We start from the raw sequence: 52,964 nt of genomic DNA on the forward strand, positions 1-52,964 counted from the left end.
CGACGGCGAGCGACCCGGCGACCCAGGGAAGGCTGGCCGGGATCCCGGACGCGTCGACGACGGCCGGCAGGACGACCGCGATGGCGACCGCGGTCTGGAGGATGGTGCGGGCCGTGCGCTTGGCGGCATCGGACATGGCGGGCTCCTTAGCGGGTGTACGGGACCTTGAGGGCGTTCCAGGAGGCAGGACCGGGGATGCCGTCGGCGTCGGCGCCGCGGAAGCCGAGCTTGCGCTGCCACTTGGCGTAGCTGCGCCTGTCGGCGTCGGTCCAGCGGGGGCCGGGCCCGACGTCGTACGCCGAGCAGCCCTCGGCGACCAGCCGGCGGCCCATCGCGGTGATCACCGGGGAGCTGGTGGCGCCGGTGACGAAGTCGCGGCCGGGAAACGGCTGGTAGCGGGGGGTTTCCCGGGCCTGCGGCGCGGTGCCGGCCGGCGTGGTCTTGGTGTGCTGGGTGGGGGCGGCGGCGAGGCGCTCGGCGATCCGGGTGCGCATCGAGGGCATGGTGAAGCCGCGCGGGTCGCTCTTGTGGTCGGACCACTCCAGATGGCCGATGACGGACTTGGCGCCCCAGCCGTGGGCGCGGCAGATCGCCGCCGAGGCCCGCTCGATGGCGTCGAGCTGGGCGGCCGGCCAGGGGTCGACGCCGTCTCCCTGGTTGACGCACTCGAAGCCGTAGAAGCGGGTGTTGCCGTCGACGGCGCCGGCGCTGCCCTGGTGCTCGTTGGTGGCCGGCGGCTTCTCGCCGTAGCTCTCGGCGATGACGGCCTTGAGGACGTCCGGGTCGCCGCCGCCCGCGTGGTTGGCGCGGCCGTTGCCGACGAGGTAGACGGTGCCGTCCTTGTCGATGACGCCGTGGCAGAGCGGGCCGGGCAGCGCGGTGTAGCCGTTGTAGCAGAGCTCGACCGAAGCCATGGTGCCGCTGGAGACGGTGTGGTGGATCATCACGCCGTTGACCGGGCCCCAGGCGCCGACGTGGTTGCGGTTGTGGGTGCGCCATTCGCGGTGTTCGACGACGGTGACACCTTCGGCGCGTAGCGCGGCGACGATCTGGTCGGCGGTGAGGGGAGTGGCCATAGCAGGCTCCTTTCGGAGAACGAAAACGCCCCGTGCCGGTCGGCCGGCACGGGGCGGTGGTGCGTTGGAGGGAACGGTCAGGACAGCGCGGCCCAGATGGCGTTGGAGTCCGGGACCACCGTCGACGGGGTGAACGACGCCGGCAGCGAGGTCTGCCCGGTGGTGGGCAGGCGGCCGTGGCGGATGAACATGCCGGGCATACGGGCGCTGCCGCCGGGCGTCTCGCCCATGGAGGCGCCGCGCATGAACGCCGGTCCGTTGGAGTTCGGGCTCGGCCCGTTGACCACAAGACCCACCCAGTAGTTACCGGGAGCGGCGTTGTACTGGGCGGTCAGCGGCAGGACGAACGTCTTGCCCTCGGTCGCGGTGAGAGCGGTGTTCAGCGCCCCCGTCTGGCCGACCTTCACACCGGCGCTGGTGTAGAGACCGGCGAAGGAGGTGGCGGCGAGGGTGCCGCCGACGTACCCGGGCACGTAGAGGACCACGTTCTTCACGGTGGTGGCCGCGTGCAGCGGGATGCCGATCAGATAGACCCAGCCGTTGATGCAGTACTGCACGGAGTTGGCGGACGAGGCCGCCGGGTCGAAGGCCCACCCGGAGAAGCCCATCGACGCGGGCGACCAGGTGCCGGCCGCGGAGACGGAGTCGACGTAGCCGCGCCGGGCCAGCTGGTTCGCGGTCGCCGGGTTCGCGGCGGTCGAGGGCGGTGTGGCGAACGTCTTGGCGCCGTTCACCGTCTGGTCGCCGGTGAGCAGCACCGCGGCGTCGGCCGCGACCGCGGAGACGTCGGCGGCGGTCAGCTGGACCGTGCCCGCCTGGCCGTTGACGGTCTTGACCGGGGCCGCGTTGATGCCCAGGTAGCGCAGGTCACCGGCGGCCGGGGTCAGCGCGCCGAGCTCCGCCGCGGTGAGGTTGACCACGCCGGTGTGCCCGTTGACCGAGGCGACCGCGCCGCCGGTGGCCGGCAGCTGCGCTGCCGGCACCTTGCCGTCGGGGCCGAGGGCCGCGACACCGCCCGCGACGCCGACCTGGTTCGCGGCGACGGCCGAGACGTCGGTGGCGGAGAGGGTGATGTCAGGGGTCGTACGTCCGTTGACGGACCGGACCGGACCGGCCGGACCGGCCGGGCCCATCTGGCCGGCGGGCCCGGGTGGACCGGGGACGGCGACGTAGTGCGGGGTGTTGGGGTCGGCGGGGGCCGAGTCGGCCAGGTCGACCGTCGCCTGGGCGGCCGGCAGGGCGATCTGGTACGACCGGATGCGGCCGAGGCCGCCGAGCTTCTCGGTCACCTGGTACGTCCAGTCGACCGGGTTCCAGCCGGGGGCATCGGTGGCAGGCAGCACCACGCTGATGCGGCCCTCCCCGTCGAGCCGGGCGACGGTCGGGCCGCCGACGAAGACGTCGGCGGTGGAGTGGGTGAGCAGGGACGGCGGGCGGAACTCGACGGATCCGCTCATGGGGGTGCCGTCCGGGGTCAGGTAACGGGCGCTGACACGGACGGTGGGAATGGACGGGGGGAGCACGGAGGGTCTCCTTCACAGGTTCGGGTGCGGTGCCTGGCCGACGGCGGCGCGGGCTGAAGGGGGACGGGTCCCGCCCCGGCGGACCGGGCCTCGGTCCGGCGGGGTGCCCGGCCACGCGGGTGCGTGGCCGGGCGAGGGGCGGTGCGGTCCGCGGGGCGGGACCCCGGATCAGGACTGGACGCCGTACAGCGCGAGCGGGCGGCAGCGGACCGTGTCGCCCGCCACCGCGACCTTCGCCTGGACCTCGAAGGTGACCGTCGCGCTGAAGCCGGCCGCCAGTGCCTCCCTGAACTCAAGATCCGCGCCGGGACCGCCCACGGGCCCCACCTGGACACCGTCGACGAGGAGGCGGACCTCGGCGCCGACGCTGCCCTGGACCGCGATCCGGGCGTACAGCCGCGGGTGCTGGGAGATGGCCGGGCCGCTGTAGAGCGTGGTCCAGTCGGTGTTGCCGGTGGACTCCCAGCGGGTCTGGTCGACCGGCCGGGGCAGCGGATAGGGGATGTACGGCCGGGCGAGCCCGCGCTGGGCCGCGTCGTCGGCGACGACGACGTTGCCCCGCCGGTCGAAGATCTGCACCGGCTGGGTCTCCAGTTGGTCGGGGGCGGTGGTCCGCACGGTCAGGGCGAGCGAGCCGTCGTCCCGGCGGATCATCAGGCCCTGCTGCGGCTTTTCCGGGCCGCGGTCGGGCTGGACCCGGCCCATGTGGATCAGGTCCTCGCCGTCGGCGGTACGGACCCGCAGCCGGCCGCCGTCACCGATGACGACCTCGCCGTCATTGATCTGGTTGAGGGCCGGTGTGGTGTTGGCGCTGCCCATCAGCTCCCGGATCTGCCGTTCCAGGGTGCGGATGCGGTCCAGCAGATCGGTGGGGATGATCGCCAAGGGTTACACCCCTTCCAGGTAGAGCGTGGCCGTTTCCGGCTTGGTGCGCTGCGGAGGATTCACGGCGAGGCCGACGATCCGGTACTGCGTGTCGAGCCCCTCCTGGTGCCACAGGTCCTGGATCCGCAGCCGGATCCGGGCGCCCAGCAGCGCGGGCGTGATGCGGCCGTCGAGGACGACGGTGAGCTCCGGGATGAGCTCGGGACGGCGCTGGCGCGTCAGCTCGGCCTTGGCCAGGGACCTCAGGGTGGCCGTGTCCTTGACCCCGCTGTGGTCCGAGGTGCGCTCGAGCCGCGGCCAGCCGCCGATCAGGTCGTCCCGGTCCCATTCCATGACCGTCAGCGGCAGCGAGTCCTGCGCCTGGTCGGTGTTGTCCGACTCACCGCGGGCCACCCAGACGTTCGCCTGCACGGTGGAGTCCGTGGGCAGGCTGTACGTCAGGATCGAGCCCGGATGGTCCAGGACGATGTCCGACTGGCTGGACTCGATCCGCGGATGGCCCAGCTGGAGCCGCTTGACCCGGCGGCCCTGGCCGTCGCGGTAGCAGTGGATCCGCCACTCGAAGCCGTCGGCCAGCTGGGCGAGCTTGTCGAGCAGCTCCCTGACCCGGGCCAGCGCGGTGTAGCCGGCCGCGAAGTCGCGGCGTACGCCGGACATCTCGGCGCCCAGGCTGATGCCGATGTCGCCGCCCTCCTGTTCCTGGGCGTGCGCCACCAGGGAGCGGGCGATGTCGAACTGGTCGGCCTGGACGAGCAGCACATCGGCCGAGAGGATCCGGTGGTCCAGGTACGAGTCGAAGGTGCCCGCCTGGAACTGCACGGTCATCCGGCCCTGTTCGTCGGTGGCGGGGGTGCAGGTCCACAGCACCCCGCCCCACCAGATGTCCCCGTCCCGCTCCAGCCAGACCGCGGTACGGCCGGGCTGCAGAGCCGCCTTGGCACGCGCGGCGAGGGCCGGCTCGGGCAGCGGGACGGTCGCGGACAGGGATCCCGACTTGCCGATGAAGTCGTCGTACTTGGCCTCCGTGAGCGGCAGGACGTCGAGGACCTGGTCGGTACGCAGGTCGCAGAAGATCGCCCGGTAGGCGGGCGTGATGACGGCTCGGCTCATGGGGCCGCTCACAGCATCGGGTCGACGCGGATGAACCGGTTGTCGAGCCAGGCGTTGTTGCTGGTGGCCGACGAGATGTACGCGCCGACGGCGTCGTACACCGTGTGCGGCTTGAGGCCGGTGACACGGAAGGTGTGCGTCACGGACATGCCCATCTTGCCGGTGGCCATGGCCGCCCGCTGCTCGTCGGCGGGGACGACGACGGCGCCGTTCAGCCGGACGTTGACCGACATCCGGGACCAGCCGGTGTCGAGCGGGTTGCTGCCGTGGTAGCCGACCGTGATCAGCACCGCGCCGGAGACCGGCGTCGTGAACGAGGTCGAGATGCCCGGCCCCGTCGTGTCGACGATCGTCTCCACCCAGGTGACGGACTTGCAGTAGCCGCCGTCGTTGTTGTAGGCCCAGCCGGTCGCGGGCACGACCGGGCGCCAGACCGTGCCGTCCCAGCGCTGCAGCTTGCCGCCCTCGTCGCGGTACTGACCGACGTACTCGCCGTTCGCCAGCGTGCCCTGCGGGGCGATGCCGCCGATGTGGCGTGGGTAGGAGACCCAGCGGGTGCCGTCCCAGCGCTGGAGCTGGGTGGCGTTGTCGCGGTACTGGCCGGTGTAGCCGCCCTTGGTGTCGCGGTTCCAGGACTCGGCGAGGATGCCGCCCGCCGCCACGGTGGTGTGGCGCATGTCGTAGACGGCCTTGGACCAGTCCAGGCCGCCGGTGCCGACGGACGCGCCCGCCGGGACGGTGACCTGGGCCAGCGCCAGGGCGCCCTCCGGGACCGGCTGCGGCGTGGGGTTGGGCTCGGGGGCGCCCTTGAGGATCTCCAGGACGGCCTCGGTGCGCCCGGAGACCGGGTCGAACTGGGCGTCGTACACCCGCAGCAGGACCAGGTCGACGCGCGGGTTGTTGGCGTCGCCGTCGTCGAAGGTGATCTGGGTGTAGTCGGTGAGCACGACCGGGTAGGCGCCGGCCGCGGCGGGGCCCTGGATGACGGCCCGGCCCGGGGCGACGTTCGCGGTCATCCCGGCGGTGTCACCGTAGACGTACAGGGCGTCCATGACGTACCGGCCGTCCTTCGACCCCGGGATGATGCCGGAGGTGCTGGTCAGGGCGCCGGTGGGGGCCATGGTGCCGGTGGGGGCGAGCCGGGTGTCGGTGCGGGACTGGCCGGTGTCGGTCGTGGTGCGGTTGATCAGCCATGCGCTGCGTACGGGCATGAGGTCCTCCTGGAATATGCGGTGCGGGAAGTCGGTGCTGCGGGGCCGGTCACCAGTGGGAGTCGCGCCAGCGGACCGTGACCGAGGCCCCGGGGTCGGGTGTCGCGTCGTCGGAGCGGAAGGCGAGCGTGGTAGGCCCGGGCTCCAGCCGGAACAGCTGCTCGGGCGCCGAGGCCGGGGACGCCGTGTAGAGCCGGGACGCCGTGCCGTTGAGCAGGACCGTGCCCGCCTCGGTGTCGACGGTGAGGACCTCACCGGCGCCGAGCGCGATGTCGTACTGGAGCTGGCGGCCGTCACTGAGCCGGCTCAGGGTCGGTCGGCGCACGGGACCGCGGAACTCGATCAGCGGGTGCGCGGCCGCGCCGCCCTCGTTGACGGCGGTGAAACTGCCGGCCTCGGCGTCCCCGCCCCAGTCCAGCGGCCACGGAAGCCCGCTGCCGGTCTCGTTGTCCCAGGTCAGGCCGGGCTCGGGTATCGGAAGGACGGCCTGGCCCTCGCGCAGGGTGGTGCTGAAGCGGCGCGGGTCGGTCGCCGTCCACTGCAGGCTGGCCTTGCCCAGGCCGTGCCGTACGTACGCCCGGTCCTGCGGCACGACCCGGCGGCTGACCCGGGCCCGTACCGCGAGGGTCTCGCCGTGCAGCCGCACCGCGAGCCAGCGCTCGCCGCCCTCGGGTCCGGTGGCCGCGCGGAAGGCGAGGCTGGTGTCCAGGGCCTTGGCGAGGGTGGCCGGCGAGAGCCAGACGGTGGCGGTGACGAGCCGGGGCTGCGCCCAGACGGCGCCGGGCCAGGCGCCGTGCTGGTCGGGGCGGGGCACGTCACCCGTGTCGAGGGTGGGCAGGTCGTCCCAGCCGGTGATGCCGGAACGGTCGATCTCGTACGGAGTGCCGGGGCCCATCAGCAGTCCGGCCCACTGGATCTGCCCGTCGCGGGTGATCAGTGAGCCGGGTGCGGTCTCGTCCGTGTATGCGATTGTGGTCTCGGCCATGACGGGCCGTCACCTCACTTTCATCAGGCCGCGCTCAGCCCGCGGAGAGCCCGCGGAGAGTCCGTGGTCATGCCGCGGTCCGGTGCAGGAACAGCAGGTCCTCGGCGATGGCGAGGGCGCTGCGGCCCTCCGGTTCGCGGTAGGTGTGCAGTCGGGCGCGGTGGGAGGGCGGGCGGGGGGTGCCGCTCGCCCGGTGTCCGGCCTCGGCGGGGCGCAGCCGGTCCAGCGAGGACAGCGGCCGTACGGCGGAGGCGTTGTCGCGCGAGGGGTCGACGATGCCGCCCTCGGCCAGCTGCGGGATCTTGTCGAGCTCGACGCCGAACTTCTTGCCGAGGAACTCGCCGCTGAGGCTGTTGAGTCCGTCGATGACCCAGTTGGCGAAGGCGATCAGGCCCTTGATGGGGCCGGTGATCACGCCCGCGAGCGTCTGCAGGCCGGTGGACATGAAGTCCCCGATGCCGCCGAGGGTGTTGGACGTGGCGTCCTTCACCTTGGTGAACTGCTCGGGGATCTTCTTGGTGATCCAGTCCAGGACGGGCTGGATGACGGTCTTGAACGCGTTCCACGGCCGCCGGACGAGGTTGCTGAGCGCCTCGGTGGCCCGGGAGATGGCGCCCTTGGCCTTGCCGAAGTCACCGGAGACGGCGGCGCCGACGACCTCGACGACGGTCGTCATGATGACGCCCATGGCCTTGAAGTACGTGCCGATGATCGTGCCGTAGAAGGTGACGACCGGGCCGAGGAACTTCAGGATCTGCTGGAAGATCTTCAGGACGTGGTCGAAGACCTGCTTCATGATCTTCTGGCCGGTCTCGGTGTTCATGGCGTACTCGATGATCGCGGCCAGCACCGGAACGATGATTCCGGCGAGGAAGCCCAGCGGGTTCGCGCGCATGGCGACGTTGGCGGCCGTCATGGCGGCCGCGGCTGCGCCGAGGCCGATCCCGAGGACGGTCATGACCTGGGACATCGGGCCGATGAACTGGCCGAGGAGGCCGGCGATGCTGTCGAATCCGGCCGCGCCGGCAACGAGCGACACCAGCCCCGCCGCCGCGCCCTTGGTCTTCGAGCCGCCGTTCTTGATGCCGTTCGCGGCGGTGGAGGCCGTGCGGCCGACCTTGGTGAGCGACTTGCCCGCGCCGTCCGCCCGGTTCCGGATCTGCTTGAGCTGGGTGGCGGCGGAGGAGGCGCCGGAGCGGATCGTGCCGAGGCCCGTGGCCGCTCGGCCGGGGGCGCTCTTCAGGCTCCGCAGAGCGCGCGCGACCGGCTGGATCTGTCCGCGGAAGGGCTGCAAGGCCCGGGTCAGGCTCCGGAGTTCGAGCCCGAGGGCGTCGGGCCCGGCGACCGCCGTACTCATCCGCGTGCCTTGGACAGGAACAACAGGGCGGAGGCGGTCTCCCGCAGGTCGCTGGAGGACGCCTCGTAGTAGTTCTCGATCTGGAAGCCGTGCGTGGCGCCGGCCCCGGCGTTGACCGCCTGGGCGCGGGCCGCGCGGGCCGTGTGGCGCAGCAGCCGGTCGAGCTTGGACAGCGGCAGCACGGCCTCGGCCTCACCGGCCTCGGCGACGATGGCGTGGACACCGCCGCGGCGGGGCTGGACGACACCACCCTGGGCGAGCTGCGGGATCTTCGGCAGGCTGACGCCGAAGGTCTTGCCGCCGACGAAGGGGACCCAGCTGGGGATCGAGACCTTGATGCCGTTGAGCTTGCCGATCGCGCCGTTGATCAGGCCTATGACGGCGTTGATCGGGCCCTTCACGGCGCCCTTGATCTTGTCGAAGGCCCTGCCCGCGATGTCCTTCAGGCCGCCCCAGATGCTGGACAGCTTGTCCTTGACGGCGGTGAAGGCCCTCGGGACGACGTCCTTGATCCAGTTGACGACCGGCATGATGATCTTCTTGATGCCGTTCCAGACACTGGAGATCACGGACTTCACGCCGTTCATCACCGAGGTGATGACCTTCTTGATGGCGTTGAACGTCGTGCTGATCACCTTGGACACGGCGTTGACGACGACCGTGATCGCCTTCTTGATGCCGTCCCAGACCGTTTTGATCAGCTTGCCGGCGGCCTTCATGATCGGCCCGATGGCCTTCATGACGGAGGAGATGACCTTCTTGATGGCGTCGAACGCCACCTTGAGGACCTTCTGCATGGTCTTCGAGCGGGTGGCCATCTCGACCACCTTCTCGATGAGCGGCATGAACAGTTCCATGAGCCGGGCGATGAAGTTGCCCTTCATGGACTTGTTGAGGCCGTTCATGCCCTTGGAGGCGTTGTCGGCGCCCTTCTTGAAGTTGCCGATCTTGCTGCCGCTGGTGGTGCCGGTCTTCCCGGCCTTCGCGAGGGACTTGTCGGCCTTGTCGGCGGCGGACTTGAGGTTGTTGAGTTCACGGGTCGAGCCCTGGGCGGCGGACCGCAGTCCGGTCAGTCCGCTCTGCCCGGTGCGGGCGCCCTGACCGATGCTCTGGGCCGCGCGGGCCGAGGCGTCGGCCTGGGTCTTGAACTGTTTCAGTGAGCCCGAGGCCCGTGTTGCTGCCGAAGCGAGCGACATGGCGACTCCTTGGGATATGCGCGGTTAGGCGAAGGCGGTGGCGAGTTCGTGGACGGCGCTGCGGAGAATGCGGACGTCGGAGGCGACGCCCCGGACCGTGGGGCCGAGGGTGCTGGTGGTGTCGAGGCCGCGCGTGTTGGTGCCGCCGCTGAACCGGCTGGACTCCCTGGTTCGCTGGGTCTGTGCGGACTGACCCGCACGCCTGAGGGCCTCCTTGATCTTCCTTACGTCTTCCTTGAGATCGTCGAGCTGCTTCTTCTCCTCCTTTTCCGCGGCCTCAGCAGCCAGCCGGTTCTCTCGCTGGGACTTGTTCTCCATCCACTTCCACTTTTCGCGGGCGAACTTCTCCCACTTGTCGAGAAGCTTGTTCGTCCACACGAATTCCCGAGTCACCCCGAGAATGGTTATTCCCTTTTCATCCACCTTGATCAGGGAAATGCCGATGGACAATGCGGCGAAGCTCGCGGCGGCGGCGGTCGCTGTGACGGAGGCGTAAGAAGCCGTACCGCTCAACTTGGAGAGGGTAAGGCTCATGTTGTTGATGGTGACGCTCATGTCGTTGACCGTCTTGCTGTACCTGTTGACGGTCAGACTCTGATCGTTCTGGGTGATGCTGATGCCGTTGACGGTCTTGCTGATGCCGTTCTGGGTGATGCTGATGCCGTTGACGGTCTTGCTTATGTCGTTGTGCGTCGAGCTGATGCCGTTGACGGTCTTGCTGATGCCGGCCTGGGTGAAGCTCATCCCGTTGACCGTCTTGCTGATCTTGTTCTGTGTGTCGCTGATGCCGTTGATGGTCTTGCTGATGCCGGTCTGGGAGGTGCTCAGCTCGGTGATCGACCGGGAAATTCTGCTGTAGGACTCCCGGATCTCCTTGTAATTCGGGTCCTTCTTTTTGTCGTCTTCGAGGACGGCGAGGTCCTTGTCTATTTCTTTGAGGCTTCTGGATCCGTCCATACGGGTTCTCCTGGGGGATCAGTGAGGGTATGGTGCTCCGCATGACTTCCGCCGCAGCGCCGGTAGTTCTGGCGCTCTCCACCGCGCTTCCGAGATACTTCGGGCCTCACGAGTACGCAATGACATGGCATGCCCGACAGGCTCTCCGGGTCGCCGACAAGTTCTCTCCGGGCGCTGGGGTCGATGTCCTTCTGTACGGCGATCCGGCCGACGGCAGCCATGCGGAGGACGGCATCGTCGTACGCACGCATGTGGAGCCGGACTCGGTGGAGGAATGGGCCGATGAATGGGCGACAATTGCGAACACCGGCCTGGCTTTCCTCGGAGACAGGCGCCCGGCCAATCGCGTGGAGCAGACATTCGCGGCCGGGCAGTCCTCGTCCAGCCGTCCGCGAGGAGCGCTGCGACAGGTGATCGCCATGCTCCAGGAGATGCCGGAACCGCCTCTGGTGATCTTTCAGCTGGACACCATGCTCGGCCAGGAGGAAATGGTCCTGGCGATCCGTGACGCCGGCGAGCACGCGGCGTTCTGGCAGCTGTTCGGCTGGGAGCACGCGATCGGCGAAGTCTTCTGGACCCAGGAAGGCCTGTATCGCGGGCGTGTACTGCCCAACCTCGCGGTGTACTTCGGTGCCGACTGGAGCCACCGCGCCGTCGCCCGGCGCTTCTCCCGGTGGCGGAAGAAGTCGCTGGGCTGACGGCGGCACGGGGCATGACTCAGGAGAAGAAGCGGCCCAGTTCCGCTGGGTCCGGGATCCCCGCCTCCTCCGGTTGCGCCTGTTGCGCCTGTTCCTGACGCTCCCGGTCGCCCGGTCGGGGGACCGGGACCGGCTGCTCAGGCGGGTCGGAGTCCTCGTCCGAGTGCACGGAGGCGAACATCCAGTTCGCCGCCGCCATGTGGTCGACGAGGGCGGCCAGCAGATAGTCGGTGACCGACCATTCCGCCGCCTCGCCGTCCTGTTCCCTGCAGACGGCGCTGTCGCGCGGCATGTGCTTCACGAGCACCGCGAGCCGGCGTGAGGAGAGCCCGCCCCGGTACCAGTCCAGCAGGTCCACTCCGTAGTGCCGGAGCAGATCGGCCTCGAGGGCCTCGGCGTGTTCGGTGACGAACGCGTCGAGGCTCAGTCTTCCCCCAGGCCGAGCCCGGTCTCCTTGCCGTAGGCCTCCAGGATGGCGGCGATGTCCTGCATGGTGACCTCGTGCTTCCCGAAGCGCGCGAACTGCTCCTCACCCATCAGCAGGCGGAGCAGTCCGTCGACGTCGTTGTCGTCGAGGTCCTTCAGCCCACCGGCGGCACCACGGGTGAGCTCGGTCGGCAGTTCGAAGGTTTCGCCGTCCAGCTCGAACGACCAGTGCGTGCCGAGGGCCTCCAGGCGCTGGGCGCGGGCGGCGTTGACGTTGAACGAGGCCATGGGATGTCTCCGTATCTCTGCGACTCAGATGTGAAGGCTGTGCATGTGGAGCGGTGCGCCGGGGCGGGGCCACGGGGGCTTCCGCCCCGGCGCGGGGTGGTGCTTAGGCGGTGGGCGCGGTGGCGGTCGCGTACGCCGGGTCCTTCATGACGAAGGTGGCGAGCGGCTCGCCGTCACCGGCCGACAGCGCGGTGAAGGTGACACCGAGCGACGCGGCCGCCTTGCGGGCGAGCTTGATGTCGTCGGTGGCGGTGACCTGGCCGCGCGGGATGACGAAGCGGTACGTCACGTTCGTGCCGTCGGTGAACTCCAGGCCCAGGGCGCGCTCGTCGAAGGTCGGACCGTCCGGGACGTCGAAGGTGAAGACGCCCGGGTTGGAGGTGCCGCCGGAGACGATGTCGGCCTTGCTGCCGCCCATGAAGAAGGGCAGCGTGTCTTCGTTGAACTGCAGCATCGAGAACTTCAGCGTCAGGTCACGGTCCGAGTAGACGAACCGCGCCGGGCTGATCGACTGCCACGTCTCGACCGGGTCGAGCTTGTCCTTCTTGGAGAAGGTCACGCCGTCGGTCGTGGTGTACCCGAGGTCCACCCAGCTGCTGCCCCAGTCGGTGGAGGGGTTGGCGGAGAAGGTGGTCGGGAGGGCGGCGCCCAGCGGGGCGACCAGGACACGTCCGGTGCCTGCGACGCGGATCTCGGACGCGGAGTTGCCTGCCATGTTGTGCTCCTTCAAAGGGATGGTGTGGTGCATCGGTGGGTGCCGTGGGTACGGCAAAGGCCCCGCCGGGATCGGCGAGGCCTGGTCTGTGGGTACGGGCCGGAAGAGGGCCCGTACGGTCCGTGGCGTACGGGCGGGGCGTCAGCCCGTACGGACGGAGAGCTGGATCACGCAGAGGTAGCGGTTCGCGGCGGTGTAGACGTAGTCCGGCAGCCAGCGAGGGCCGTCCGCCTCGGCGACGTCGGTGATGACCGAGGTGCCGAACACCGTGCCGGCGCTCTGCAGGAGCACCGCGCGGGCCGCGTTGGCCAGGACGTGCGCGGCCGTCTTGTCGGGGCCGTACACCTCCAGTTCGATCATGGGCCGGTCGATGTGGAGATCGTCGATCCAGGCGCCGCCGCGGCGGGAGACGATCACGGCCCGCTGGGTGCCGTTGAAGCCGGCCGGCGGGGTTTCGTCCACGATCGCGCCCGCCAGCTCCGGACGGTCGGAGAGGAGGTCCACGACGATGGCCTCCACATCGGGGAAGGTGCTCGGGGCTGAGCTCATGACGGGGAATCACTCCTGTTCGTACGGGGGCTGACGGCGTACGGGCGGTGCCCGCGGCGCACTCGGCGCGCCGGAGGCGGCCTGGGGAGGGAGCCGGCCGCCGGCGCGCGGGGCCTGCGGGGCACCGCCCGGACGCGAGGCGGCGGAGCCGGGCCCTTGGAGGGATGCGGGCACAGCTCCGCCGGTGCACCTATTGTGATTCAGATCGTGCGAGAGCGCAACTAGTGCGTGCGAGAGCGCACTCGGCATATGTCTTTGGAGTGGTGTCACGCGGCCACGGGGCGTTACTCTCGATACTTCGAACAGAGATTCGATAGGTGCGGTGAGTCGATGTCAGCTCGTTGTGCGGACAGGGAACGGCAGGTGCGCGTGGTCAGGAGTGCCGGCAGTGCTCATGAGCGGCTGACCGATGTGGTCGCGGCCGCCGTCGAGGTCGCGGCGGAGGCGGGGGAGGCCGGGACCTACACAGGAGACATGGCCCGGACCCTCACCGCCGTCGTCGGCAAGGTGGGCGCGCGCATCGCCGTCGAGGCGGAGATGCGCGGCTTCACCGGCGGCTGGCAGGAGGCGGTCGCCCACATCGGGGCCGGCCGTCCCGAACCCGGCGGCGCGCGGGTGGTGCACATACGACCCGAAGGGGACGGGTGACCGTGAGACCGGGACCGCACGGCATACGAAAGAGGCGGCCGCCCCTCGGGGCGACCGCCTCTTCCCGTACGTCCTCTTCCCGTACGTCCCTGCTCCTTCTACGGCCTCTTCTCCACGGGCCTGCGCCGCGTGGCGCGCTCCGCGGCGAACACGTCCTCCAGCCGGTACAGCTGTGCCCGGCCCTGACGTCCGGCCGGTATTAGATGACCGAGCTGGACCCACTTGCGGATCGTGGCGGGCACGACTCCGGCCTCCGTGGCGGCAAGGGCGCCGTTGATCAGGGTGTCGGCGGCGAGGATCGTCATCGGCGGGCTCCTTCGTTCGAACGCAGGGGGGTGGCGGACTCGTCCATCGACGCGTCGATCTCGGCGCGGTCCGCCCCGGCGGCGCCCGCCAGGGCCTCCCAGTCGCCCTCGTGCCACACGTGCCGGTACGCCGGATCCGTACGGCAGTCGCACTCCTCGTCGGCGCAGCGGCACGCCGGGTTCACGCACAGCACCGCGCGCCGGGCCGGGAACGCCCGCAGGGAGACCGAGTCGCACCACGGGCAGCGGCCCCGCACGCGGACCATCGTCTCCGAGTCGCCCAGCACCCGGGCGCACCGCCGGGCCATCCGCCGGGACTCGTCCCGTACGTGCGCGGCCAGCGCCGGATGGGCGGCGACCTGGGCAAGGAGACCGGCGATCCGCATCAGCCGCTGCGGCACGCGCGCGTGGCGCGGGCGGCCGAGGCCCAGCTTGTCGTGGACGGCCTCGTCCAGCTCGATCACCCCGTCGGTGATGTCCCGGATGGCGTCGGAGACATGGAGCCGCAGTGGGGCGGCCGAGTATCCCGGTACGGCCGTGCCGTGCCGCTGCTGGGCGAGCAGGGAGTCCCGCCTCTCCTCACGGATGCGCCGGTCGAGCTCGGGGGATGGCGCGCGCCGCTCGCCGGGGGCGGCGGACGGGCGGCCCGGGGCCAGCTCGGTCAGCAGCTCGGGGAACTGCTTGAGGAGCGCCTCGATCCACAGGGCGGCATCCCGCACGGTCTTCAGGTCGGTCTTCACGTCGGATCCGGAGGGGTAGGGCGAGGGGGAAGGCGAGGGAACAGAAGCGGGCTCGGTTGCTGCTGATGCGGATGCGGCTGGCGTGGACAAGGTGCCTCCCAGGTGCGGCAGGTGCGGCTGTGGTGAAGCGGAGGTGAAGTCGGCCGGCGAGGCATGACCCGTACGAGACGCGTCTACGTCACAGGGCGTTGTGGAGCGAGCCTCTGGCGTAGTCCTTAGTACGTATTCAGTCATTTCGTGCGCACGCGATGCCGTACGGCTCAAACGGCATGCGCGCGCAGGCGCAACGAACCGGCGGGGGTGGCCGTCATGCCGCGCCACGGGCTCGCCGCCGGGCGTCCTTGAGGACGACCGGACGGCCGTTGCGCCACAGACGCCCGGCGCTCACCCCGTCGAAGAAGCTCTCCGCCGGGGCCACCGCCTCCTCGCAGCGACGCACCACCGGGCACCGCTCACAGGCCATCAGCGCAGGCCGGGCCTCGTTCTCCCGCTTGCTGAAGACCACCTGCGGGGGCAGCCCCGAGCACGCGGCGGCGGCCCGCCAGCCGAAGAACTCCACGACCTCGGACAACGGCAGGGCTGGTGCGGACGGCATGGCGGCGCTCCTGTCTCGGGCGGCGATCGGACGACTCGTACCGCCCCGAAGGGCGGTTGCGAACACGCACACTGGCATGTTGCGCGCTCGCACGCAACTCAAAAGTTCGCCACCTTCGCGGAATCGACACCGTGCGCGCGCAGGAGCACGTAATTCCGTGCGCGCAAGCGCGATAAGCTGGGCATCGCTTTGGAGGGAGGCGACCAGCCATGACCGCCAGTGATCTGGAACAGTTCGCCGCCTGGATCGAGGAATTGATTCGCCGTCGCGGCTACGACATCGACAGCCCGCGCGGCGGTGGCAAGTCCCGCCTCGCGGACGAAGCGGGGGTGCACCGCGCCGCCATCACCCGCCTGCTGCAGCGGCAGAGCATGCCGGACCTGGAGACGACCCGCCGTCTCGCGCACGTCCTGGACGTGCCGGTGCGGGACATGCTCATCCGGTCCGGCCGGCTGACCGAGGACGACCTGCCGCTGCCGCGGGTCGCCGCCGCGTCCCCGGCCGACGCGGGGGAGCGCCGGATGACGCTGGAGGAGGCCGCGGCCGGGCTCGGCGTACCCGCCGACCAGCGGGAGATGTTCATCAAGGTCGCGGGCCAGTTCCTGTCCGCGTCTCCGGTCCGCCGCGAATCGCTCGCCAAGGACTGACCGCTCCGCTTCACGCGCCGGGCGCTCCCGCCCCGAGGGCGGCGTACGGGGAAGGGCGTCCGGAACGGCCGCCTCCCTCGGGTCCCAGTAAACTGTCACGGCCTGTCCCCCCACACTTACACAGGCTGTACACCCCCCAAGAGCCGCACACGCCGGCGCCGCCAGGCCGGACGCGTCGCCGAAGTGTGCCTCCGACGCCATGGGCGGGATTGGCAGCGATGGGACGCGAGAGAGAAATACGCATGGCCGAGGGCAACGAGCGCTCCCTGCCCTCGGGCGACAGTCGCGACGCCGCCGACGGCGCACCGGGCCCCGCCCCGGTCGACGACCATCCGCCGGGCGGGGAAGACGCACGGATACCGCCGGACGACCTCCCCGGCCTCCTGGCTTTACTCGGCAGACTGCTGGAGGACCATGCCCCCGACGAGGTCGCCGTCGTGCTCCGCGAGGAGATCGAACGCCGGGAGTACACCGCGTACGCCAACGGCTGGCGCGACGCCGCCGCCCACTTCACCCCCGCCCTGGAGCAGGCGCGGCTGACGCCTGCCCGCACACTGCGGCTCGTCGACCGCATCCCGGGCCAGGCCGCCGTCATCCCCTTCCCCAAGGGGCGTACGCCGACGGGCGCGCCCGGTGACGACGTCGGCAGCGACCCCTCAGGACCGGCGGGTCCGGGGAGCCCGGGGGAGTCCCCTTCGCCCCCGGCCGGAGAGGCCGCCACGGGAGCCGGCGACGGCGACGCAGCCGCTGCATCCCAGGCCTCGTCCACCACGGGCGCCACAGACGCCACAGGCGCCTCGGAGGCCCCACGGAGCACCCCGCCCGGCTTCGTCCCCAAGAGCCGCCGCTCGAAGGTGCCCACCATCCCCAGGCTCAGCGGTCTCCCGCGACCAAGGCGCGACCCGTCCGCCAACCGCCCCCCGGCCCCCGGGGCGCCGGACGACGACGTGGTCTGAGGCCCGCGCGCGGACCGCGTCCGGGCGCGTCTGCCGAGGTCGGCCGGGCCCGCTGCGCGCGGGCATTTGTTTTGACCGGAGTCCATGCGATAGGTACGCTCAGACCTTGTGCCTGGGGTGTGCCTGGGCTCGCGTGCGTGTCTTCAACCGCACGGCGAGTCGCCAACGGCCGCCGTAATCTGCGCCCTTTTCGCCTTCGGGCGGGGATCCGCAGCATTCGACACACCCGACCGCGTGGGTCGGCAACGTTCCAGGTTAGCTTTACTACACGGCACACAGAAACCGGAGAAGTAGTGCCTACGATCCAGCAGCTGGTCCGTAAGGGCCGGCAGGACAAGGTCGAGAAGAACAAGACGCCCGCACTCGAGGGTTCCCCTCAGCGCCGCGGCGTCTGCACGCGTGTGTTCACGACCACCCCGAAGAAGCCGAACTCGGCCCTGCGGAAGGTCGCGCGTGTGCGTCTGACCTCCGGCATCGAGGTCACGGCCTACATTCCGGGTGAGGGACACAACCTGCAGGAGCACTCCATCGTGCTCGTGCGTGGTGGCCGTGTGAAGGACCTGCCGGGTGTTCGTTACAAGATCATCCGCGGTTCCCTCGACACCCAGGGTGTCAAGAACCGCAAGCAGGCCCGCAGCCGCTACGGCGCCAAGAAGGAGAAGTAAGAATGCCTCGTAAGGGCCCCGCCCCGAAGCGCCCGGTCATCATCGACCCGGTCTACGGCTCTCCTCTGGTGACCTCGCTCATCAACAAGATCCTGCTGAACGGCAAGCGCTCCACCGCCGAGCGGATCGTGTACGGCGCCATGGAAGGCCTCCGCGAGAAGACCGGCAACGACCCGGTCATCACGCTGAAGCGCGCCCTCGAGAACGTCAAGCCGGCGCTCGAGGTCAAGTCCCGCCGTGTCGGTGGCGCCACCTACCAGGTGCCGATCGAGGTCAAGCCCGGTCGCGCCTCCACCCTCGCGCTGCGCTGGGTCGTGGGTTACTCCCGCGCCCGCCGCGAGAAGACCATGACCGAACGCCTCATGAACGAGCTGCTCGACGCCTCCAACGGTCTCGGCGCTGCGGTCAAGAAGCGTGAGGACACGCACAAGATGGCCGAGTCCAACAAGGCCTTCGCGCACTACCGCTGGTAGTCGCACCCACATCGAGACCGAGAGAAGACTGAAGCCTTATGGCTACCACTTCGCTTGACCTGGCCAAGGTGCGCAACATCGGCATCATGGCCCACATCGACGCGGGCAAGACGACGACCACCGAGCGCATCCTGTTCTACACCGGTGTTTCGTACAAGATCGGTGAAGTCCACGACGGCGCCGCCACGATGGACTGGATGGAGCAGGAGCAGGAGCGCGGCATCACGATCACGTCCGCCGCGACGACCTGTCACTGGCCGCTCGAGGACGTCGATCACACCATCAACATCATCGACACTCCCGGTCACGTGGACTTCACCGTCGAGGTGGAGCGTTCGCTCCGCGTCCTCGACGGCGCCGTGACCGTGTTCGACGGTGTTGCCGGTGTGGAGCCGCAGTCCGAGACGGTGTGGCGTCAGGCCGACCGTTACGGCGTGCCCCGCATCTGCTTCGTCAACAAGCTCGACCGGACCGGCGCGGAGTTCCACCGCTGCGTCGACATGATCTCGGACCGCCTCGGCGCGACCCCGATCGTCATGCAGCTTCCGATCGGTGCCGAGGCCGACTTCAAGGGCGTTGTGGACCTGGTCCGCATGAAGGCCCTGGTCTGGTCCGCCGAAGCGGCCAAGGGCGAGATGTACGACGTCGTCGACATCCCGGCCACGCACACCGAGGCCGCCGACGAGTGGCGCGGCAAGCTGCTCGAGACGGTCGCCGAGAACGACGAAGAGATCATGGAGCTGTACCTCGAGGGCCAGGAGCCTTCCGAGGAGCAGCTGTACGCGGCCATCCGCCGCATCACGATCGCTTCCGGCAAGTCCAGCGACACCACGGTCACCCCGGTGTTCTGTGGTACCGCGTTCAAGAACAAGGGTGTTCAGCCCCTGCTCGACGCGGTCATCCGCTACCTGCCGTCGCCCCTGGACGTCGAGGCCATCGAGGGCCACGACGTCAAGGACGCGGAGGTCGTCGTCAAGCGCAAGCCGTCCGACGACGAGCCGCTGTCGGCGCTGGCGTTCAAGATCATGAGCGACCCGCACCTCGGCAAGCTCACCTTCGTCCGGGTCTACTCGGGCCGCCTGGAGTCCGGCACTGCCGTGATGAACTCCGTCAAGGGCAAGAAGGAGCGCATCGGCAAGATCTACCGCATGCACGCGAACAAGCGTGAGGAGATCGAGTCGGTGGGCGCGGGCGACATCATCGCCGTCATGGGTCTGAAGCAGACCACGACCGGTGAGACGCTGTGCGACGAGAAGGACCAGGTCATCCTGGAGTCCATGGACTTCCCGGCCCCGGTCATCCAGGTCGCCATCGAGCCCAAGTCCAAGGGTGACCAGGAGAAGCTGGGTGTTGCCATCCAGCGTCTCGCGGAGGAGGACCCCTCCTTCCAGGTTCACTCGGACGAGGAGACCGGCCAGACCATCATCGGTGGTATGGGCGAGCTGCACCTCGAGGTGCTGGTCGACCGTATGCGCCGTGAGTTCAAGGTCGAGGCCAACGTCGGCAAGCCCCAGGTCGCGTACCGCGAGACGATCCGCAAGGCCGTCGAGCGCGTGGACTACACCCACAAGAAGCAGACCGGTGGTACCGGTCAGTTCGCCAAGGTGCAGATCGCGATCGAGCCGATCGAGGGTGGCGACGCCTCCTACGAGTTCGTGAACAAGGTCACCGGTGGCCGCATCCCCAAGGAGTACATCCCCTCGGTGGACGCGGGTGCGCAGGAGGCCATGCAGTTCGGCATCCTGGCCGGCTACGAGATGACTGGCGTCCGCGTCATCCTCATCGACGGTGCCTACCACGAGGTCGACTCCTCCGAGCTCGCGTTCAAGATCGCCGGTTCGCAGGCCTTCAAGGAGGCCGCGCGCAAGGCCAGCCCCGTGCTGCTCGAGCCGATGATGGCCGTTGAGGTCACCACGCCCGAGGACTACATGGGCGAGGTCATCGGCGACATCAACTCCCGCCGTGGTCAGATTCAGGCCATGGAGGAGCGTATGGGCGCCCGGATCGTCAAGGGTCTGGTGCCGCTCTCGGAGATGTTCGGCTACGTCGGCGACCTCCGCAGCAAGACGTCGGGTCGCGCAAGCTACTCGATGCAGTTCGACTCCTACGCCGAGGTTCCGCGGAACGTCGCCGAGGAGATCATCGCGAAGGCCAAGGGCGAGTAACTCACCCGAGTTCACGCTTTAGGCTTGACTCCGGAGCCTGCTGGGGCATTCCGACACAACAGTGGCGGAGTGCCCCGGGCCCCGGGCTTTCCAGCAAAGATCACCTGGCGCCGATGAAGCAAGGCGTTCAGAACCACTCCACAGGAGGACCCCAGTGGCGAAGGCGAAGTTCGAGCGGACTAAGCCGCACGTCAACATCGGCACCATCGGTCACATCGACCACGGTAAGACGACCCTCACGGCCGCCATTACCAAGGTGCTGCACGACGCGTACCCGGACCTGAACGAGGCCTCGGCCTTCGACCAGATCGACAAGGCTCCTGAGGAGCGCCAGCGCGGTATCACCATCTCCATCGCGCACGTCGAGTACCAGACCGAGTCGCGTCACTACGCGCACGTCGACTGCCCCGGTCACGCGGACTACATCAAGAACATGATCACGGGTGCCGCGCAGATGGACGGCGCCATCCTCGTGGTCGCCGCCACCGACGGCCCGATGCCGCAGACCAAGGAGCACGTGCTCCTGGCCCGCCAGGTCGGCGTTCCGTACATCGTCGTCGCCCTGAACAAGGCCGACATGGTGGACGACGAGGAGATCCTGGAGCTCGTCGAGCTCGAGGTCCGTGAGCTCCTCTCCGAGTACGAGTTCCCGGGCGACGACCTGCCGGTCGTAAAGGTCTCGGCGCTCAAGGCGCTCGAGGGCGACAAGGAGTGGGGCCAGTCGGTCCTGAACCTGATGGCCGCCGTCGACGAGGCGATCCCGCAGCCCGAGCGTGACGTCGACAAGCCGTTCCTGATGCCGATCGAGGACGTCTTCACGATCACCGGTCGTGGCACCGTCGTCACCGGCCGTATCGAGCGTGGTGTCCTCAAGGTCAACGAGACCGTCGACATCGTCGGTATCAAGACCGAGAAGACCACCACCACGGTCACCGGCATCGAGATGTTCCGCAAGCTGCTCGACGAGGGCCAGGCCGGTGAGAACGTCGGTCTGCTCCTCCGTGGCATCAAGCGCGAGGACGTCGAGCGCGGCCAGGTCATCATCAAGCCCGGTTCGGTCACGCCGCACACCGAGTTCGAGGCCCAGGCCTACATCCTGTCGAAGGACGAGGGTGGCCGTCACACCCCGTTCTTCAACAACTACCGCCCGCAGTTCTACTTCCGTACCACGGACGTGACCGGCGTCGTGACCCTCCCCGAGGGCACCGAGATGGTCATGCCGGGCGACAACACCTCCATGACCGTCCAGCTGATCCAGCCGGTCGCCATGGAGGAGGGCCTGAAGTTCGCCATCCGTGAGGGTGGCCGGACTGTGGGCGCCGGCCAGGTCGTCAAGATCACCAAGTAATTTCCTGGTGATTGACCTGGTAGCTCGCTGAGCACCAAGCAAAGGGCCCCGCACCGAGAGGTGCGGGGTCCTTTCGCATGTCCCGGCCGGGCCATGCGAAAGACGTCAGCCGGCCGTCCCCGAGGCCGGGGCCCACGCCCACGGCTGGGCGTCCGGACCGAGACCGACGGCGGTGACCGTCGTACCGCGTACGTGCAGGGCGGCGGTCTCCAGCGCCACGGTGCCCTGGGTACGGGTATGCAGCCGGCCGTCCCGGCGCAGCTGGACGCGGCCCCGCAGATCCTTGCCGAGAAGGACGGTCCCGCCCGGCACCGCCGCCGCGGCCACCGGCCCGTACCCGTCGAACCGCGTGGCAGGCGTCGAGCCGCCGCCGCCGACCCGGACCGAGGCGAGTTCCTTGGTCGCCGGGCGCCGGTAGAACAGCGCCAGCGAGTCACCGGAGGGGACCGCGGCCACCGGGTCGCCGGGGAGCGGCAGCCCCGCGTCGGAGGCGAACTCCACCGGCCCCCGCGCGGTCTTCTGCGACCAGCGGTGCACCGACTCCCGGCCGGCCGCGAAGACATGCACGAGCCCGGCCGCGTCGACCACGGCGCACAGCCCGTCCTGGACCTCCTCGCCGCCGAGGTCGCGCCAGCCGCCCCAGACACCCGAGGTGTCCCGTACGCGCGTGGAGAGACCCTTGTCGGCGTTGCGTACGAAGAGATGGACCCGGCCGTCGGAGCCCGCCACGGCCACCGGCACACCGATGCGCCGGCCCCGGTCGGCGCCGCGCTCCGGATTGCCCAGGCCCTTCCACGGCAGGAAGGCGCCACCGGGGGAGCGCTGCTCCAGGCAGACGATCTCGCGCTTGTTCGCGCCGCCGTGACCGCCGAGGGCCTCGAACCGCAGCCCGAACAGCAGCTTCCGCCCGTCCTCGAGGGTCGCCGCGCCCAGGGCGGGCGCCAGCGGCCCGCCGCCGAGGTCGTCCGGCTCCGTCCACTGCCCGCTGCCCGGTTCGGTCTCCCGCCAGCGCACTGCGCGCAGCCCGAGGACGCCGTAGACCGACAGCCTGCCGTCCGTCTCGGTGGCCGCGACCGGTCCGGCGCTCGGGTAGCGGTAGTGGGTGGCCCGTACCCAGCCCTTCTTGTTGGTGAGCGGGCGGACGCCGCCGACCATGTAGTCGCCGCAGCCCGAGGCGTTGCCGCACTCCCAGGCCGGATCGCCGCCGTACGGGACGAGGTGCGCCGCCTTCTCCTTGAGGGTCTGCGGCGGGAGGTTCTTGGGCCAGTGACGGTTGTAGTAGCCGCGGAAGGCGGTGGCGGTGAACGCCGGGACGGTGCCGCCGCCGGTGCTGGCGTCGGCGACCCAGCGGACCATCGCGGCCCAGCTGAAGCAGGCGACGGCGGTGTGGTCGCCGTGGTCGGAGTAGCCGGGCTGCTCGCTGTCCTTCTTGCGGGTCGCCTCGTCGCTGTGCTGGATGTCCGGGTCCGGATCCAGCGTGTGGATCACGGTCGGGCGGTACCGCTCCATCAGCCCGACCAGCACGTTGATGAGCTGGTCGTAGTCGTAGGTGTCGGCGCGGCGGACGGGGGAGTCGGCGGCGACCACGGTCCGCAGGCCCAGCGCCCGGTCCTTCCACAGCGCCGGGAGGGCCATGTAGCGGCGGGGGGCGTGCATCGCCAGGTTCAGGAAGATCAGCTCGACCCGGCGGGTGCCGTTGGTGAGGGTGTTGATCTCGGCCTTGCGGTCCCCGGCGAGCGTGATCACGCCCTTCTGCCAGGGGGTGAACTTGTCGAGGCCGAGGAGCGTCGCGTACGCCTGGCGCAGGCCCTGGTGCCGGGCGGAGGAGTAGGCGGGCTGGTCGGCGGGGGTGTCGGGCTTCCCCGGTATGTGGTTCTTGCCGTCGTGCTCACCGGCGGTGACGTAGACCGACACCAGGGGTATCCCGCCGTCCAGCATCCGCTGGGTGTCCGGGTTCATGAAGTACAGGTCGTCGTCCGGGTGGGCGGCTATCTGCATCAGCTGAGCGTGGCGGGCGCTGGCGATCGGCAGGCCCGGAGCGGGATCGGCCATCGGCCCGCGCCGCCGCGGGGCGGGCACCGAGCACCCTGCGAGGCCGGCCACGCCGAGCGCCGCGGCGGACGCGAGCACGCTGCGGCGGCGCAGGGCAGCACGCAGCCCGGACACAGGTGTCTTCTTCACTTGTACGCCAGCTCCGTCCGCTTCCCCCGCAGCGTCCGGCGTGACCACGCCCCCCTGCTGCGTTACCCCTGATCCCCAAAGGCGGGCCCTGGCCGGTCGAGGGGCCGGGCCGCGCTCTTCTAGACGGCCCGGAAGGGGAGCAGGTTGCCTGGGGAACGCGAATTTCGCGTCACTTCCGGCTCAGCTTTCCTCGGGCCTCCACCGCAGCTCACCGCTGCCCAGGGCCAGCGTCGCCCGTACCCGCATCGGCTCCTCCGCGCGGCGGGAGAGCAGGACAAGCTCGGTGATCCGGACCGACGCGGGGGGCAGCAGGTCCTCGCAGTGAGTGGCGAGCCGCTGGGGGTCGCGGGACCGGCCCAGGGAGAGATGCGGGGTGAAGCCCCCGGAGCGCCCCACGCAGAGCGGGAAGCGGGACTCCAGCGCCTGGCGGAGCCGCGCCCAGGGCTCGTCGCCCGCGGCGGCCGGGTCGAGCCAGACCGTGGCGTCGTCCCGGTGCCCGAACCAGTGCACGCCCTCCAGCCGCGCCGTGAAGGGCGGAGCCTCGGTGGCCGCGGCGGACAGCAGCGGGGCGGCCCGCGGGAAGTCGGACTCCGGTACGAAGCCGAAGAGGACGTTGACATGCGGCGGCCAGCGGTGGATCTGGCGGTCGTGGTCCCGCCGGATGTGCTGGACGAGCGGCCACAGCCGGTCGGGCGGAATCCAGGCGACCGCGGTACGGGACGTCGGCCGCACGGCTAGCACCTCGCCCGCACCCTCCCGCCGCGGCTCCACGACACCCGGCACCCGCCCGGCCCCGCTCTTGTCCATCCGGTCCACCCCGGCGGCCCGGTCCCAGACGACCTCCCCGTCCGCCTCGAAGAACAGCACCCGATGCCAGGGAATCTCCCCACCGGGCTCGAAGTCCCCCAGCGGCATCCGCGCGGGCGGCGCGCCCCGCTGGCCGATCCCCATCACGAACCGGTCCGGATCGAAGCGGGGATCCCACAGGACCCGGTGGTAGATCTCGTCACTGGTACGCATCGGACGCCTCCTCCTCCACGGTCCCACGCCTGCCGCTTCCCGAGGCCCGCGCGGGGCTCTCACCAGGCGGTATGAGACGCTCCTGCGCGCGACAAGCGGGGCCGATTCCTGTCATGGCTCCGCAGAACAAGGGGTGGGGACATGAGGTAGCAGGGGACATCCGGAACCGTACGGACGGCCCGAGCGGCGTTCGGGGTGGTGGCGGTCGGGCTCGCCGTGCTGGTGCTGCGGCCCGATCTGATACCCGGGCGGGAGGGATTGGCCCCCGAGCCGCTCGCCGCGGAGACCGCGCGGCCCTCGCAGGCGCCGCCGGAGGAGGTGATCCCCGACCGGCCGACGCTCAAGGAGCCGTTCAAGGGTTCGCCGGCCGCCGCCTGGGCCGACGGGGCCGCCGGCATCCAGGCACCGCCGGCCAAGGCCGTCGGCTGGATGTCGAAGGCGCAGGTCGCCGATGCGCTGCGCACGGTCAAGACCTTCCTTGTCGCCGCCAACATCGATCCGGTCACCGTCAAGGGCGGTCGGCCCACCGCGGCTCTGGAGCTGCTGGACCCCGAGCAGCCGGACGTGCTCTCCGTCATGGAGAAGGCGCTGGTCACCCCCACCGAGGAGAAGGACCCGACCCTGCTCTTCAGCCGGTTCGACCCGGCCGAGGTCCGCCCCGTGGGACAGGTCGTCAAGACGCGCGGACGGATGACCGTCGAGAAGGGCGAGCGCGCCGGGGAGGTGCTCGTCCACACCGACTACACCTTCGTCTACCCCCTGGTGAAGACCCGTCCCGGCGCGGACGAGGTGGCCCGGACGATCGTCCGCCGGGAGATCACCTTCGCCCTGCCCGACCCGGCCCGCTACGTGGTCACCAAGGGCAGCCTCTCGGTCGTCGCCTGGAGCTCCAACGCCGGCAACAGCGCCTGCGACCGCCCGGCCGCCGGCTTCTTCCGCCCCGAGTTCACCGAAGACCTCGTCGCCGATCCCGACCCCGGCTCCGAAGGCCAGGTCGTCGACCCGTACGACCGCAGCAAGAGCCTCGCCGCCCTCCCCCAGGAGTGCGCCACGAGCTCCCGAACCTGACGGAATTCGGGGTGCCGGGACGCGACTCGGAGCCACGCTGAGCGAACCCCGCGTGTACCCCCACGTGACGTGGGGTACAGTCTTCCGCCCCGATTGGCGGCCGCATGGCCCCGTATGGCAGACTGTCGGGGTTGCTCGGTTGAGTGCCGATGCTGCGCGTCTCCCGCCGGGAGGACCGGAAGCGAGTCCCACAGTACTCGTCGCCCCTGTTAAGGGGCGGACGTACGGGAATCTTCCGGGAAGCGTCAGCGGGGTGCCGACCAGGCACCCGGTGGGTGTTTCTCCCCCGGCACGCGGTCGTCAGGGCCCGCACCCCTTGGTTGGGAAATCCTTCGGGAATTCTTCGTAGAGGGACTGCGACACGCCCGACCGCGTGGGTCGGAGGAAGGCAGTGTCATCGCACAGCCGATCGGGTTCCAGAGCGTTACGAGAGACAGGACTACTGAGTAGCCATGGCGGGACAGAAGATCCGCATCCGGCTCAAGGCCTACGACCACGAGGTCATCGACTCCTCGGCGAAGAAGATCGTCGAGACGGTGACCCGCACTGGTGCGTCGGTCGCGGGCCCGGTGCCGCTGCCCACTGAGAAGAACGTGTACTGCGTCATCAAGTCGCCGCACAAGTACAAGGACTCGCGCGAGCACTTCGAGATGCGCACGCACAAGCGCCTCATCGACATCCTCGACCCCACGCCGAAGACGGTTGACTCGCTCATGCGTCTCGACCTGCCGGCGGGCGTCGACATCGAGATCAAGCTCTGAGGTGACGCGCGAGATGGCTAAGAACATCAAGGGCATCCTGGGCGAGAAGCTCGGCATGACCCAGGTCTGGGACGAGAACAACCGGGTTGTCCCGGTGACCGTCGTCAAGGCTGGGCCCAATGTCGTCACCCAGGTCCGCACGAACGACATCGACGGCTACGAGTCGGTCCAGATCGCCTTCGGCGAGATCGACCCGCGCAAGGTGAACAAGCCCCTCAAGGGCCACTTCGCCAAGGCCGACGTCACCCCGCGCCGCCACCTGGTGGAGCTCCGCACCGCTGACGCCTCCGAGTACACCCTCGGCCAGGAGATCACCGCTGAGGTCTTCGAGGCGGGCGTCAAGGTCGACGTCACCGGCAAGAGCAAGGGCAAGGGCTTCGCCGGTGTCATGAAGCGCCACAACTTCCGTGGCCTGGGCGCCGGACACGGCACCCAGCGCAAGCACCGCTCGCCCGGTTCCATCGGTGGCTGCGCCACCCCGGGCCGCGTGTTCAAGGGCCTCCGCATGGCGGGCCGCATGGGCAACGAGCGGGTCACCACCCAGAACCTGACCGTCCACGCCGTTGACGCGGAGAAGGGTCTGCTGCTCATCAAGGGCGCGGTCCCCGGTCCGAACGGCGGCCTCGTCCTGGTCCGTACCGCGGCCAAGGGGGCCTGAGGTAACCGATGAGCACCATTGACATCCTTTCGCCGGCAGGCGACAAGGCCGGGACCGTCGAGCTCCCCGCGGAGATCTTCGACGCGAAGACCAGCGTTCCGCTGATCCACCAGGTCGTCGTCGCCCAGCTGGCCGCTGCCCGCCAGGGCACGCACAAGACCAAGACCCGTGGCGAAGTCCGCGGTGGTGGCAAGAAGCCTTACCGCCAGAAGGGCACCGGCCGCGCCCGTCAGGGTTCGACCCGCGCCCCGCAGTTCGCCGGTGGTGGCGTCGTCCACGGCCCCGTGCCGCGTGACTACTCGCAGCGCACCCCGAAGAAGATGAAGGCCGCCGCCCTGCGCGGTGCCCTCTCGGACCGGGCGCGTCACTCCCGCATCCACGTCGTCACCGGCGTGGTCGAGGGCGCGATCTCCACCAAGGCTGCGAAGACGCTGTTCGGCAAGATCTCGGAGCGCAAGAACCTGCTCCTGGTCGCCGAGCGCTCCGACGAGGCCGCGTGGCTCTCCGCCCGCAACCTGCCCCAGGTTCACATCCTGGAGCCGGGCCAGCTGAACACGTACGACGTGATCGTCTCCGACGACGTGGTCTTCACCAAGGCCGCCCTCGAGTCCTTCGTGTCTGGCCCCCAGACCGCTGAGACCGAAGGGAGCGACGCCTGATGACTGAGGCCGTCGTCACCAGCAAGACCTTCTCGGACCCGCGCGACATTCTCGTCAAGCCGGTTGTCTCGGAGAAGAGCTACGCCCTGCTGGACGAGAACAAGTACACGTTCATCGTCGCGCCCGGCGCCAACAAGACCCAGATCAAGCAGGCCGTCGAGGCGGTCTTCTCGGTCAAGGTCACCGGGGTCAACACGATCAACCGTCAGGGCAAGCGCAAGCGCACCCGCACCGGTTTCGGCAAGCGCGCCAACACCAAGCGCGCCATCGTGACCCTTGCTGAGGGCAACCGTATCGACATCTTCGGCGGCCCGACCGCCTGACGGCGGTCGAGTCGTCCGGAATCGGACGAGGACTGAGAAATGGGAATCCGCAAGTACAAGCCGACGACGCCGGGCCGCCGTGGCTCCTCCGTCGCCGACTTCGTCGAGATCACGCGGTCCACGCCGGAGAAGTCGCTGGTCCGCCCCCTGCACAGCAAGGGCGGCCGTAACAACACCGGTCGTGTGACCGTCCGTCACCAGGGCGGTGGCCACAAGCGTGCCTACCGCGTGATCGACTTCCGTCGTCACGACAAGGACGGCGTGCCGGCCAAGGTCGCTCACATCGAGTACGACCCGAACCGCACCGCGCGCATCGCGCTGCTCCACTACGTGGACGGCGAGAAGCGCTACATCATCGCCCCGCGTGGCCTGTCGCAGGGTGACCGGGTCGAGAACGGCCCCACGGCCGACATCAAGCCCGGCAACAACCTGGCGCTGCGCAACATCCCGGTCGGTACCACGATCCACGCGATCGAGCTCCGTCCCGGCGGTGGCGCGAAGTTCGCCCGTTCCGCGGGTGCCTCCGTGCAGCTGCTCGCCAAGGAGGGCCAGATGGCCCACCTGCGTATGCCGTCCGGCGAGATCCGCCTGGTCGACGTCCGCTGCCGCGCCACCATCGGCGAGGTCGGCAACGCCGAGCAGTCGAACATCAACTGGGGCAAGGCCGGCCGTAAGCGCTGGCTGGGCGTTCGCCCGACCGTTCGCGGTGTGGCGATGAACCCGGTTGACCACCCGCACGGTGGTGGTGAGGGCAAGACCTCCGGTGGTCGCCACCCGGTCTCCCCGTGGGGTCAGAAGGAGGGTCGTACTCGTTCTCCCAAGAAGGCGAGCAACAAGTACATCGTCCGCCGCCGCAAGACGAACAAGAAGCGCTAGGAGCGGGTTTAGATGCCGCGCAGTCTCAAGAAGGGGCCCTTCGTCGACGACCACCTCGTAAAGAAGGTGGACGCCCAGAACGAAGCCGGCACCAAGAACGTCATCAAGACCTGGTCCCGTCGCTCGATGATCATCCCGGCCATGCTCGGCCACACGATCGCGGTGCACAACGGCAAGACCCACATCCCGGTGTTCGTCACCGAGTCGATGGTCGGCCACAAGCTCGGCGAGTTCTCGCCGACTCGCACCTTCCGCGGCCACGTCAAGGACGACCGGAAGTCGAAGCGCCGCTAACCGCGGGGTGGAACGACTATGACTTACACCGAAGGGACAACCATGGAAGCCAGGGCCCAGGCGCGGTACATCCGCGTCACGCCCATGAAGGCCCGCCGCGTGGTGGACCTCATCCGTGGCATGGACGCCACGGAGGCTCAGGCGGTCCTGCGTTTCGCCCCGCAGGCCGCGAGCGTGCCGGTCGGCAAGGTGCTGGACAGCGCCATTGCCAACGCCGCGCACAACTACGACCACACGGACGCTTCGTCGCTGTTCATCAGCGAGGCGTACGTGGACGAGGGCCCGACCCTGAAGCGGTTCCGACCGCGTGCTCAGGGCCGTGCCTACCGGATCCGCAAGCGGACCAGCCACATCACCGTGGTCGTCAGCAGCAAGGAAGGAACCCGGTAATGGGCCAGAAGGTAAACCCGCACGGGTTCCGACTCGGTATCACCACGGACTTCAAGTCCCGCTGGTACGCCGACAAGCTGTACAAGGACTACGTCAAGGAAGACGTCGCCATCCGTCGGATGATGACGTCCGGCATGGAGCGCGCCGGCATCTCGAAGGTTGAGATCGAGCGCACCCGTGACCGCGTGCGGGTGGACATCCACACCGCGCGTCCCGGCATCGTCATCGGCCGCCGTGGCGCCGAGGCCGACCGCATCCGCGGCGACCTCGAGAAGCTCACCGGCAAGCAGGTCCAGCTGAACATCCTCGAGGTCAAGAACCCCGAGGTCGACGCTCAGCTCGTGGCCCAGGCCGTTGCCGAGCAGCTGTCCTCCCGCGTCTCCTTCCGTCGGGCCATGCGTAAGAGCATGCAGTCCGCCATGAAGGCCGGCGCCAAGGGCATCAAGATCCAGTGTGGCGGCCGTCTCGGCGGCGCCGAGATGTCCCGCTCGGAGTTCTACCGCGAGGGTCGTGTGCCGCTGCACACGCTGCGCGCGAACGTCGAGTACGGCTTCTTCGAGGCCAAGACCACCTTCGGCCGCATCGGCGTGAAGGTCTGGATCTACAAGGGCGACGTCAAGAACATCGCCGAGGTCCGCGCCGAGAACGCTGCTGCCCGTGCGGGCAACCGCCCGGCCCGTGGCGGCGCTGACCGTCCGGCCGGCCGCGGTGGCCGCGGTGGCGAGCGTGGCGGTCGCGGTCGTAAGCCGCAGCAGGCTGCTGCTGCCGAGGCCCCCAAGGCCGAGGCCGCTGCCGCCGCTCCGGCTGAGAGCACCGGAACGGAGGCCTGACCGAAATGCTGATCCCCCGTAGGGTCAAGCACCGCAAGCAGCACCACCCGAAGCGCAGCGGTATGTCCAAGGGTGGCACGCAGGTTGCGTTCGGCGAGTACGGCATCCAGGCGCTGACCCCGGCGTACGTGACGAACCGCCAGATCGAGGCCGCTCGTATCGCGATGACCCGCCACATCAAGCGTGGCGGCAAGGTCTGGATCAACATCTACCCGGACCGTCCGCTCACCAAGAAGCCTGCCGAGACCCGCATGGGTTCCGGTAAGGGTTCTCCCGAGTGGTGGATCGCGAACGTCAAGCCGGGTCGGGTGATGTTCGAGCTGTCCTACCCGAACGAGAAGATCGCGCGCGAGGCCCTGACCCGTGCGGCCCACAAGCTGCCGATGAAGTGCAAGATCGTTAAGCGCGAAGCAGGTGAGCTGTGATGACCGCCGGTACCAAGGCGTCCGAGCTGCGCGAGCTGGGCAACGAGGAGCTTGTCGCCAAGCTTCGCGAGGCCAAGGAAGAGCTGTTCAACCTCCGCTTCCAGGCGGCGACCGGGCAGCTCGAGAACCACGGTCGGCTCAAGTCCGTCCGTAAGGACATCGCCCGGATCTACACCCTGATGCGCGAGCGTGAGCTGGGCATCGAGACGGTGGAGAGCGCCTGATGAGCGAGAAGAATGTGACTGAGACGAACGAGCGCGGTTTCCGCAAGACCCGTGAGGGTCTGGTCGTCAGCGACAAGATGGACAAGACCGTCGTCGTCGCCGTCGAGGACCGCGTGAAGCACGCCCTGTACGGCAAGGTCATCCGCCGTACGAACAAGCTCAAGGCGCACGACGAGCAGAACGCTGCCGGCGTCGGCGACCGCGTCCTCCTGATGGAGACCCGGCCGCTGTCCGCCACCAAGCGGTGGCGCGTCGTCGAGATCCTCGAGAAGGCCAAGTAATTACTCGAGGGGTTTCCCTCGGGTCAGTTCCGCCAGGCTCGGCCGGGGCTGAGCAATCAGCCCCGGCCGGGAACCGGCAGACAAACAGGAGATAGACGTGATCCAGCAGGAGTCGCGACTGCGTGTCGCCGACAACACTGGTGCCAAGGAGATCCTTTGCATCCGTGTTCTCGGTGGCTCCGGTCGCCGCTACGCGGGCATCGGTGACGTCATCGTCGCCACCGTCAAGGACGCGATCCCCGGTGGCAACGTGAAGAAGGGTGACGTCGTCAAGGCGGTCATCGTTCGCACCGTCAAGGAGCGCCGCCGCCAGGACGGCTCGTACATCCGCTTCGACGAGAACGCCGCCGTCATTCTGAAGAACGACGGCGACCCTCGCGGCACCCGTATCTTCGGCCCCGTGGGCCGTGAGCTGCGCGAGAAGAAGTTCATGAAGATCATCTCGCTCGCGCCGGAGGTGCTGTAAGCATGAAGATCAAGAAGGGCGACCTGGTCCAGGTCATCACCGGTAAGGACAAGGGCAAGCAGGGCAAGGTCATCGCGGCCTTCCCCCGCGAGGACCGTGTCCTGGTCGAGGGTGTCAACCGGGTCAAGAAGCACACCAAGGCCGGTCAGACCGCTCGCGGTTCGCAGACCGGTGGCATCGTGACCACCGAGGCCCCGATCCACGTGAGCAACGTTCAGCTCGTCGTGGAGAAGGACGGCAACAAGGTCGTCACGCGCGTCGGTTACCGCTTCGACGACGAAGGCAACAAGATCCGCGTTGCCAAGCGGACGGGTGAGGACATCTGATGGCTACCACCACCACTCCGCGTCTGAAGACGAAGTACCGCGAGGAGATCGCGGGCAAGCTGCGTGAGGAGTTCTCCTACGAGAACGTCATGCAGGTTCCCGGCCTCGTCAAGATCGTGGTCAACATGGGTGTGGGCGACGCCGCCCGCGACTCCAAGCTGATCGAGGGCGCCATCCGCGACCTCACCACGATCACCGGTCAGAAGCCGGCCGTCACCAAGGCCCGCAAGTCCATCGCGCAGTTCAAGCTGCGTGAGGGTCAGCCGATCGGTGCCCACGTCACGCTCCGTGGCGACCGCATGTGGGAGTTCCTGGACCGCACCCTGTCGCTCGCGCTGCCGCGCATCCGCGACTTCCGCGGCCTGTCCCCCAAGCAGTTCGACGGCCGTGGCAACTACACCTTCGGTCTCACGGAGCAGGTCATGTTCCACGAGATCGACCAGGACAAGATCGACCGCGTCCGGGGTATGGACATCACCGTGGTGACCACGGCGACCAACGACGACGAGGGCCGTGCCCTTCTCCGTCACCTCGGCTTCCCGTTCAAGGAGGCGTAAGCGAGATGGCGAAGAAGGCTCTCATCGCGAAGGCTGCCCGCAAGCCCAAGTTCGGTGTGCGTGCGTACACGCGCTGCCAGCGCTGCGGCCGCCCCCACTCCGTGTACCGCAAGTTCGGCCTGTGCCGCGTGTGCCTTCGTGAGATGGCTCACCGTGGCGAGCTGCCGGGCGTGACCAAGAGCTCCTGGTAACAACCCACTTGGGTTGATACCGGGCTCTCGGTAAGCATCCGGTCGGCGGGTGCCCTTCTCCACATGCCGTAGGCTTGTGGGGTTGGGCGTCCGCCGCCCTGACCGACTTACTACGCCGTAGGTCCCCGCACCGCACCCGTCCCGCCTCTGAGCGGGGAGAGGGATGGCGCATACAGGAAACCCCGGCGAGAGAGGCCGAAGGCCAATTCATGACCATGACTGATCCGATCGCAGACATGCTTACGCGTCTGCGGAACGCGAACTCGGCATACCACGACTCCGTGTCGATGCCGCACAGCAAGATCAAGTCCCACATCGCGGAAATCCTCCAGCAGGAGGGCTTCATCACCGGCTGGAAGGTCGAGGACGCCGAGGTCGGCAAGAACCTCGTCCTCGAGCTGAAGTTCGGTCCGAACCGTGAGCGCTCCATCGCGGGCATCAAGCGGATCTCGAAGCCCGGTCTGCGGGTTTACGCGAAGTCCACCAACCTGCCGAAGGTCCTCGGCGGCCTGGGCGTGGCGATCATCTCCACGTCCCACGGTCTCCTGACCGGCCAGCAGGCGCAGAAGAAGGGCGTGGGTGGGGAAGTCCTCGCCTACGTCTGGTAGTCGGGAACGGAGGAATAGCTAATGTCGCGTATTGGCAAGCTCCCCATCCAGGTTCCCGCCGGTGTGGACGTCACCATCGATGGCCGTACGGTCACCGTGAAGGGTTCCAAGGGCTCCCTCACGCACACCGTCGCCGCGCCGATCGAGATCGTTAAGGGTGAGGACGGCGTTCTGAACGTCACTCGTCCGAACGACGAGCGTCAGAACAAGGCCCTCCACGGCCTGTCCCGCACGCTGGTGGCCAACATGATCACCGGTGTGACCCAGGGGTACACGAAGGCGCTCGAGATCAGCGGTGTCGGTTACCGCGTCGCCGCGAAGGGCTCCAACCTGGAGTTCCAGCTCGGCTACAGCCACCCGATCCTGGTGGAGGCCCCCGAGGGCATCTCCTTCAAGGTCGAGTCGCCGACCAAGTTCTCGGTCGAGGGCATCGACAAGCAGAAGGTCGGCGAGGTCGCCGCGAACATCCGCAAGCTTCGCAAGCCCGACCCGTACAAGGCCAAGGGCGTGAAGTACGCGGGTGAGGTCATCCGCCGCAAGGTCGGAAAGGCTGGTAAGTAAGCCATGGCATACGGTGTGAAGATCGCCAAGGGCGACGCTTACAAGCGCGCTGCCAAGGCACGTCGCCACATGCGCATCCGCAAGAACGTGTCGGGTACGGCGGAGCGTCCGCGCCTCGTCGTGACGCGTTCCAACCGCGGTATCACCGCTCAGGTCATCGACGACCTCAAGGGTCACACCCTTGCGTCGGCGTCGAACCTGGACGCGTCGATCCGCGGTGGCGAGGGCGACAAGTCCGCGCAGGCCAAGCAGGTCGGCGCCCTGGTCGCCGAGCGCGCCAAGGCCGCCGGTGTCGAGACTGTCGTGTTCGACCGTGGTGGCAACAGGTACGCCGGGCGCATTGCCGCTCTGGCTGACGCCGCCCGCGAAGCCGGGCTGAAGTTCTAAGCCCCGGTTCCGGGACTAACGGACGTAACAGAGAGAGGTATTCCAATGGCTGGACCCCAGCGCCGCGGTAGCGGTGCCGGTGGCGGCGAGCGGCGGGACCGGAAGGGCCGTGACGGCGGCGCAGCTGCCGCCGAGAAGACCGCTTACGTTGAGCGCGTTGTCGCGATCAACCGTGTCGCCAAGGTTGTGAAGGGTGGTCGTCGCTTCAGCTTCACCGCGCTGGTCGTGGTGGGCGACGGTGACGGCACCGTGGGTGTCGGTTACGGCAAGGCCAAGGAGGTGCCGGCCGCCATCGCCAAGGGTGTTGAGGAGGCCAAGAAGCACTTCTTCAAGGTCCCCCGTATCCAGGGCACCATCCCGCACCCGATCCAGGGTGAGAAGGCCGCGGGCGTCGTCCTGCTCAAGCCGGCTTCCCCCGGTACCGGTGTTATCGCCGGTGGCCCGGTGCGTGCCGTGCTCGAGTGCGCCGGCGTTCACGACATCCTGTCGAAGTCCCTGGGCTCCGACAACGCGATCAACATCGTGCACGCGACCGTGGCGGCCCTCAAGGGCCTGCAGCGTCCCGAGGAGATCGCGGCTCGCCGTGGTCTGCCCCTCGAGGACGTCGCTCCCGCGGCTCTGCTTCGTGCGCGTGCCGGGGCGGGTGTCTGATGGCTCGCCTCAAGATCACGCAGACGAAGTCGTACATCGGTAGCAAGCAGAACCACCGCGACACCCTGCGTTCGCTTGGCCTGAAGAAGGTCAACGACGTGGTTGTCAAGGAGGACCGCCCCGAGTTCCGCGGCATGGTGCACACCGTCCGCCACCTCGTGACGGTTGAGGAGGTTGACTGACATGGCGGAGAACAACCCGCTGAAGGCCCACAACCTCCGTCCTGCCCCGGGCGCCAAGACCGCCAAGACCCGTGTGGGTCGTGGTGAGGCGTCCAAGGGTAAGACCGCTGGTCGTGGTACCAAGGGTACGAAGGCCCGTTACCAGGTTCCGGAGCGCTTCGAGGGTGGCCAGATGCCCCTCCACATGCGTCTTCCGAAGCTGAAGGGCTTCAAGAACCCGTTCCGCACCGAGTACCAGGTCGTCAACCTGGACAAGCTGGCCGCGCTCTACCCGCAGGGTGGCGAGGTCACGGTGGCCGACCTGGTCGCCAAGGGTGCGGTTCGTAAGAACCAGCTCGTCAAGGTGCTCGGCACCGGCGAGATCTCCGTGGCGCTGCAGGTGACGGTCGACGCCGTCTCCGGCTCCGCCAAGGAGAAGATTGCCGCCGCCGGCGGCTCCGTCACCGAGCTCGTCTGAGCCCGGTTCGACAGCACTGAGCCTGGCCGGCTCCCCTTCGTGGGGAGCCGGCCAGGCTTCTTTGTGTGCCGTACGCGGTACGGCCGTGTGGCTGTGCGGCGGTTCAGGCCGCGACCGAGGCGAGACCCCGGGCCTTGAGGCACCGCCAGAGGCGTTCCTCCGCCACTCTTCCGTCGACCGTGATGACGAAGCGGAGCGCGCTCACCGCGTCGTCCGGGTGCTCGGCGAACATCTCCGCCTTCCGGTCGCCCGTCACCGCCGGGAGGGCCCCCGACGGCGCCGCCTCGGTGAACTCGGTACGGGACACGGACGCCTTGGCCCCGCCCGCGTCAGCGGCGCTCCCCGCGGCGTCGACACCGACAGTTACGGCCACGACCGGAAGTGGTCTGGGCCGAGGCGGCGCTCGCGACGGTGAGTGACGTCTTCACGAGGTGGTTCCCCCGGAGCGGTGATGAGTCGCGACGAGCGGTTCCCTGCCGGTCGGTCCGGAACCGCTCGAACAGTCTTCTGGGGGCGAGGTGCCATGTCATCGCGTCTCTTGGCCGGTATGCGCACCGCACGAAAGTCGGATGTCCGGAAACCGGAGGGTCGGCAGTGGTCGCTGCGGCGTTGACGGCCCTGTGAGACGTTTCCCGCTGGCTGTGGGGGCGGGTATGGTAGCGCCTGTTAGCTTCCCCGGCAGTCTGCGCTTCTGGCGTGCGGCTGCCGTGTTCTGTACCTGCTCACATACAAACCGTCACCCTCACGCGCGTAACGCGGGGGTCGCAGGAGGCACCGTGCTCACCGCGTTCGCCCGGGCGTTCAAGACGCCCGACCTGCGCAAGAAGCTGCTCTTCACGCTCGGCATCATCGTGCTGTACCGGCTCGGGGCCCACATCCCCGTACCCGGTGTCAGTTACCAGGCCGTCCAGCAGTGTGTCGACCAGGCGAGCCAGGGCAACAACTCCCTGTTCGGCCTGGTCAACATGTTCAGTGGCGGGGCGCTGCTGCAGATCACCATCTTCGCGCTCGGCATCATGCCGTACATCACGGCGAGCATCATCCTGCAGCTGCTCACGGTGGTGATCCCGCGACTGGAAGCCCTCAAGAAGGAGGGCCAGTCCGGCCAGGCCAAGATCACGCAGTACACGCGCTATCTGACGGTCGCGCTGGCGATCCTCCAGGGCACCGGTCTCGTGGCGACCGCCCGCACCGGCGCGCTGTTCAGCGGCTGCACCGTCGCCGACCAGGTCGTGCCCGACCAGTCGATCTTCATCACCGCGACCATGGTCATCACGATGACCGCCGGAACGGCCGTCGTCATGTGGCTCGGTGAGCTCATCACCGACCGCGGCATCGGCAACGGCATGTCGATCCTGATGTTCATCTCGATCGCCGCCGGCTTCCCGGGCGCCCTGTGGAAGATCAAGGTCGAGGGTGACCTGGCCGACGGCTGGATCGAGTTCGGCACCGTGATCCTCGTCGGCTTCGCGATGGTCGGCCTCGTCGTCTTCGTCGAGCAGGCCCAGCGCCGGATCCCCGTGCAGTACGCGAAGCGCATGATCGGCCGCAGGTCCTACGGCGGAACGTCCACGTACATCCCGCTCAAGGTGAACCAGGCGGGTGTGATTCCCGTCATCTTCGCCTCGTCGCTGCTCTACATCCCGGCCTTGATCGCGCAGTTCTCCAGCTCGACCGCGGGCTGGAAGACCTGGATCGAAGCCCACTTCGTCAAGGGTGACCACCCCTACTACATCGCCACGTACTTCCTCCTGATCGTGTTCTTCGCCTTCTTCTATGTGGCGATCTCGTTCAACCCCGAGGAAGTCGCCGACAACATGAAGAAGTATGGTGGCTTCATCCCGGGTATCCGGGCTGGTCGACCTACTGCTGAGTACCTGAGCTACGTGCTCAACCGGATCACTTGGCCGGGCTCGCTGTATCTGGGTCTGATCGCTCTTGTGCCGACGATGGCGTTGGCAGGCTTCGGTGGCGCGAACGCCAACTTCCCGTTCGGTGGGACGAGCATTCTCATCATCGTGGGTGTGGGCCTGGAGACCGTGAAGCAGATCGAGAGCCAGCTCCAGCAGCGCAATTACGAAGGGTTCCTCCGCTGATGCGAATCGTCCTCGTCGGACCGCCCGGGGCCGGCAAGGGTACGCAGGCTGCGTACCTTGCCAAGAACCTGGCCATCCCGCACATCTCCACGGGTGACCTGTTCCGCGCCAACATCAGTCAGGGCACGGAGCTGGGCCTCAAGGCCAAGTCGTACATGGACGCCGGCGAGCTGGTCCCCGACGAGGTCACCATCGGGATGGCCAAGGACCGCATGGAGCAGCCGGACGCCGTGAACGGCTTCCTGCTCGACGGCTTCCCGCGCAACGTCGCCCAGGCCGAGGCGCTCGACGCCATGCTCGAGTCCGAGTCCATGAAGCTCGACGCGGTGCTGGACCTCGAGGTCCCCGAGGACGAGGTCGTGAAGCGGATCGCGGGCCGCCGCATCTGCCGTAACGACAGCGCCCACGTCTTCCACGTCACGTACTCGGCGCCGAAGACCGAGGGTGTCTGCGACGCCTGCGGCGGCGAGCTGTACCAGCGCGACGACGACTCCGAGGAGACCGTCCGCAAGCGCCTGGAGGTCTACCACACGCAGACCGAGCCGATCATCGACTACTACAAGGCCCAGGGCCTGGTCGTCACGATCACCGCGCTCGGCAAGGTGGACGAGGTCACGGCACGGGCCATGGAGGCCCTGCGCGGTGACAAGGCCGCCTAGGTCTCCCCAGCTGTACGGATACGGCCGCGGTGCCCCCCAGGGGCGCCGCGGCCGTATCGTTGATGTGTCCCACGCACAAACCCCGATGGAAAGGCGCCCGCCGCAATGGTGCAGATCAAGACCCCCGAGCAGATCGCGAAGATGCGCGAGGCGGGACTGGTCGTCGCCGCCATCCACGCGGCGACCCGTGAGGCCGCGGTGCCCGGCGCCACCACCCGGGACCTGGACGAGGTCGCCCGCAAGGTGATCGCCGACCACGGCGCGAAGTCGAACTTCCTCGGGTACGGCGGTTTCCCCGCCACCATCTGCACCTCGGTCAACGAGGTCGTCGTCCACGGCATCCCGGACGAGAAGACCGTCCTCAAGGACGGCGACGTCATCTCCATCGACTGCGGCGCGATCGTCGACGGCTGGCACGGCGACGCCGCGTACACCGCGTTCGTGGGCGACGGCCACGCCCCGGAGCTCATCGAGCTGTCCCGGGTGACCGAGGAGTCGATGTGGGCCGGCATCGCCGCGATGAAGAACGGCAACCGGCTCGTCGACATCTCCCGCGCCATCGAGACCTACATCCGCCGCCAGCCGAAGCCCGGCGGCGGCAAGTACGGAATCATCGAGGACTACGGCGGCCACGGCATCGGCACCGAGATGCACATGGACCCGCACCTGCTGAACTACGTCGCGCGCAAGCGCGGCAAGGGCCCCAAGCTCGTACCCGGCTTCTGCCTGGCGATCGAGCCGATGGTCTCCCTGGGCACGCCCCGCACCGAGGTGCTGGAGGACGACTGGACCGTCATCACCACCGACGGCACCTGGTCCTCGCACTGGGAGCACTCGGTGGCCCTGACGGAAGAGGGCCCGCTGGTCCTGACGGCGGTCGACGGAGGCAAGGCGAAGCTCGCCGAGCTGGGCGTCACGGCCGCCCCGGACCCCCTGGCATAGCCCTCGCTTAAGGATCTTCTACGCTGGGCAAACTTCTCGGATTCGTCTTTTCCAGAGCCCTGACGTAGACTGATGCGTCGGCTCTCGTGTACCCGTGTGTCCGCATACGGATGCGGGAGTCGATCAAGGTAGCCGATTCGAAAGGCGAAGCGTGGCCAAGAAGCAAGGTGCCATCGAAATCGAGGGCACCGTGATCGAGTCCCTCCCGAACGCCATGTTCAAGGTGGAGCTCCAGAACGGTCACAAGGTCCTCGCGCACATCAGCGGCAAGATGCGGATGCACTACATCCGAATCCTCCCGGATGACCGGGTCGTCGTGGAGCTCTCTCCGTACGACCTGACGCGTGGCCGGATCGTCTACCGCTACAAGTAGATCTTGTCGCACCCGCGGCGGAGCATCCGCTCCGGCGGGGTGGTGGCACTGACCCGGAGAACCTCACATCCCATGAAGGTCAAGCCGAGCGTCAAGAAGATCTGCGACAAGTGCAAGGTGATCCGCCGTCACGGCCGGGTCATGGTCATCTGCGACAACCTGCGCCACAAGCAGCGCCAGGGCTGACGCACGCCGACCTGCACCTCGCAGTTCATTCGCGCGACGCAAGCAATTACGTACATACGCAGAGCCCGTCGGGCCGTGTTCCACGGCTGACGACACCTCCGGCGGGGGCCGGGGACCCGATCTGTACCTCATACGGCAGTCGGGACCGGCTTTGCTGAAGACCCCCGAACACACAGGAGCCATTGAATGGCACGCGTTTCCGGTGTCGACATCCCGCGCGAAAAGCGCGTGGAGATCGCACTCACCTACGTCTTCGGTATCGGGCGCACCCGGTCCAAGGAGATCCTCGCCTCCACCGGCGTGAACCCGAACACCCGCGTTCGTGACCTGGCCGAAGAGGACCTCGTCAAGATCCGCGAGTACGTGGACGCCAACCTCCGTACCGAGGGTGACCTCCGCCGCGAGATCCAGGGCGACATCCGCCGCAAGATCGAGATCCAGTGCTACCAGGGCATCCGCCACCGTCGTGGCCTGCCGGTGCACGGTCAGCGCACCAGCACGAACGCCCGTACCCGCAAGGGCCCGCGTCGCGCGATCGCCGGCAAGAAGAAGCCGGGCAAGAAGTAGTCCTCAGCGGACACGCTTTCCAGCGGTCTTGCGCTGTAGGACCGACCACCTCCCTGTAGGAGTAAGAGATGCCCCCCAAGGGTCGTCAGGGCGCTGCCAAGAAGGTGCGCCGCAAGGAAAAGAAGAACGTCGCTCACGGCCACGCGCACATCAAGAGCACGTTCAACAACACCATCGTTTCGATCACGGACCCGTCCGGCAACGTGATCTCCTGGGCCTCCGCCGGCCACGTCGGCTTCAAGGGCTCGCGCAAGTCCACCCCCTTCGCCGCGCAGATGGCCGCCGAGTCGGCCGCCCGCCGCGCGCAGGAGCACGGCATGCGCAAGGTCGACGTCTTCGTCAAGGGTCCCGGCTCCGGCCGTGAGACCGCGATCCGCTCCCTCCAGGCCACCGGCCTCGAGGTCGGCTCGATCCAGGACGTCACCCCCACGCCGCACAACGGCTGCCGTCCCCCCAAGCGCCGCCGCGTCTGACGCACGGGCTGCTTGAGCAGGACTTTCGGGCGGTACGGCTCTTCGGGGGCGTACCGCCCGTACCCTTGCACGTAACACCATCGGGCTCCGCCCGGTGTCTCAGGACATCAAATAGTGGGTGTCCATGACTGAAGGATTCACACCATGCTGATCGCTCAGCGTCCCTCGCTGACCGAAGAGGTTGTCGACGAGTACCGCTCGCGGTTCGTCATCGAGCCCCTGGAGCCGGGCTTCGGCTACACGCTCGGCAACTCCCTGCGTCGTACGCTCCTCTCCTCGATCCCGGGTGCGGCTGTCACGTCCATCCGTATCGACGGTGTCCTGCACGAGTTCACCACCGTGCCGGGCGTCAAGGAGGACGTCACCGACCTCATCCTCAACATCAAGCAGCTGGTCGTCTCCTCGGAGCACGACGAGCCGGTCGTGATGTACCTGCGCAAGCAGGGCCCGGGTCTGGTCACCGCCGCCGACATCGCGCCGCCGGCCGGTGTCGAGGTGCACAACCCCGACCTGGTCCTCGCCACGCTCAACGGCAAGGGCAAGCTGGAGATGGAGCTGACCGTCGAGCGCGGTCGCGGCTACGTCTCCGCCGTGCAGAACAAGCAGGTGGGCCAGGAGATCGGCCGTATCCCGGTCGACTCCATCTACAGCCCCGTGCTCAAGGTCACCTACAAGGTCGAGGCGACCCGAGTCGAGCAGCGCACCGACTTCGACAAGCTGATCGTCGACGTCGAGACCAAGCAGGCCATGCGCCCGCGCGACGCCATGGCGTCCGCAGGCAAGACCCTGGTCGAGCTGTTCGGCCTGGCCCGCGAGCTCAACATCGACGCCGAGGGCATCGACATGGGCCCGTCCCCCACGGACGCCGCCCTCGCCGCCGACCTGGCGCTGCCGATCGAGGAGCTCGAGCTCACCGTTCGGTCGTACAACTGCCTCAAGCGTGAGGGCATCCACTCCGTGGGTGAGCTCGTCGCCCGCTCCGAGGCCGACCTGCTCGACATCCGCAACTTTGGTGCGAAGTCGATCGACGAGGTCAAGGCGAAGCTGGCCGGCATGGGCCTGGCCCTCAAGGACAGCCCGCCCGGATTCGACCCGACCGCCGCGGCGGACGCCTTCGGCGCCGACGACGACGCGGACGCGGGCTTCGTCGAGACCGAGCAGTACTAAGCAGTACCCGGTGGTCCGGGGCCCGCGTGGCCCCGGACCACCGTATGGACTTCCGGCGGGCGGTCGCCCGTCGGTAACTGACACCGGTACCTGACACGGCCGGTGCAGAGACGAGGAGAAACACCATGCCGCGTCCCACCAAGGGAGCCCGTCTGGGCGGCAGCGCCGCGCACGAGAAGCTGCTTCTCGCCAACCTGGCGAAGTCGCTCTTCGAGCACGGCCGCATCACCACGACCGAGGCCAAGGCCCGCCGCCTGCGTCCGGTCGCCGAGCGCCTGATCACCAAGGCGAAGAAGGGCGACATCCACAACCGTCGCCTGGTGCTGCAGACCATCACGGACAAGGGCGTCGTCCACACGCTCTTCACCGAGATCGCTCCGCGTTACGCCGAGCGTCCGGGTGGCTACACCCGCATCACCAAGGTCGGCAACCGTCGTGGCGACAACGCCCCGATGGCCGTGATCGAGCTGGTCGAGGGCGAGATCGCGAAGAAGGCGACCGTCGCCGAGGCCGAGGCCGCCACCAAGCGCGCCGTCAAGGAGGCCGACGAGGCCGCCAAGGCCGAGGAGACCACCGAGGCCCCGGCCGAGGAGTCCAAGGACGCCTGATCGCGTTCCGAAGGCTGGTGAACGGGCCCGTCCCCCTCGGGGGGCGGGCCCGTTCCGCTTGATCTGCTTGAGAGGATGGATCGCGTGAGCGATGAGGTGAAGCCCGGCTTCGTGCGGGTGCGGCTGGATCTTTCGTACGACGGCAAGGACTTCTCCGGCTGGGCCAAGCAGGCCGGCGGCCGGCGGACCGTGCAGGGCGACATCGAGGACGCCCTGCGGACGGTGACCCGGTCCAAGGAGACGTACGAGCTGACCGTCGCCGGGCGGACCGACGCCGGGGTGCACGCCCGCGGCCAGGTCGCCCATGTCGATCTGCCCGAGGAGCTGTGGGCCGAGCATCAGGACAAGCTGCTGCGGCGGCTGGCCGGGCGGCTCTCGCACGACGTACGGATCTGGAAGGTCGCCGAGGCCCCGGCGGGCTTCAACGCCCGCTTCTCGGCGATCTGGCGGCGCTACGCCTACCGGGTCACCGACAACCCCGGCGGTGTCGACCCGCTGCTGCGCGGCCATGTGCTCTGGCACGACTGGCCGCTCGACATGGACGCCATGAACGCCGCCGCCGAGCGGCTCGTCGGCGAGCACGACTTCGCCGCGTACTGCAAGAAGCGCGAGGGCGCCACCACCATCCGGACCCTCCAGGAGCTGCGCTGGGAGCGGCGGCCGGGCGGGATCCTGGAGGCGACCGTCAAGGCGGACGCCTTCTGCCACAACATGGTCCGCTCGCTCGTCGGCGCGCTGCTCTTCGTCGGCGACGGGCACCGGCCGGTCGAGTGGCCCGGGAAGGTCCTCGCGGCGGGCGTACGGGACTCGGCCGTCCATGTCGTACGCCCCCACGGGCTCACCCTCGAAGAGGTCGGCTACCCGGCCGACGAGCTGCTGGCCGCCCGGAACGTGGAGGCCCGCAACAAGCGGACGCTGCCGGTCGCCGGGTCAGGCGGCGGGTGCGGTGGCTGCGGCTGACGCCTGGGCGCGGCCACGGGCCCAGATCTGGTTGAAGGTGAAGGCGGCGAGGTCGTCGCTGGTGTTGAAGACGGCCTTGTCGCCCGTGGTGACCTTCTTGCCGTTGGTGAACCCGGCCTGGGTGAAGTAGGCGTACCGGCCAAGGGAGTTGGCCCGGCGCAGGCAGACCGTGGCGCGGCAGAACTCGTCGACGCCGGCGCCGGCGAGCGGGGCGATCCCGCCGCTGGTCTGCTCCTTCGCCTTGAGGGCCTGGGCCTCGGTGGGGAAGACGGCGACCCCGACGGTGATCGCGACGCCGTCCTTCTCGTACGTGGCCCGGATGACCCGGTCGCAGCCGTTGCGCTTCAGTACGCCGCCGAGGGCGCCCTGGGTGACGGAGGCGCAGTTGGTCGTGGAGGAGGTCGCGCCCTTGGCGTACACGCGGCCGTTCATGGTGAGCTTCTTGCCGGGGAAGAGGGAGTCGGCGCTCAGCGGGGCGCGGTCCTTCTTGTCGGTGGCGATGAAGTCCCTGGGGTTCGGCGGGGGCGGGGGAGCCACCGAGGAGAAGGACGGCTGCGGCTGGGTGGTGTCGCTCGGCAGCGCGGTGTCCGTGGCCACGGTGGTGCCGTTCTTGTCCTGGGCGCCGGTGCCGGGGGAGCTGTTGGAGGAGACGACGGCGGTGGCGACGATCGCGGCGATCGCCGCGGTGGCCAGCGCGCCGCCGCCGACCAGCAGCCAGCGCTTACGGCGGTGGCGCGCCGCGGAGGCGTCGGCCAGCGCGCCCCAGTCCGGGGTCTGCGACCCGAACGGCTGCTGCGGCTGCGGTGGCGGAAAACTGTTCGGCTGCTGAAACGGCTGCGGAAACGGCTGCTGCCCCTGCTGCTGCGGCTCCTGCGGCCACTGGGGTCCCCCAAAGCTCATGCCGCGCATCCTAAACCGGTTGGGTGAGGGCCGGGCCTGCGGCGACAATGCGCAGCATGGGACATGTCGAAGCCGCACACCTCGAGTACTACCTTCCGGACGGGCGGGTGCTGCTCGCGGACGCCTCCTTCCGGGTCGGGGAGGGCTCCGTCGTAGCCCTGGTCGGCGCCAACGGCGCCGGCAAGACGACCCTGCTCCGGCTGATCTCCGGTGAGCTCCAGCCGCACGGCGGCTCGGTCACGGTCAGCGGCGGTCTGGGCGTGATGCCGCAGTTCGTGGGCTCGGTGCGGGACGAGCGTACGGTCCGTGACCTGCTGGTCTCGGTCGCACAGCCGCGGATCCGGGAGGCGGCGAACGCGGTCGACGAGGCCGAGCACCGGATCATGACCGTGGACGACGAGGCCGCGCAGATGGCGTACGCGCAGGCGCTCAGCGACTGGGCCGAGGCGCAGGGGTACGAGGCCGAGACGGTCTGGGACATCTGCACGACGGCGGCGCTGGGTGTGCCGTACGACAAGGCGCAGTTCCGGGAGGTCCGCACGCTCTCCGGCGGTGAGCAGAAGCGCCTGGTCCTGGAGGCGCTGCTGCGTGGCCCCGACGAGGTGCTGCTCCTGGACGAGCCGGACAACTATCTCGACGTGCCCGGCAAGCGGTGGCTGGAGGAGCGGCTGCGGGAGACCCGAAAGACCGTGCTGTTCATCTCCCACGACCGGGAGCTGCTCGCCCGCGCGGCGGAGAAGATCGTCGCGGTGGAGCCCGGGCCCGCCGGCAGCGACGTGTGGGTGCACGGCGCGGGCTTCGGGACGTTCCACGAGGCGCGCCGGGAGCGGTTCGCGCGGTTCGAGGAGCTGAAGCGGCGCTGGGAGGAGAAGCACGCGCAGCTCAAGAAGCTGGTGGTGAACCTGCGGCAGGCGGCCGCGGTCAGCCATGAGATGGCCTCGCGGTACGCGGCGGCGCAGACGCGGCTGCGGAAGTTCGAGGAGGCGGGGCCGCCGCCGGAGCCGCCGCGTGAGCAGGACATCCGGATGAGGCTGCGCGGCGGCCGTACGGGCGTACGGGCGGTGACCTGCGCGGGTCTGGAGCTGACGGGGCTGATGAAGCCGTTCGACCTGGAGATCTTCTACGGGGAGCGGGTGGCGGTCCTGGGCTCGAACGGGTCGGGGAAGTCGCACTTCCTGCGGCTCCTTGCCGGGGAGGACGTGGCTCATACGGGGAGCTGGAAGCTGGGCGCGCGGGTGGTCGCCGGGCACTTCGCCCAGACCCACGCCCACCCCGAGCTCAGGGGCCGCTCGCTCGTCGACATCCTGTGGACCGAGCACGCCAGGGACAGGGGCGGGGCGATGTCGGTGCTGCGCCGCTACGAGCTGGAGCGCCAGGGCGACCAGCCCTTCGAGAAGCTCTCCGGCGGCCAGCAGGCCCGCTTCCAGATCCTCCTCCTGGAGCTGGCCGGCACCACCGCGCTGCTCCTCGACGAGCCGACCGACAACCTCGACCTGGAGTCGGCCGAGGCTCTCCAGGACGGCCTGGAGTCGTACGGGGGCACGGTCCTCGCGGTCACCCACGACCGCTGGTTCGCGAAGTCCTTCGACCGCTATCTGGTCTTCGGCTCCGACGGGGTCGTACGGGAGACGAGCGAGCCGGTCTGGGACGAGCGGCGCGTCGAGCGGGCGCGCTGAGCCGGGCGTCCGGGAACCGGCGTGCGCCGGGGTGGCCGTGGGTAAGGTGCCGCCGGGGGGTGGCGTATGCAGCCGGGGGAGAAGTTCGGGCCGTTCACCGTGCTCGCGGAGCTGGCCGACGGCGGGATGGGCCGGGTCCATCTGGCGCGCTCGCCCGGCGGGCGGCTGGTCGCGGTCAAGACGCTGCTCACGCACGGTGAGGACGACCGCCGGCGGTTCGCCCGTGAGGTCGGCCTCGCTCAGCGGGTGAAGGGTGTGTACACCGCGAGCGTGGTGGACGCGGACGCCTCGGGAGCCGTCCCCTGGATGGCGACCGAGTACGTACCGGCGCCCTCGCTCAAGGAGCTGGTGGAGCGGTGCGGGCCGCTGGGGCCCCGGGCGCTGTACTGGGTGGCGGCGGGCATCGCCGAGGCCCTGGTCTCGCTCCACTCGGCCGGTCTCGTGCACCGGGACGTGAAGCCGTCGAACGTCCTGCTGCCGCTCGACGGGCCCCGGGTGATCGACTTCGGGATCTCGCAGGCCCATGACGTGACCCGCACCGACACGGCGCTCGGGACCGTGGCGTACGCCTCCCCCGAGCAGGCCCGGGGCGAGCCGACGACCCCGGCGTCGGACGTGTTCTCGCTCGGGGCGACGCTCTTCCACCTGGCGGTGGGCCGGGCGCCGTACGTGGGCGGCGGGGCGGGGCCCGCGATGGAGCAGCTGGTACGGGCGGCCACGAACGACCTGGACGTCACCGGTCTGCCCGATGAGCTCGGGCCGCTGGTGCTGCCCTGTCTCGCCCCCGACCCGGCCGACCGGCCCACCCCCGCCGCGCTGCTGGCGTACTGCTCGCGGCGGCTGGACGGGGCGGCCGACGCCCGCGAGGCGTGGCTGAGCCCGGCATGGACCGAGGCGATCGAGCGGTACCGCGACGAGCGGCTGCGGGCGGTCGAGGAGGCCCGGCGGCGGGTGGACCCGGACGCGGCGACGGGCCCCGTACCGGCCCCAGGGCCGACGGAGCCGCTCGGAGGCGGGGCGCTTTCCGGGTCTTCCGGGCTTTCCGCGTCAACGAGACCGGCCGGGCGCGGGGCCCGCCGGCCGTGGTGGCCGGTGGCGGCCGGGGTGGCCGTCGCGGCCGCCGGGATCGTCCTGGCCGTCGTACGTCCGTGGGAGGGCGCCGCCACCGCCGCGCCAGGAGCGCCCGAGCAGCCCCTGCGGATCATGGAGGTGGAGAGTGTGCGCCAGGGCGTGTGCTTCCCCGACCGGGCCGGGGCGCAGCTGCCGGTGGGTGAGTCGCCGCCGCCCGAGGGGCTCTCGTTCACCTCGGACAACCGGGACACCTGCGTGGTGGCCAGGGGCTCCGGCGGGATGAACGTCGCCCGCTTCCGGGAGGTACGGGTGGTGGAGGCGTCGGCCTCGGGCACGTGGGAGGTGCAGATCACCTTCCAGGACAAGGACGCGCGGGCCTTCGCCGAGCTGACCGGCAGGGTCGCCGGGCAGCCCGAGCCGCGCAACCAGCTGGCCTTCGTGCTCGGCAAGGACCGGCTGGTGAGCAGCATCATGGTGCTGGAGCGGCTGCCCGGAGGAAGCGCCCAGATCACCGGTGGGTACACCCGGAACCAGGCCCAGGCGCTCGCCCGGGCGCTCGGCGCGCCGTGAGGCGGCGCCGTCCGGTCGCGCGCAACCCGTTTTGACCCGCCCGGGGGAGCCCGGGTACGCTTCTGCTTTGTTATGCGTATTGGCTTGCTCTATCTCACGTGAGAGGCCCTTACGCCGGTCCACCGGGCCGATGACCAGCGGCATGTGCATGGGTTGCGTCCCCGTCGCACTGCCAAGGCTGTCGTGCATCGTCCGGGTGGCCTTGTCAGGACCACTCACTGAAGAAGCGAAGGCTACGACCGTGCGTACGTACAGCCCCAAGCCCGGCGATGTGACGCGCCAGTGGCACATCATCGACGCGCAGGACATCGTCCTGGGCCGTCTGGCCACCACCGCCGCCACCCTTCTCCGGGGCAAGCACAAGCCGATCTACGCGCCGCACGTTGACGCTGGTGACTTCGTCATCATCATCAACGCGGACAAGGTGCACCTGTCCGGCAACAAGCGGACCCAGAAGATGGCGTACCGCCACTCCGGTTACCCGGGTGGTCTGCGCTCCGTCCGCTACGACGAGCTGATGGACAAGAACCCCGAGAAGGCCGTGGAGAAGGCCGTCAAGGGCATGCTCCCGAAGAACTCCCTGGGCCGTCAGATGCTCTCGAAGCTGAAGGTCTACGCGGGCGAGAACCACCCGCACGCTGCTCAGCAGCCGGTCCCGTTCGAGATCACCCAGGTCGCGCAGTAATTCCGGCCACCCCCTAAGACGAAACAGAATCTGAGGAGCATCGTGGCCGAGACCACTGTTGAGAACCCCATCGAGGGCGAGGAGACCTACGCCGAGGTCACCACCTTCGAGTCCGAGGTCCCCGTCGAGGGTGAGTACACCTCCGAGTCCCTCGCGTCCCGCTTCGGCGACCCGCAGCCGGCCGCCGGCCTGGGCCGTCGCAAGAACGCCATCGCCCGCGTCCGGATCGTCCCGGGCACCGGCAAGTGGAAGATCAACGGTCGCACCCTCGAGGACTACTTCCCGAACAAGGTGCACCAGCAGGAAGTCAACGAGCCCTTCAAGGTGCTCGAGCTCGACAACCGCTACGACGTCATCGCCCGTATCTCGGGTGGCGGCGTCTCCGGCCAGGCCGGCGCCCTGCGCCTCGGTGTGGCCCGTGCGCTGAACGAGGCGGACGTGGACAACAACCGCCCGGCGCTGAAGAAGGCCGGCTTCCTCTCCCGCGACGACCGTGCGGTCGAGCGCAAGAAGGCCGGTCTCAAGAAGGCCCGTAAGGCCCCGCAGTACAGCAAGCGCTAAAAATCGCCTGCTCGGCCTGCTTTACACGTACGCCCCGGCGGCACCTCCGTGCTGCCGGGGCGTACGTTTTTCCACGACCTCGGGGCACACGAAGCCTTGGAGGCCTGCATTTCGGAGCATTTTCGGAGGACAGCTGTGGGACGACTCTTCGGCACGGACGGCGTGCGCGGTGTCGCCAACGCGGATCTGACGGCGGAGCTGGCGCTCGGTCTGTCGGTCGCGGCGGCACACGTGCTCGCCGAGGCGGGGACCTTTGAGGGACATCGGCCGACCGCCGTGGTCGGCCGGGATCCGCGTGCGTCGGGAGAGTTCCTGGAGGCCGCCGTCGTGGCCGGCCTGGCCAGCGCGGGCGTGGACGTGCTGCGCGTCGGCGTGCTGCCCACCCCCGCGGTGGCGTACCTCACCGGTGCGCTCGGTGCCGACCTCGGTGTGATGCTCTCCGCGAGCCACAACGCCATGCCCGACAACGGCATCAAGTTCTTCGCCCGCGGCGGCCACAAGCTCGCCGACGAGCTGGAGGACCGGATCGAGACCGTCTACGAGGAGCACCGCACCGGCGCCCCCTGGGACCGTCCCACCGGTGCGGGCGTCGGCCGGGTCCGCGACTACGACGAGGGCTTCGACCGCTACGTCGACCACCTCATCTCCGTCCTGCCGAACCGCCTCGACGGCCTGAAGATCGTCCTCGACGAGGCGCACGGCGCGGCCGCCCGCGTCTCGCCCGAGGCGTTCACCCGGGCCGGGGCCGAGATCATCACCATCGGCGCCACGCCCGACGGCCTCAACATCAACGACGGCTGCGGCTCCACCCACCTGGAGATGCTGAAGGCCGCCGTCCTGGAGCACGGCGCGGACCTTGGCATCGCCCACGACGGTGACGCCGACCGCTGCCTCGCCGTGGACGCGGCCGGCCAGGAGGTCGACGGCGACCAGATCCTCGCCGTCCTCGCCCTCGCCATGCGCGAGGCGGGCACCCTGCGCGGGGACACCGTCGTCGCGACGGTCATGTCGAACCTCGGCTTCAAGCTGGCCATGGAGCGCGAGGGCCTCCAGATCGTCCAGACCGCCGTCGGCGACCGGTACGTCCTGGAGTCGATGAAGGAGAACGACTACGCGCTCGGCGGCGAGCAGTCCGGCCACGTCATCGTCCTGGACCACGCCACCACCGGTGACGGCACGCTGACCGGTCTGATGCTGGCGGCCCGGGTCGCGGCGACCGGCCGTACGCTGGCCGAGCTGGCCGGGGTGATGGAGCGGCTGCCGCAGGTCCTCATCAACGTCCCGGACGTCGACAAGTCGCGGGTGAAGACCTCGGCCGACCTCGGCGCGGCGGTGGCGGAGGCGGAGCGCGAGCTCGGTACGACCGGACGGGTGCTGCTGCGGCCGTCGGGCACGGAGCCGCTGGTACGGGTCATGGTCGAGGCCGCCGACATCGAGCAGGCGCGGACCGTGGCCGGACGCCTCGCCGACGTGGTGAAGTCGGCGCTCGGCTAGACACTCTTCGCGGCGACGGGCCGGGTGCACCTCTTGGGGGGCGCCCGGCCCGTTCCCGTACGTAGCCGCGTTTCCAGGCGCGTGGCCAGCTGCGTTTCCAGGGGCGATGGCCGGGCGCGAGGCTAGGCGCGCTTCTGGGCGTGCTTCTGAGTCGCCCAGAGCGCCTTCTGGACCAGCAGCGTGACCGTGCCGGCGAGCACGATGCCGGTCAGGTTGGCCAGGAGCTGCCCGGTCGACCCCCAGGTCTGGCCGTAGTCCCGGTAGCTGAAGGCGACCGCCGCGTTGGCCGCCGCCGGGACGGTGGTCACCGAGATGGCGACGCCGATCAGGGCGCCGGACTTGGACGAGGTCAGCGAGAGGGTGCCGGCGATGCCGGCCAGCAGCGCCACCACGAAGGAAATCCAGTCCGGCTGGTAGATGAAAGCGGTGTTGGGCCGCGCCGCCTCGACCATCGCCCTCTCGAACAGCCCGAGTTGGTCCAGGACCCAGGCGAACCCGGCCGTGAGCACCATCGCCGCGGCGAAGCCGACGAGCAGAGCCGTCAGGCAGCGCCCGGCCAGGCGCGGGGCGCGCTGCACGAGCGCGGTGGAGATGCCGGCCAGCGGGCCGAACTCGGGCCCGACCGCCATCGCGCCCACGATGAGGATCGCGTTGTCGAGCATCACTCCGCACGCGGCGAGCATGGTGGCGAGGGCCAGGAACGCCACATAGGTGACGCTGAGCGTCGACTCCTCGTGCGTGGCGTCCCGCAGGTGCTCCCACAGCACGGCGTCGGCGCTTTCCCCCGGCGCCTCTTCCGTGGCCTTCTCCGCGCGCTGCGACAGGGACAGATCGATGTTTTCGACGGCGATCGAACCCGCCTCGGCGACGCCCAACGCCCGTAGGGAGCCGATGAGTTCGTCACCGGCCTCGCGGGCGACGTCGCACAGGACGAGATCCCCGGAGGGGCTGCGGGCGGCGCCCGGCACCACGGCGAGATGGGTCGTGCCCACGGTCTTCTCGATCGTACGGACGACGTCGTCGGTACGGTCGGCCGGAACGATCAGGCGGAGGTGCAGCACACCCGGGCTCCTCAGAGTTTGCGCAGCGACAGCCGCTGGACCTTGTGGTCCGGACCCTTGCGTACGACGAGCGTCGCACGCCCGCGCGTCGGAGCCACGTTCTCCAGGAGATTGACCTTGTTGACGGTCCGCCACATCGTGCGCGCGTACTCCAGGGCCTCGTCCTCGGAGACCTGGGTGTACTTGCGGAAGTACGAGAACGGGTTCTGGAACGCGGTCTCCCGCAGCTTGCGGAACCGGTTCAGGTACCAGAGTTCGATGTCCTCGGGGCGCGCGTCCACGTAGACGCTGAAGTCGAAGTAGTCGGCGAGGCCGACCCGGGTACGTCCGTCCTGCCCGGGCAGGGCCGGCTGGAGGACGTTGAGCCCCTCGACGATGAGGATGTCGGGGCGGCGGACGACGAGCCGCTCGCCGGGGACGATGTCATAGATGAGGTGCGAGTAGACCGGGGCGGTGACCTCGTCCTTGCCGGCCTTGATGTCGGCGACGAACCGGGTCAGGGCGCGCCGGTCGTAGGACTCGGGAAAACCTTTCCTCGACATCAGCCCGCGCCGCTTGAGCTCCTCCATCGGATAGAGGAACCCGTCGGTGGTGACCCGCTCCACCCGCGGGTGCTCCGGCCACCGGGCGAGCAGCGCCTGCAGCAGCCGGGCGACGGTCGACTTCCCGACGGCGACGGACCCGGCGACGCCTATGACGAAGGGGGTGCCCTGCTGGGTGCCGTGCCCGTTGCCCGCGTCCCCGAGGAAGGTGTTGAGCGCCCCGCGCAGATTGGCGGTGGCCCCCACGTACAGATTGAGCAGCCGCGACAGCGGCAGATAGATGTCCCGCACCTCGTCGAGGTCGATGACGTCCCCGAGCCCGCGTAGCCGCTCGACCTCGTCGGCCGAGAGCGGCAGCGGCGTCTTGTCACGCAGCGCGCTCCACTCGGCACGGGTGAGGTCGACGTACGGCGACGTCTCCGTCTTACGGCTTCGTGGCGGCGAGGTGATCACAAGGACATTGTCGGGGGTGACCGGGA

At 69.1% G+C, this 52,964-nt stretch carries 68 protein-coding genes (1 of these 68 running past the window's edge); 45 read left to right on the forward strand and 23 right to left on the reverse strand.

Going from position 1 to position 52,964, the window contains the following annotated elements:
• From IEZ01_RS13275 to IEZ01_RS13320, 10 genes are all read right to left on the reverse strand, one after another.
• Positions 1 to 136: the 5' portion of a hypothetical protein gene (locus IEZ01_RS13275; RefSeq protein WP_019888714.1), read on the reverse strand. 119 nt of this gene lie to the left of the window's left edge; 136 of the gene's 255 nt are visible here — the first part of the coding sequence; the start codon lies at positions 134 to 136; the stop codon falls past the left edge of the window.
• A gap of 10 nt (positions 137 to 146) precedes the next feature.
• Positions 147 to 1,076 (reverse strand): peptidoglycan-binding protein, encoded by a 930-nt coding sequence (locus IEZ01_RS13280; protein ID WP_189201817.1) that lies wholly within the window; start codon positions 1,074 to 1,076, stop codon positions 147 to 149.
• Positions 1,077 to 1,153: 77 nt separating this feature from the next.
• Positions 1,154 to 2,599: a hypothetical protein gene (locus tag IEZ01_RS13285; protein ID WP_019888716.1), complete on the reverse strand. Its 1,446-nt coding sequence runs from the start codon at positions 2,597 to 2,599 to the stop codon at positions 1,154 to 1,156.
• 168 nt (positions 2,600 to 2,767) lie between these two features.
• On the reverse strand, positions 2,768 to 3,484 hold the full coding sequence (locus tag IEZ01_RS13290; RefSeq protein WP_189201819.1) for a hypothetical protein: 717 nt from the start codon (positions 3,482 to 3,484) through the stop codon (positions 2,768 to 2,770).
• Between the two features lie 3 nt (positions 3,485 to 3,487).
• Entirely contained in the window at positions 3,488 to 4,594 is a 1,107-nt protein-coding gene (locus tag IEZ01_RS13295; protein ID WP_019888720.1) for a hypothetical protein, read from the reverse strand.
• An 8-nt stretch (positions 4,595 to 4,602) separates the two neighbouring features.
• Complete coding sequence (locus IEZ01_RS13300; RefSeq protein WP_189201821.1) at positions 4,603 to 5,805, reverse strand: hypothetical protein; 1,203 nt, start codon at positions 5,803 to 5,805, stop codon at positions 4,603 to 4,605.
• Positions 5,806 to 5,854: 49 nt separating this feature from the next.
• Positions 5,855 to 6,790: a phage distal tail protein gene (locus IEZ01_RS13305; protein WP_189201822.1), complete on the reverse strand. Its 936-nt coding sequence runs from the start codon at positions 6,788 to 6,790 to the stop codon at positions 5,855 to 5,857.
• Between the two features lie 67 nt (positions 6,791 to 6,857).
• The gene (locus IEZ01_RS13310) at positions 6,858 to 8,147 is read right to left on the reverse strand and encodes a phage tail tape measure protein (protein WP_189201823.1); all 1,290 of its coding nucleotides are present in this window, start codon (positions 8,145 to 8,147) and stop codon (positions 6,858 to 6,860) included.
• The gene (locus tag IEZ01_RS13315) at positions 8,144 to 9,343 is read right to left on the reverse strand and encodes a hypothetical protein (protein WP_019888724.1); all 1,200 of its coding nucleotides are present in this window, start codon (positions 9,341 to 9,343) and stop codon (positions 8,144 to 8,146) included. Before IEZ01_RS13315 ends, IEZ01_RS13310 begins: the two co-directional genes overlap by 4 nt.
• A gap of 24 nt (positions 9,344 to 9,367) precedes the next feature.
• Positions 9,368 to 10,300 carry a hypothetical protein gene (locus IEZ01_RS13320; RefSeq protein ID WP_189201824.1) on the reverse strand — a complete coding sequence of 311 codons (933 nt, stop codon included), beginning with the start codon at positions 10,298 to 10,300 and terminating at the stop codon, positions 9,368 to 9,370.
• A gap of 41 nt (positions 10,301 to 10,341) precedes the next feature.
• Here IEZ01_RS13320 and IEZ01_RS13325 point away from each other — a divergent pair, with 41 nt between their 5' ends.
• A complete protein-coding gene (locus IEZ01_RS13325) occupies positions 10,342 to 10,998 on the forward strand; it encodes a hypothetical protein (RefSeq protein WP_189201825.1) in 657 nt (218 codons plus the stop codon).
• A 19-nt stretch (positions 10,999 to 11,017) separates the two neighbouring features.
• Here IEZ01_RS13325 and IEZ01_RS13330 read toward each other — a convergent pair whose 3' ends face one another.
• From IEZ01_RS13330 to IEZ01_RS13345, 4 genes are all read right to left on the reverse strand, one after another.
• The gene (locus IEZ01_RS13330) at positions 11,018 to 11,356 is read right to left on the reverse strand and encodes a hypothetical protein (RefSeq protein WP_019888728.1); all 339 of its coding nucleotides are present in this window, start codon (positions 11,354 to 11,356) and stop codon (positions 11,018 to 11,020) included.
• Between the two features lie 65 nt (positions 11,357 to 11,421).
• On the reverse strand, positions 11,422 to 11,712 hold the full coding sequence (locus tag IEZ01_RS13335) for a hypothetical protein (RefSeq protein ID WP_019888729.1): 291 nt from the start codon (positions 11,710 to 11,712) through the stop codon (positions 11,422 to 11,424).
• 103 nt (positions 11,713 to 11,815) lie between these two features.
• Positions 11,816 to 12,427, reverse strand: coding sequence for a phage tail tube protein (locus IEZ01_RS13340; RefSeq protein WP_019888730.1), 612 nt, complete (start codon positions 12,425 to 12,427; stop codon positions 11,816 to 11,818).
• 141 nt (positions 12,428 to 12,568) lie between these two features.
• The gene (locus IEZ01_RS13345; protein ID WP_019888732.1) at positions 12,569 to 12,976 is read right to left on the reverse strand and encodes a phage tail termination protein; all 408 of its coding nucleotides are present in this window, start codon (positions 12,974 to 12,976) and stop codon (positions 12,569 to 12,571) included.
• Positions 12,977 to 13,339: 363 nt separating this feature from the next.
• On the opposite strand from IEZ01_RS13345, the gene IEZ01_RS13350 reads away from it, so the two are divergent.
• Complete coding sequence (locus IEZ01_RS13350; RefSeq protein ID WP_028797847.1) at positions 13,340 to 13,624, forward strand: hypothetical protein; 285 nt, start codon at positions 13,340 to 13,342, stop codon at positions 13,622 to 13,624.
• 98 nt (positions 13,625 to 13,722) lie between these two features.
• Here IEZ01_RS13350 and IEZ01_RS13355 read toward each other — a convergent pair whose 3' ends face one another.
• From IEZ01_RS13355 to IEZ01_RS13365, 3 genes are all read right to left on the reverse strand, one after another.
• Positions 13,723 to 13,929: a MerR family transcriptional regulator gene (locus tag IEZ01_RS13355; protein ID WP_019888735.1), complete on the reverse strand. Its 207-nt coding sequence runs from the start codon at positions 13,927 to 13,929 to the stop codon at positions 13,723 to 13,725.
• The gene (locus IEZ01_RS13360; protein ID WP_019888736.1) at positions 13,926 to 14,669 is read right to left on the reverse strand and encodes a hypothetical protein; all 744 of its coding nucleotides are present in this window, start codon (positions 14,667 to 14,669) and stop codon (positions 13,926 to 13,928) included. Before IEZ01_RS13360 ends, IEZ01_RS13355 begins: the two co-directional genes overlap by 4 nt.
• A 307-nt stretch (positions 14,670 to 14,976) precedes the next feature.
• Positions 14,977 to 15,264, reverse strand: coding sequence for a WhiB family transcriptional regulator (locus IEZ01_RS13365; protein WP_052185675.1), 288 nt, complete (start codon positions 15,262 to 15,264; stop codon positions 14,977 to 14,979).
• Positions 15,265 to 15,473: 209 nt separating this feature from the next.
• Between IEZ01_RS13365 and IEZ01_RS13370 the strand changes: the two genes are divergently transcribed.
• The 6 genes from IEZ01_RS13370 to tuf all read left to right on the forward strand — a co-directional run bounded on the left by IEZ01_RS13370 (position 15,474) and on the right by tuf (position 21,518).
• The gene (locus IEZ01_RS13370) at positions 15,474 to 15,911 is read left to right on the forward strand and encodes a helix-turn-helix domain-containing protein (RefSeq protein ID WP_189201826.1); all 438 of its coding nucleotides are present in this window, start codon (positions 15,474 to 15,476) and stop codon (positions 15,909 to 15,911) included.
• Between the two features lie 242 nt (positions 15,912 to 16,153).
• Complete coding sequence (locus tag IEZ01_RS13375) at positions 16,154 to 16,867, forward strand: hypothetical protein (protein WP_019888739.1); 714 nt, start codon at positions 16,154 to 16,156, stop codon at positions 16,865 to 16,867.
• A gap of 293 nt (positions 16,868 to 17,160) precedes the next feature.
• A complete protein-coding gene (gene rpsL, locus IEZ01_RS13380; protein ID WP_003948652.1) occupies positions 17,161 to 17,532 on the forward strand; it encodes a 30S ribosomal protein S12 in 372 nt (123 codons plus the stop codon).
• A 2-nt stretch (positions 17,533 to 17,534) separates the two neighbouring features.
• Entirely contained in the window at positions 17,535 to 18,005 is a 471-nt protein-coding gene (gene rpsG, locus IEZ01_RS13385) for a 30S ribosomal protein S7 (protein ID WP_019888740.1), read from the forward strand.
• Between the two features lie 38 nt (positions 18,006 to 18,043).
• Positions 18,044 to 20,170 carry an elongation factor G gene (gene fusA, locus IEZ01_RS13390; protein WP_019888741.1) on the forward strand — a complete coding sequence of 709 codons (2,127 nt, stop codon included), beginning with the start codon at positions 18,044 to 18,046 and terminating at the stop codon, positions 20,168 to 20,170.
• Positions 20,171 to 20,324: 154 nt separating this feature from the next.
• A complete protein-coding gene (tuf, locus tag IEZ01_RS13395) occupies positions 20,325 to 21,518 on the forward strand; it encodes an elongation factor Tu (protein ID WP_019888742.1) in 1,194 nt (397 codons plus the stop codon).
• A gap of 105 nt (positions 21,519 to 21,623) precedes the next feature.
• On the opposite strand, the gene IEZ01_RS13400 is transcribed toward tuf, so the two are convergent.
• Together IEZ01_RS13400 and IEZ01_RS13405 are read right to left on the reverse strand one after the other, a co-directional pair.
• Positions 21,624 to 23,699 carry a PIG-L family deacetylase gene (locus IEZ01_RS13400; RefSeq protein WP_373287605.1) on the reverse strand — a complete coding sequence of 692 codons (2,076 nt, stop codon included), beginning with the start codon at positions 23,697 to 23,699 and terminating at the stop codon, positions 21,624 to 21,626.
• Between the two features lie 180 nt (positions 23,700 to 23,879).
• Positions 23,880 to 24,719 (reverse strand): RNA repair domain-containing protein, encoded by an 840-nt coding sequence (locus IEZ01_RS13405; RefSeq protein WP_189201827.1) that lies wholly within the window; start codon positions 24,717 to 24,719, stop codon positions 23,880 to 23,882.
• 195 nt (positions 24,720 to 24,914) lie between these two features.
• Here IEZ01_RS13405 and IEZ01_RS13410 point away from each other — a divergent pair, with 195 nt between their 5' ends.
• From IEZ01_RS13410 to rplO, 22 genes are all read left to right on the forward strand, one after another.
• The gene (locus IEZ01_RS13410) at positions 24,915 to 25,787 is read left to right on the forward strand and encodes a hypothetical protein (protein WP_229832916.1); all 873 of its coding nucleotides are present in this window, start codon (positions 24,915 to 24,917) and stop codon (positions 25,785 to 25,787) included.
• 452 nt (positions 25,788 to 26,239) lie between these two features.
• Positions 26,240 to 26,548, forward strand: a complete 309-nt coding sequence (rpsJ, locus tag IEZ01_RS13415) for a 30S ribosomal protein S10 (RefSeq protein WP_003948644.1) — start codon at positions 26,240 to 26,242, stop codon at positions 26,546 to 26,548.
• 13 nt (positions 26,549 to 26,561) lie between these two features.
• On the forward strand, positions 26,562 to 27,206 hold the full coding sequence (gene rplC, locus IEZ01_RS13420) for a 50S ribosomal protein L3 (protein ID WP_019888746.1): 645 nt from the start codon (positions 26,562 to 26,564) through the stop codon (positions 27,204 to 27,206).
• Positions 27,207 to 27,214: 8 nt separating this feature from the next.
• Positions 27,215 to 27,865: a 50S ribosomal protein L4 gene (gene rplD / locus IEZ01_RS13425; protein WP_019888747.1), complete on the forward strand. Its 651-nt coding sequence runs from the start codon at positions 27,215 to 27,217 to the stop codon at positions 27,863 to 27,865.
• Positions 27,865 to 28,188, forward strand: a complete 324-nt coding sequence (rplW, locus tag IEZ01_RS13430; RefSeq protein WP_019888749.1) for a 50S ribosomal protein L23 — start codon at positions 27,865 to 27,867, stop codon at positions 28,186 to 28,188. The genes rplD and rplW overlap by 1 nt, the downstream gene beginning before the upstream one ends.
• Positions 28,189 to 28,227: 39 nt before the next feature.
• The gene (gene rplB, locus IEZ01_RS13435) at positions 28,228 to 29,064 is read left to right on the forward strand and encodes a 50S ribosomal protein L2 (protein ID WP_019888751.1); all 837 of its coding nucleotides are present in this window, start codon (positions 28,228 to 28,230) and stop codon (positions 29,062 to 29,064) included.
• A 12-nt stretch (positions 29,065 to 29,076) separates the two neighbouring features.
• Positions 29,077 to 29,358, forward strand: a complete 282-nt coding sequence (gene rpsS, locus IEZ01_RS13440; protein ID WP_019888752.1) for a 30S ribosomal protein S19 — start codon at positions 29,077 to 29,079, stop codon at positions 29,356 to 29,358.
• Between the two features lie 42 nt (positions 29,359 to 29,400).
• On the forward strand, positions 29,401 to 29,748 hold the full coding sequence (gene rplV, locus IEZ01_RS13445; protein WP_009327087.1) for a 50S ribosomal protein L22: 348 nt from the start codon (positions 29,401 to 29,403) through the stop codon (positions 29,746 to 29,748).
• Complete coding sequence (rpsC, locus tag IEZ01_RS13450) at positions 29,748 to 30,578, forward strand: 30S ribosomal protein S3 (RefSeq protein ID WP_019888753.1); 831 nt, start codon at positions 29,748 to 29,750, stop codon at positions 30,576 to 30,578. The genes rplV and rpsC overlap by 1 nt, the downstream gene beginning before the upstream one ends.
• A gap of 5 nt (positions 30,579 to 30,583) precedes the next feature.
• Positions 30,584 to 31,003 carry a 50S ribosomal protein L16 gene (rplP, locus tag IEZ01_RS13455; protein ID WP_015035580.1) on the forward strand — a complete coding sequence of 140 codons (420 nt, stop codon included), beginning with the start codon at positions 30,584 to 30,586 and terminating at the stop codon, positions 31,001 to 31,003.
• Complete coding sequence (gene rpmC / locus IEZ01_RS13460) at positions 31,003 to 31,227, forward strand: 50S ribosomal protein L29 (RefSeq protein WP_028797851.1); 225 nt, start codon at positions 31,003 to 31,005, stop codon at positions 31,225 to 31,227. The genes rplP and rpmC overlap by 1 nt, the downstream gene beginning before the upstream one ends.
• Complete coding sequence (rpsQ, locus tag IEZ01_RS13465; RefSeq protein WP_019888756.1) at positions 31,227 to 31,508, forward strand: 30S ribosomal protein S17; 282 nt, start codon at positions 31,227 to 31,229, stop codon at positions 31,506 to 31,508. The genes rpmC and rpsQ overlap by 1 nt, the downstream gene beginning before the upstream one ends.
• A gap of 97 nt (positions 31,509 to 31,605) precedes the next feature.
• Positions 31,606 to 31,974 (forward strand): 50S ribosomal protein L14, encoded by a 369-nt coding sequence (gene rplN, locus IEZ01_RS13470; protein WP_003956455.1) that lies wholly within the window; start codon positions 31,606 to 31,608, stop codon positions 31,972 to 31,974.
• A 2-nt stretch (positions 31,975 to 31,976) separates the two neighbouring features.
• Entirely contained in the window at positions 31,977 to 32,300 is a 324-nt protein-coding gene (gene rplX, locus IEZ01_RS13475) for a 50S ribosomal protein L24 (protein ID WP_019888758.1), read from the forward strand.
• Complete coding sequence (rplE, locus tag IEZ01_RS13480) at positions 32,300 to 32,857, forward strand: 50S ribosomal protein L5 (RefSeq protein WP_019888759.1); 558 nt, start codon at positions 32,300 to 32,302, stop codon at positions 32,855 to 32,857. The genes rplX and rplE overlap by 1 nt, the downstream gene beginning before the upstream one ends.
• 5 nt (positions 32,858 to 32,862) lie before the next feature.
• Entirely contained in the window at positions 32,863 to 33,048 is a 186-nt protein-coding gene (locus tag IEZ01_RS13485; protein WP_003956452.1) for a type Z 30S ribosomal protein S14, read from the forward strand.
• Between the two features lie 209 nt (positions 33,049 to 33,257).
• Positions 33,258 to 33,656 (forward strand): 30S ribosomal protein S8, encoded by a 399-nt coding sequence (gene rpsH / locus IEZ01_RS13490; RefSeq protein ID WP_019888762.1) that lies wholly within the window; start codon positions 33,258 to 33,260, stop codon positions 33,654 to 33,656.
• A gap of 21 nt (positions 33,657 to 33,677) precedes the next feature.
• The gene (gene rplF, locus IEZ01_RS13495; protein WP_019888764.1) at positions 33,678 to 34,217 is read left to right on the forward strand and encodes a 50S ribosomal protein L6; all 540 of its coding nucleotides are present in this window, start codon (positions 33,678 to 33,680) and stop codon (positions 34,215 to 34,217) included.
• A gap of 3 nt (positions 34,218 to 34,220) precedes the next feature.
• Positions 34,221 to 34,604 carry a 50S ribosomal protein L18 gene (gene rplR, locus IEZ01_RS13500; protein ID WP_019888765.1) on the forward strand — a complete coding sequence of 128 codons (384 nt, stop codon included), beginning with the start codon at positions 34,221 to 34,223 and terminating at the stop codon, positions 34,602 to 34,604.
• A 45-nt stretch (positions 34,605 to 34,649) separates the two neighbouring features.
• Positions 34,650 to 35,255, forward strand: coding sequence for a 30S ribosomal protein S5 (gene rpsE / locus IEZ01_RS13505; RefSeq protein ID WP_019888766.1), 606 nt, complete (start codon positions 34,650 to 34,652; stop codon positions 35,253 to 35,255).
• Positions 35,255 to 35,437, forward strand: a complete 183-nt coding sequence (rpmD, locus tag IEZ01_RS13510) for a 50S ribosomal protein L30 (RefSeq protein WP_017949649.1) — start codon at positions 35,255 to 35,257, stop codon at positions 35,435 to 35,437. Before rpsE ends, rpmD begins: the two co-directional genes overlap by 1 nt.
• 1 nt (position 35,438) lies before the next feature.
• Positions 35,439 to 35,894: a 50S ribosomal protein L15 gene (gene rplO, locus IEZ01_RS13515; RefSeq protein ID WP_019888767.1), complete on the forward strand. Its 456-nt coding sequence runs from the start codon at positions 35,439 to 35,441 to the stop codon at positions 35,892 to 35,894.
• A 103-nt stretch (positions 35,895 to 35,997) separates the two neighbouring features.
• Here the strand turns inward: rplO and IEZ01_RS13520 are convergent, their stop codons facing one another.
• Complete coding sequence (locus IEZ01_RS13520) at positions 35,998 to 36,267, reverse strand: hypothetical protein (RefSeq protein ID WP_189201828.1); 270 nt, start codon at positions 36,265 to 36,267, stop codon at positions 35,998 to 36,000.
• Positions 36,268 to 36,670: 403 nt separating this feature from the next.
• Here IEZ01_RS13520 and secY point away from each other — a divergent pair, with 403 nt between their 5' ends.
• The 10 genes from secY (at position 36,671) to truA (ending at position 43,925) form a co-directional block, all read left to right on the forward strand.
• Complete coding sequence (secY, locus tag IEZ01_RS13525; RefSeq protein ID WP_019888769.1) at positions 36,671 to 37,990, forward strand: preprotein translocase subunit SecY; 1,320 nt, start codon at positions 36,671 to 36,673, stop codon at positions 37,988 to 37,990.
• Positions 37,990 to 38,649 carry an adenylate kinase gene (locus tag IEZ01_RS13530; RefSeq protein WP_019888770.1) on the forward strand — a complete coding sequence of 220 codons (660 nt, stop codon included), beginning with the start codon at positions 37,990 to 37,992 and terminating at the stop codon, positions 38,647 to 38,649. Before secY ends, IEZ01_RS13530 begins: the two co-directional genes overlap by 1 nt.
• A gap of 105 nt (positions 38,650 to 38,754) precedes the next feature.
• Positions 38,755 to 39,591 carry a type I methionyl aminopeptidase gene (gene map, locus IEZ01_RS13535; protein ID WP_019888771.1) on the forward strand — a complete coding sequence of 279 codons (837 nt, stop codon included), beginning with the start codon at positions 38,755 to 38,757 and terminating at the stop codon, positions 39,589 to 39,591.
• Between the two features lie 151 nt (positions 39,592 to 39,742).
• Positions 39,743 to 39,964, forward strand: a complete 222-nt coding sequence (gene infA, locus IEZ01_RS13540) for a translation initiation factor IF-1 (protein ID WP_003956442.1) — start codon at positions 39,743 to 39,745, stop codon at positions 39,962 to 39,964.
• A gap of 72 nt (positions 39,965 to 40,036) precedes the next feature.
• Positions 40,037 to 40,150: a 50S ribosomal protein L36 gene (rpmJ, locus tag IEZ01_RS13545; RefSeq protein WP_003956441.1), complete on the forward strand. Its 114-nt coding sequence runs from the start codon at positions 40,037 to 40,039 to the stop codon at positions 40,148 to 40,150.
• A 186-nt stretch (positions 40,151 to 40,336) separates the two neighbouring features.
• Complete coding sequence (gene rpsM, locus IEZ01_RS13550; RefSeq protein WP_007265919.1) at positions 40,337 to 40,717, forward strand: 30S ribosomal protein S13; 381 nt, start codon at positions 40,337 to 40,339, stop codon at positions 40,715 to 40,717.
• A 68-nt stretch (positions 40,718 to 40,785) separates the two neighbouring features.
• Positions 40,786 to 41,190 carry a 30S ribosomal protein S11 gene (gene rpsK / locus IEZ01_RS13555; RefSeq protein WP_003956432.1) on the forward strand — a complete coding sequence of 135 codons (405 nt, stop codon included), beginning with the start codon at positions 40,786 to 40,788 and terminating at the stop codon, positions 41,188 to 41,190.
• A 144-nt stretch (positions 41,191 to 41,334) separates the two neighbouring features.
• Positions 41,335 to 42,357: a DNA-directed RNA polymerase subunit alpha gene (locus tag IEZ01_RS13560; protein ID WP_003956430.1), complete on the forward strand. Its 1,023-nt coding sequence runs from the start codon at positions 41,335 to 41,337 to the stop codon at positions 42,355 to 42,357.
• Between the two features lie 125 nt (positions 42,358 to 42,482).
• Positions 42,483 to 42,965 carry a 50S ribosomal protein L17 gene (gene rplQ / locus IEZ01_RS13565; RefSeq protein ID WP_019888772.1) on the forward strand — a complete coding sequence of 161 codons (483 nt, stop codon included), beginning with the start codon at positions 42,483 to 42,485 and terminating at the stop codon, positions 42,963 to 42,965.
• 84 nt (positions 42,966 to 43,049) lie between these two features.
• Complete coding sequence (gene truA, locus IEZ01_RS13570; protein ID WP_189201829.1) at positions 43,050 to 43,925, forward strand: tRNA pseudouridine(38-40) synthase TruA; 876 nt, start codon at positions 43,050 to 43,052, stop codon at positions 43,923 to 43,925.
• On the opposite strand, the gene IEZ01_RS13575 is transcribed toward truA, so the two are convergent.
• The gene (locus IEZ01_RS13575; RefSeq protein WP_189201830.1) at positions 43,896 to 44,825 is read right to left on the reverse strand and encodes a hypothetical protein; all 930 of its coding nucleotides are present in this window, start codon (positions 44,823 to 44,825) and stop codon (positions 43,896 to 43,898) included. The two genes, truA and IEZ01_RS13575, sit on opposite strands and share 30 nt — an antisense overlap.
• Positions 44,826 to 44,872: 47 nt before the next feature.
• On the opposite strand from IEZ01_RS13575, the gene IEZ01_RS13580 reads away from it, so the two are divergent.
• The 5 genes from IEZ01_RS13580 to glmM all read left to right on the forward strand — a co-directional run bounded on the left by IEZ01_RS13580 (position 44,873) and on the right by glmM (position 50,882).
• Positions 44,873 to 46,501 carry an ABC-F family ATP-binding cassette domain-containing protein gene (locus IEZ01_RS13580; protein ID WP_189201831.1) on the forward strand — a complete coding sequence of 543 codons (1,629 nt, stop codon included), beginning with the start codon at positions 44,873 to 44,875 and terminating at the stop codon, positions 46,499 to 46,501.
• 66 nt (positions 46,502 to 46,567) lie between these two features.
• Positions 46,568 to 48,142: a serine/threonine-protein kinase gene (locus tag IEZ01_RS34875; protein ID WP_229832919.1), complete on the forward strand. Its 1,575-nt coding sequence runs from the start codon at positions 46,568 to 46,570 to the stop codon at positions 48,140 to 48,142.
• Between the two features lie 241 nt (positions 48,143 to 48,383).
• Positions 48,384 to 48,827, forward strand: a complete 444-nt coding sequence (rplM, locus tag IEZ01_RS13590; RefSeq protein ID WP_019888776.1) for a 50S ribosomal protein L13 — start codon at positions 48,384 to 48,386, stop codon at positions 48,825 to 48,827.
• A gap of 42 nt (positions 48,828 to 48,869) precedes the next feature.
• Positions 48,870 to 49,388 carry a 30S ribosomal protein S9 gene (gene rpsI / locus IEZ01_RS13595; RefSeq protein ID WP_019888777.1) on the forward strand — a complete coding sequence of 173 codons (519 nt, stop codon included), beginning with the start codon at positions 48,870 to 48,872 and terminating at the stop codon, positions 49,386 to 49,388.
• Positions 49,389 to 49,523: 135 nt separating this feature from the next.
• Entirely contained in the window at positions 49,524 to 50,882 is a 1,359-nt protein-coding gene (gene glmM / locus IEZ01_RS13600) for a phosphoglucosamine mutase (RefSeq protein ID WP_019888778.1), read from the forward strand.
• A 122-nt stretch (positions 50,883 to 51,004) separates the two neighbouring features.
• On the opposite strand, the gene IEZ01_RS13605 is transcribed toward glmM, so the two are convergent.
• Both IEZ01_RS13605 and coaA read right to left on the reverse strand, forming a co-directional pair.
• The gene (locus IEZ01_RS13605) at positions 51,005 to 51,943 is read right to left on the reverse strand and encodes a DUF389 domain-containing protein (RefSeq protein ID WP_189201832.1); all 939 of its coding nucleotides are present in this window, start codon (positions 51,941 to 51,943) and stop codon (positions 51,005 to 51,007) included.
• A gap of 11 nt (positions 51,944 to 51,954) precedes the next feature.
• Positions 51,955 to 52,938: a type I pantothenate kinase gene (gene coaA, locus IEZ01_RS13610; protein WP_189201833.1), complete on the reverse strand. Its 984-nt coding sequence runs from the start codon at positions 52,936 to 52,938 to the stop codon at positions 51,955 to 51,957.
• Positions 52,939 to 52,964 lie beyond the last annotated feature (26 nt).

Origin of the sequence: Streptomyces purpureus (genome assembly GCF_014648195.1) — a bacterium.
GTDB lineage: Bacteria > Actinomycetota > Actinomycetes > Streptomycetales > Streptomycetaceae > Streptomyces > Streptomyces purpureus.

Excerpts from the sequence above, each read along its gene's own strand:
- rpmC (WP_028797851.1), top strand. The coding sequence starts at position 31,003 with ATGACCGCCGGTACCAAGGCGTCCGAGCTGCGCGAGCTGGGCAACGAG.
- rplQ (WP_019888772.1), top strand. The coding sequence starts at position 42,483 with ATGCCGCGTCCCACCAAGGGAGCCCGTCTGGGCGGCAGCGCCGCGCAC.
- rpsQ (WP_019888756.1), top strand. The coding sequence starts at position 31,227 with ATGAGCGAGAAGAATGTGACTGAGACGAACGAGCGCGGTTTCCGCAAG.
- rpsK (WP_003956432.1), top strand. The coding sequence starts at position 40,786 with ATGCCCCCCAAGGGTCGTCAGGGCGCTGCCAAGAAGGTGCGCCGCAAG.
- rplB (WP_019888751.1), top strand. The coding sequence starts at position 28,228 with ATGGGAATCCGCAAGTACAAGCCGACGACGCCGGGCCGCCGTGGCTCC.
- IEZ01_RS13315 (WP_019888724.1), bottom strand. The coding sequence starts at position 9,343 with ATGTCGCTCGCTTCGGCAGCAACACGGGCCTCGGGCTCACTGAAACAG.
- rplC (WP_019888746.1), top strand. The coding sequence starts at position 26,562 with ATGGCTAAGAACATCAAGGGCATCCTGGGCGAGAAGCTCGGCATGACC.
- IEZ01_RS13345 (WP_019888732.1), bottom strand. The coding sequence starts at position 12,976 with ATGAGCTCAGCCCCGAGCACCTTCCCCGATGTGGAGGCCATCGTCGTG.
- IEZ01_RS34875 (WP_229832919.1), top strand. The coding sequence starts at position 46,568 with ATGCAGCCGGGGGAGAAGTTCGGGCCGTTCACCGTGCTCGCGGAGCTG.
- IEZ01_RS13580 (WP_189201831.1), top strand. The coding sequence starts at position 44,873 with ATGCGCAGCATGGGACATGTCGAAGCCGCACACCTCGAGTACTACCTT.
- rpmD (WP_017949649.1), top strand. The coding sequence starts at position 35,255 with ATGGCTCGCCTCAAGATCACGCAGACGAAGTCGTACATCGGTAGCAAG.
- rpsE (WP_019888766.1), top strand. The coding sequence starts at position 34,650 with ATGGCTGGACCCCAGCGCCGCGGTAGCGGTGCCGGTGGCGGCGAGCGG.
- IEZ01_RS13300 (WP_189201821.1), bottom strand. The coding sequence starts at position 5,805 with ATGCCCGTACGCAGCGCATGGCTGATCAACCGCACCACGACCGACACC.
- IEZ01_RS13335 (WP_019888729.1), bottom strand. The coding sequence starts at position 11,712 with ATGGCCTCGTTCAACGTCAACGCCGCCCGCGCCCAGCGCCTGGAGGCC.
- IEZ01_RS13340 (WP_019888730.1), bottom strand. The coding sequence starts at position 12,427 with ATGGCAGGCAACTCCGCGTCCGAGATCCGCGTCGCAGGCACCGGACGT.
- rplW (WP_019888749.1), top strand. The coding sequence starts at position 27,865 with ATGACTGAGGCCGTCGTCACCAGCAAGACCTTCTCGGACCCGCGCGAC.
- IEZ01_RS13295 (WP_019888720.1), bottom strand. The coding sequence starts at position 4,594 with ATGAGCCGAGCCGTCATCACGCCCGCCTACCGGGCGATCTTCTGCGAC.
- IEZ01_RS13325 (WP_189201825.1), top strand. The coding sequence starts at position 10,342 with ATGACTTCCGCCGCAGCGCCGGTAGTTCTGGCGCTCTCCACCGCGCTT.
- IEZ01_RS13365 (WP_052185675.1), bottom strand. The coding sequence starts at position 15,264 with ATGCCGTCCGCACCAGCCCTGCCGTTGTCCGAGGTCGTGGAGTTCTTC.
- IEZ01_RS13375 (WP_019888739.1), top strand. The coding sequence starts at position 16,154 with ATGGCCGAGGGCAACGAGCGCTCCCTGCCCTCGGGCGACAGTCGCGAC.
- rplX (WP_019888758.1), top strand. The coding sequence starts at position 31,977 with ATGAAGATCAAGAAGGGCGACCTGGTCCAGGTCATCACCGGTAAGGAC.
- IEZ01_RS13575 (WP_189201830.1), bottom strand. The coding sequence starts at position 44,825 with ATGAGCTTTGGGGGACCCCAGTGGCCGCAGGAGCCGCAGCAGCAGGGG.
- rplF (WP_019888764.1), top strand. The coding sequence starts at position 33,678 with ATGTCGCGTATTGGCAAGCTCCCCATCCAGGTTCCCGCCGGTGTGGAC.
- rpmJ (WP_003956441.1), top strand. The coding sequence starts at position 40,037 with ATGAAGGTCAAGCCGAGCGTCAAGAAGATCTGCGACAAGTGCAAGGTG.
- rpsJ (WP_003948644.1), top strand. The coding sequence starts at position 26,240 with ATGGCGGGACAGAAGATCCGCATCCGGCTCAAGGCCTACGACCACGAG.
- IEZ01_RS13560 (WP_003956430.1), top strand. The coding sequence starts at position 41,335 with ATGCTGATCGCTCAGCGTCCCTCGCTGACCGAAGAGGTTGTCGACGAG.
- rplD (WP_019888747.1), top strand. The coding sequence starts at position 27,215 with ATGAGCACCATTGACATCCTTTCGCCGGCAGGCGACAAGGCCGGGACC.
- IEZ01_RS13530 (WP_019888770.1), top strand. The coding sequence starts at position 37,990 with ATGCGAATCGTCCTCGTCGGACCGCCCGGGGCCGGCAAGGGTACGCAG.
- IEZ01_RS13305 (WP_189201822.1), bottom strand. The coding sequence starts at position 6,790 with ATGGCCGAGACCACAATCGCATACACGGACGAGACCGCACCCGGCTCA.
- map (WP_019888771.1), top strand. The coding sequence starts at position 38,755 with ATGGTGCAGATCAAGACCCCCGAGCAGATCGCGAAGATGCGCGAGGCG.
- fusA (WP_019888741.1), top strand. The coding sequence starts at position 18,044 with ATGGCTACCACTTCGCTTGACCTGGCCAAGGTGCGCAACATCGGCATC.
- rplV (WP_009327087.1), top strand. The coding sequence starts at position 29,401 with ATGGAAGCCAGGGCCCAGGCGCGGTACATCCGCGTCACGCCCATGAAG.
- rpsG (WP_019888740.1), top strand. The coding sequence starts at position 17,535 with ATGCCTCGTAAGGGCCCCGCCCCGAAGCGCCCGGTCATCATCGACCCG.
- rpsS (WP_019888752.1), top strand. The coding sequence starts at position 29,077 with ATGCCGCGCAGTCTCAAGAAGGGGCCCTTCGTCGACGACCACCTCGTA.
- IEZ01_RS13405 (WP_189201827.1), bottom strand. The coding sequence starts at position 24,719 with ATGCGTACCAGTGACGAGATCTACCACCGGGTCCTGTGGGATCCCCGC.
- rpsH (WP_019888762.1), top strand. The coding sequence starts at position 33,258 with ATGACCATGACTGATCCGATCGCAGACATGCTTACGCGTCTGCGGAAC.
- rplP (WP_015035580.1), top strand. The coding sequence starts at position 30,584 with ATGCTGATCCCCCGTAGGGTCAAGCACCGCAAGCAGCACCACCCGAAG.
- IEZ01_RS13370 (WP_189201826.1), top strand. The coding sequence starts at position 15,474 with ATGACCGCCAGTGATCTGGAACAGTTCGCCGCCTGGATCGAGGAATTG.
- rplO (WP_019888767.1), top strand. The coding sequence starts at position 35,439 with ATGGCGGAGAACAACCCGCTGAAGGCCCACAACCTCCGTCCTGCCCCG.
- rplR (WP_019888765.1), top strand. The coding sequence starts at position 34,221 with ATGGCATACGGTGTGAAGATCGCCAAGGGCGACGCTTACAAGCGCGCT.
- rpsM (WP_007265919.1), top strand. The coding sequence starts at position 40,337 with ATGGCACGCGTTTCCGGTGTCGACATCCCGCGCGAAAAGCGCGTGGAG.
- IEZ01_RS13320 (WP_189201824.1), bottom strand. The coding sequence starts at position 10,300 with ATGGACGGATCCAGAAGCCTCAAAGAAATAGACAAGGACCTCGCCGTC.
- IEZ01_RS13280 (WP_189201817.1), bottom strand. The coding sequence starts at position 1,076 with ATGGCCACTCCCCTCACCGCCGACCAGATCGTCGCCGCGCTACGCGCC.
- rpsC (WP_019888753.1), top strand. The coding sequence starts at position 29,748 with ATGGGCCAGAAGGTAAACCCGCACGGGTTCCGACTCGGTATCACCACG.
- IEZ01_RS13310 (WP_189201823.1), bottom strand. The coding sequence starts at position 8,147 with ATGAGTACGGCGGTCGCCGGGCCCGACGCCCTCGGGCTCGAACTCCGG.
- IEZ01_RS13485 (WP_003956452.1), top strand. The coding sequence starts at position 32,863 with ATGGCGAAGAAGGCTCTCATCGCGAAGGCTGCCCGCAAGCCCAAGTTC.
- rplE (WP_019888759.1), top strand. The coding sequence starts at position 32,300 with ATGGCTACCACCACCACTCCGCGTCTGAAGACGAAGTACCGCGAGGAG.
- IEZ01_RS13355 (WP_019888735.1), bottom strand. The coding sequence starts at position 13,929 with ATGACGATCCTCGCCGCCGACACCCTGATCAACGGCGCCCTTGCCGCC.